Below are 57,671 nucleotides of genomic sequence, written 5' to 3'. Positions count from 1 at the left end.
TTAAATAAAATCGGCTTTGTCTATATCAACCTTGAAGCTAAAGAACAGGGATCAAAACAAACCTATTCAAAAATTAGGGAATACGGTGAGAAAATGTACGAGATTGTCAATACCTGCGGAGATCCAATGGAGGCAAATGAGCATCAAAAATCAGTACTTTTATCAAAAGTAGCAGGCGGGAGTAAAAAGGACTGGACTACAAAATGGGAAATCTGGCAGGATTTTTTTTGGATAAACAGAGGGTTACAATTAAGCGCGGATGAAGGATTTAACGAGTTTTTATCCTGGATAAAAAAAATAGAAGCAACCCAGGGGTATTCAATAGAAACTGTCGAAGAATATTTTAAAGCTTTTTTCTTACTGATGACCGTTCAGCAAAAAATGCTCACCCATAGAAATGGTAAGATCATAAACTTAAAAGAGGAATTTGAACGAATTCAGAGGCCAAATTTAATGGTTTTATACCCGTGCTTAATCTATTTGAAAAACTCCAGTGAGGTAAAGTTTGACGGAAAAAAATATTTCATAGCGCATGAGAATGTAAATTACGATGAATTGTTTCGATACATGCGCTTTTTCTCAAATATTTCAAGAAATACAGAATCAATTGATACAGCAATTAAACTGGCCAAAGAAAATGGACATAATGATGTAATTAACTTTATAAAAATAGAATCAGATGAATTCAAAACTATTTTAACTAAAGAGGAAATTAAAAAATTAATGATTTATGCAAATTCCAATGATAACACAGAGCGCGAAAATATTGAAAATAAATTTTGGCTGGCCGAAGATCATAGTTATTTCAATGGGATAATAGAACCGCTTTTTAAATGGGTCGAGATTATAAAACCAGATCATTTCAGTGATTTTGCATTGGCGGAATTCGAAAAATCATATCAATTTTTCTTGGAGCTGATCAACAAAAAGAACATGGAGAAACTGCGTATTGCAATACTTCTTTACAGTGAGAGTTTTTCTGATTTCAGAGAAGGATGGTCCTGGGGGCGTGAGCGGATTTATTTAGGTATTGATACTGATTTTACTTTTTGGAGAAAGTGGATTGCTTCGAGGGAATTAGAAAAAATTATTGCGCTATTTGCCAATGATCAGATTTTAGATGAAATTATTGCCCAAGAACTCAATAGGCAAACCGATAAAGATCGAAAAACTATTATTGAATATTTGTTTAATATTGCTCCTGGTTTTTGGCCATGGAACAATTCCAAGCGTTATTTCATCTATGAAAAAGATATATGTTTTCCAAATGGGGTGCAGGCAAAGGAAAATACCGCCAGGAAAACAATTCTTTAGCTAATTAAGATTTGCTCTCATTTTTGTTTGCCTATATTCTATTTTAGCTAAAACAATACATTAAACAAACACCTGCTCTTAGCAGTCATATTAAAATAATTTATGGAAATACTATACGCTTATATAGATCAATACAAAGGTTTGAATCAGATGAATCTTAATTTTGGCGGTCAATACAGGTTCACCTTTGATAAAGAAAAGGAAACATTGAATTTCAAAGAAAATAAAATGTTTATTGATAACTTCTATAATATCAGTCAACAAGGTGCAGATATAGTAAACGTAAGTTCTATAATAGGGGAAAATGGAACCGGGAAATCCTCCATTCTGCATTTTATAAAAGATAATTTATCCAGTGGTAAGAATCTTGAATATCCAATTGTTTTAGTGGTAAAAACAGAAGGTAAAATTAAAATTTTTTCCACTTACCAAAAGATAAAAATTGATAATGCTGCTTTTGAAATAGAGATCATTATTAACCCTACACAAGATCAAATCATAAGTTTTGGATATGATTTTAGAGGTTTGGAAGCAACCGATATTATTTACTTTTCAAACATCTTTGATGGTACTCCAGGAGGCAGTATTAGTGGTCTTCATGATATTTCCACCAATGGTCTTATTTATGAGGATTATAAAAACAATGTTGATCAAAGAGTTATCAGTCCCCAAGAAGATCACATCGCTATTTTTCTCGGGGAGGATATTGACAGACAGATAGTTCTAATTACAAGTGATATTCCACGTGATCTTTTCCCATTTAGATTACCCGAGACACTAATGATAAGTATTTATGAAATTCTAAATAGTTTCAAAAAAGACAGTAATGAATATATAGAATTTGAGAAACTTAAACAAGTCATTACAGGGCATTATGTGGCTGAGTATTTCAAAGTTGATGAAATGGCTGTCATAGAAAATACATCCGGGTTACATATAAATTACTTGATTGCAGCAGTGCTGGAAAATCTCGTACGTGAATTGCTTCAGGTGCAGGCGCAAGGAGAAAACCTGGGTTTTGAGTTTAAATTTTCAGGTGATTTTATTGTAAATGAGGACAAACTGGTTCAATATATAAAATATGAGGAGCGAATTGCTTACTTTTTTGAACAAGTACAACTGCAGCTGCAAAATAGCAATCCCAGGATTTCATATCTGGACACGCTTATTTCAAATAGCTTAGAGTTTGTGAACTTTATACAGGAAAACCGTGCCAAGTTATTTAATTACTCTGTTGACCGCAGAAATCCGGCAGTTTATATGAATGTTTATGATGGTGAGGTTTCCAATGAAGAATTTTTAAAGAATTTTATACAGTTCTACAGAAAGACCTTTAAAATTAATCGATATTTAAAGTTTTCTTGGAGAAATCTAAGTACTGGGGAAAATGCACTGCTTAATATTTATTCAAGGTTTTATTGCTTATCAAACAAAGCTGAGAATGCGGTGAATTTAGAGAAGCATCTCATTATTTTAATTGACGAAGGAGATACATATCTGCATCCGGCATGGCAGAAAAAAATACTGTTTAATCTCCTTGAGTTCTTGCCAGTTGCTTATTCTAATCCTTCAAGAGAAAGAACCATACAGATCATTTTAACCACGAATTCGGCAATTCCCGCATCAGATTTTTTGAATTATAACACCATTTTTCTTCAGAAACAAGGCGATGAGGTGCTTGATTACAACACTATTGTAAAAGATTCGCTAAATGAACAGAAAGCAACATTTGCCGCCAATATCCATACTCTTCTCTCGGATTCATTCTTTATTTCAAATGGTCTAAGAGGGGATTTTGCTAATTATAAAATTAATGAGGTGCTGAATTTTCTACAAGGCACTTCAAAAAAGAAATTGAATGAGGATGAGATTTTTCGCCTCATAGAGCAAATCGGGGAGCCCTTGATCAAGAATAGCTTAAGAGAATTATATTTTCAGAAATTTCCCGTGGCAATAAGTAATGAAATTAAAAGATTAACTGAACTTCAAAAAAAATATGATCTCAATAGATAAATCTGTCCTGGATGAGTGCATACGTGTTTTTGGTGCAGATTTGGAAAAGCAGCGAAAGGAAATTAGACACAACCTTTTGCAGGTTAAATCAAATTACTTTGATCAGCTGGACTCAAAACAAAAACGCTTTTTGAAAAAGATAATTCAAAAGATTTCGGTATGTAATCTTATGTCGGCCGATCAGGATCGAATTTTAGATCTGATAACCGAACTGGGAGAGACTCCCAAATCAAAGAATACCATAAAACTCGCTGATGCAGATAAAAAGAATTCTTCAGGAAAGCCCATTAATAATATTAGCTTTCATGATCTTTTAGTTTTAAAATTTAACTACTCAGCTTACAGAGGAAATTTTTATCCAAGATTATTCAGCAGACTGGGCATTAAATCTTGTGTTTACTGCAATTCCCAACTGGCATTGAATGTGGAGAAAAATACTTATACACAAGCGGGAAAATTAAATGGTCGATTAAAAGTTGCCAAATATCAATTAGATCATGCTTATTCGAAGGCTGATTACCCGTATTTAAGCGCTACTATCTACAATCTTTATCCTTGCTGTGCGGTATGTAATAATGTAAAACGAAAGAAAAAAGTGAATTTTAAGCTGTACGGCGACGCTCAATTGCAGAGTAATTATACCTTTTCTTTAAAAGACAGTCTCACGGAGTATATGCTTTGCTATGATCCCGAAAAGCTGATGGTATATTTTGATGATCCTGATAAGCCACTTCAAAATAGAGAAGGAAAAGGATCATTGGAGGATACTTTTCATATAAGCAGTATTTACAATGCACAGAAGGATCTTGCAGAAGAAATTATAATCAGGACCCAGATTTATAATCAGACCTACAGGAAAGATCTGGAGGAATCATTTAGAACTTTATTTCCAGGAAGCGGATTTTCAATAGAACGTTTCTTTTTAGGGACTTATCCGGATTCCAAAGATATTCACCGCAGACCTCTATCTAAATTTACGCAAGATATTTCTAAGGAAGTTTCCAGGTTAAGCTCTGAGAGTTAAAAGAACGTGCAGCGGGAAGTCAAATTAGTTATTTTCAATAGAAAAAATGTGCTTAATGCCTGAGGAACTCTTCCCGCTTTTGCGTTCTGATCTTTTGTGTCGAACCCCGGAGCAAAAGGATTTCCAGGGAAATAAACCAATTTTTAGCGTCGTTAGAACAACAAATCTTTCAATGCTTGTAAGAAAAGTAATTTATCTATTCTGGGTGTATTTAAAATGGTTTTTAATTTTGGATAGGGACGCTCCGCCATTTGAAACTTGGCAGAGAAGTGTTTGAATTTAATGGATTAAGTGCAAGATGAAGATTTGAACGTAAGGATTGTGTTATAAAATTTGAAATATCAAATTAATGATAAATTCACCTTAGCTTTTTTTTTGTGGCACTTTTGGAGGCAACTCCACCTTTCTAATTCTCCAATTGTAATTAACATATCCATTTCTCTATTTAAATTTATAAATGAATATAAGCTTAGGAAAAATTTGATACTTAGATTCGCGTTTAGGAGAAGTTATCCGCCTAAGCATAAAAAATTAATTGGCTAATACAATGTCAATAGTGGTTTCATTCTTAACGTCCTGTGGATGAAATATTCCGGTTGCTAAGACTGCTTCCGTGGCTGCCTGAATATCAGCAGCAAAAAGAATTACTGCTAAATCTTTAAGTGACCTCGAACAGCAAACATATAGTAATCTCCTTGTTCGGTCTAAAGTAGTTTCCTGGCCTGCATCTAAATTTGAATTATCTCTATCTGATAGATCTTTAATTCCTAAAAGTTTTTCGTAAGAATAGGATGATGACCGTCGCCCTTCCTCGTCATCTAGTATCACTACAACCCTCATAAATTCATCCCCTTTAATACCGTGCTGCGTTGAAAAGGGCGATTCTTCATTGATATATATGCTATAACCCCAAACTTCTTTTACTGGACAATTTAAATAAGCAGCAATAACTCTATCGGTTATAGTAACATCCTCGTCATCTGCTTCAATTTCAGGGGCATCACCAATTCGGGTGCTAATACGCTCATCTAATGAAATCAAACCATACTCATTCAAATAATTTAAAACATCGACGACCGTTGCATTGCTTGTATCACTAAGAAGATTATTTAGTTCGCCTAAATGAGTTTTAATTTCGCGCAAAATGACCAAAGGCTCATTTTCAGGAGCTGAAAGATATGATTTCTGCATAATCGGACAATATTTCTTTAATAATTCAACAACTAAGAAATCTTTTCTATCCCGAAATGCAGACACAAGTGGTAAAATGTATCTTTGAAAAGGAAGTAAAGCCCAATTGCTACCTTCGCTAAAACTCATTGAAAGACTATCGGTAGTACCGTCTTTAAAAATGGAATATAACGCAGGAAATCCTAGCCTGGTTGCAGCAATTCTATGCTCAATTACAAGAACTTTTACATCAGCAATCTTTTCATCAGAAACCCATAAAGGATCGGCTAACTGTATCGAAAGGTATTCTCTAACCTTCGCTAACTTTGCTGCTCTTCTGTCATCAGCTTGCATGATGAATATTTGCGCACTTCCTTCAACTGGCAAAGGGTTTCCCTCTATCAATTCGACCCTTCCACCATTTTGCTGTAAATTATCACCAGCTGCTCTGATGTTATTAATAGTCCGTAAAACAGATGTCGAACATCTAAAATTTTCAGGCTTTTGGATTTCTTGCCAGCCTTTTTCGAGTGTTATTGCTCCAGAGCCAGTGTGATAGATTTTTTGCATTGGGTCTCCGAAGAATCCTAAGCAAAAATCTTCTACATTATGTTCTACCTGTTTCATTGCATCTACAAACTCGCCGATTGTATCTTGGCTCTCATCAATGAAGAAGTAAGGAAATCTACTAGCAAGGATTATTTGCAATAGCGGACTAGCAGTAATTAAGGACGGCCCCATACTGATAATATCACTATGACCTAATATTCCTTCCAAATAATTACTACCTGTCTCATAAGTAAATGAAGGTACATTGTCTATATTGGCATCAATGTACATGTATCTTGCAGTATCTCTAGCATTATTCTCTCGAGTAGTCTGGCGAGTTCTATTTGAAAAATTTTGTCGATCTATCTCAAATTCTTCTAGTTTGGATTTTATTTTAGCTTTAACCCAAATTTTAATATCCTTTTGAAAAGGCCTTAAAAGCTCCCAAAGAAATGAGTGAATAGTTGAAACTCGGAAAAAAGGATCATGTCCGACATCATCTAAAATTTCCTTTTCCGCTACAGTCGTATAAGTAATACATGCAATTTTTTTGCCCTGCTGGCGTAAAGTTTTGCCCTCTGTGTCGTCTATGTACTTTAGAGCTTTAATTAATGATGTGGTTTTCCCTGAACCTGCGCCAGCAACTATAACAAAACTGTTTTTAGCTGCAAGGCATTTTCTTAATTCGATGTCAGCCGGAGTATCCGGTTTATTTATTCTTCCACTCATAATTATTCGGCTGGTACTGGTTTAGGTTCAACAACTAATTCTGCTGGTGGCGGACTTAGAGGAGCAGGTGGTGGTAATTTTACAATGCTCCTTTGAAGCCACTTCAAGCCTGTATCAATATATTCTGGAACGTTCCAATCAGCTAAATTTTCCATCATAAGAGCAAGAGCAAAATCTGTTTTATTAAAATCGCTAATATTTATTCTTTCAAATAAACGTTCTCTTACTTCAGTTAAGGTTCTATTATTCGCATTCGTGATGACGCGAAGGCGAAGTTTTTTTCTCAAAATATTTTGAGTCCAGGCAAGATTTTCTAATGCGAAACTTTCTTCAATTGTTCTTCCCGCACATTCTGCTGTTTCACCTTCCCAAGTTACAGATTGTTGCGATTGATAGCAAACATGGACTAAAGCGTTTCCTTTTTCGTCTGCTAATTGGGTTCTTTTTTGTTCATTTGCAGCAAACAATTCTGAAACTAATTGTAATTTAGGTAACCATTTTATTAATGTTTGATTAGAAGTTATACATGCTTCTATCTGTGAAGGACATTTTCCACGTAAAGGCTTTTCTGCAACTTCTTCACCTACCGGTTCATCTTCATCTTCGTTTTCCTCTTCGTAATCAAAGTCATCATCATCATCATCATCATTTGGGGCAGCAATAACTTCTTTAACAACTACTGGTTCATCTCCTGCAACTTCAGGATCGATAACAGCTTTTTCAGCGGCTTTCTGTTCAGCCCCAGCGGGATGAATTTCAGCTAAAGGTGATGATACTGGATAAATACTGTCTATATCAGTTATGATTAATGTTGTTAATCCAAGAAAGTTTATTAGAGATTTAAATATATGTGCAAATGCTCCACCCACTTCGATGACACTTATATAGCAAGTATTCAAATCTGGTGCTGATTTTTGAATCATTAATGGAAGTAATAAACGTTCTACATTTCCTTCAACCAAAATTGCGGCATCAGCGAAAAATAAATCGCAATGAGTTAATTTCATGTATTGTTGTAAAAAATCTCGTGTTTTAGGTTTAGAATTATCGTAGAAAGTAGACAAATTCAAAATTTTAGTAGTTTGATGAGTATTTGCTGTTTCCCTTCTAAAATATCTTATGGGCTCAAATCCACTTTCATAAATAATATGTGGCGAATGTGTTGTAATAATTAATTGGCTAACAAAAGCGTTAGTTTCTTCAGATGACATTATAACTTTCTGTATTTGCTTTATGAAGACCTGTTGAAGTTGAGCGTGTAAATGCACTTCCGGTTCTTCAATAATTATCAAATGTAAAGGAGCGCGATTTTCTTTATCATCCATCCACCTTGCATGAAAATCTAAAATCTCAATAACCATGAAAATTAAATTTTTAAATCCTAACCCATTGTATTGGTCAGGCAATGCTAATGAATCTGGTTCATCAGAAAGTGAATAATGTAGCTTTGTTTGAGCAGCAATATTTTCTGAATTAAGAGCCGCTTTAATGAGTAGTTTTGGGTCTTGAAATCCCGGATATCCAGCTAAATTATTTAAACTTTGTAACGTAGGTTCAAATACTTCAGAAAGATGTGCTGTAAGTTCCTTCTCAGAATTATCTAATGCGCGTAGAGCTTCAAAATTATCTTCTTTTTGTCTTAGATTACGCTCATAGAATTTATTGATTCTTTTCGAGAGATCTTCAGATCTTCCAAGTGTGTAATCGGATAAATGCCTCTGTGCATTTAGCACATCAACTTTGATAATAGACTTTAAAATTTTACCACCGTTTCTATCAGTCTCATTTCCTAATTCAAGAGGTGTATATCCTGCGACCTGATTTAGTTGAGCGTCAAATTGAGTATGGTCTAGAACGAAGTACTTAATTCCGAATTCTTCATTTATATTTCGCAATAAATAATCGGTTAGAGATTTTGGCCAAGGATGGTAGTTTTCGTCACTTTTTGCCACAGCAGTAGCTTTAGCTGCACGATAATTAGATATCAAAATTACTACGTCTTTAACGCAAAATTCTATACGTGCGCCTATGGGAGTTTCTTCCCAGTCTAAACTCGGTAGCAAATCTAATACCCGATGCAAATCGGTAGCACTAACGTCAAACCACAAATCCAGCGTGATTTTAGGAATATCATCTATGGCAGGTTCGTCAGCTGAATTTCCAATCGCATCAAATATTGCCCAGCAGTCACTGCTAAAATCATGAATAGTAAATTTACTTTTTGTATCTCCTAAAAAGCGATATAGAAGGTGGGTAGCAGAAGTTTTTCCACTATTATTTGCCCCAACAAAAATTGACTTTTCTAGGTTTAAATCAATATTGCAATTTTTTAAACGTCTAAAATTTTGAACAGTAATAGATTTTAAGTGCATATTTTTTTTCTTTACATTGTGAAAACCGTTTATTTAAATAAACGATTTGTGTTTTAATATTCAACTTTTTAACGTTTTTTTTTGGTTAAACCTTTTTGATTATAACTCAATCTTTAATTATTTTTAAAAACTCACCATCTTTTTTTACAATTTCAGATTTGACTGTTTTTTTGATGGATTGTAAAATATGGTTTCTCATGTCTTCTGTAACTCTTGCAAAACCAAAAAGTTTTGCAATTAAGATAACAGCATTGTCTGGCTGAATAGCGATGGAACTTTCAACAACTTTAATGATTGCTAAGTTCATCTCTTCATCAGAAATAAGATTTAATTTTTTTGAATTTGGAGTAAGTAAACTTCTATCTCTTATTACTGGTAAATGATCTTCAAAATGCCAAAGAAAGTCATCCTTCTCTTTGATTAATCCAGCTCTTACAGCATAATTTACTGCATCTGTAATAGATGCTCTGACACGACTTCCAATTTTTGAAATGCCATTTGCATCTGCAATTCGACGCGCCATTTCTTCAAAATGAACAGGACTTTCTACTTTGACGACATCATGTATCCATGCTCCAAGTTTTCCAAGGGAATAAGTATGAATTTCTTGATGGCAAACCTCAATAGGAAGAGAAGCTTTTATATAGTGGGGGATTGAATTATCAATTTCTTCAGGTTCTTCTCGAACAAGATTTTTTAAATCTTCCATTAATTCTTCTTCAAGTGCATCATTATGTTCAACTTGATTTTTAGCATTTTCAATAGTTTCTATTAAAAGTCTTAGTTCTCTTTGGGGATTGCGGAACCAATCAGTGCTCCATACATTAAATAATTTCCAGCCCATGCCTTCAAGGACTATAGTTCTTAATCTATCTCGATCCCGAGCTGATTTTGCAGTTTCATAAGACTTTCCGTCGCAGCATATTCCAAGAATATATCTTCCAGGATTATCGTTATCCACTATAGCCAAGTCAATATAAAATCCTGCAGAGCCGACTTTTTCTCTCACGATATAACCATTATCGCGAAGACTTTGAGTAATAATTTCCTCAAATGGCTGGGGTTTAGTTATTATTTCTTCCTTGTCGCTTTCAAACTTCCCATGCTGTGCATAATAAAGAAAACTTTTTAATGCTCGAATACCAAATTTTGCATTTGGTCCAGGATTCATATCACTGGCTGTAATATTTGTGAATACTTCACATCTGCTTTTTGCCCTTGTAATTAAAACATTTAGTCTTCGTTCACCACCTTCATTATTTAGAGGTCCAAAACTCATAGGTACTTTACCGTCTTCAGTTCTTCCATAACCAATACTAATAAAAATGACATCTCGTTCATCTCCTTGAACATTTTCAAGATTTTTGATAAAAAGAGGTTCAGTAGGGTGGCTCCTAAAGAAACTTTCAACTTCAGGATTTTTTCTTCTTTTTACTTCAAGTGTATTTTGAATAGCCTGCATTTGCGCAGTGCTAAAAGCAACAACGCCGAGACTCAGCTTCGGATTATTTATAGCATGGTTAATAATAGCATCAGCAACTTTTTCAGCTTCTTTAGGGTTGGTACGTGTTTTACCTTTGTCATAATAAGTATCTGGCAGGTGATTAAATGCTAAACCCATTTTGCTTTTAGATCCGGGACTTGGAAAAATTATTAATTTATTTTCGTAAAACTCCTGGTTTGACAAGTTAATTAAGGATTCATGTCTACTGCGATAATGCCAGCGCAGCATGCGTTGAGGAGCACCTTGAGCATCACACATTCCAAGGATGCTCTGCATATCAGCAGTTACGTTTTCTTCATCTTCAGTATCGGTATTTAGTTTGTCAAAAAAACTTGTTGGAGGCATTTGCTTTGTATCACCCACAACAACTATTTGCCTTCCACGTAAAATAGCCCCCAAAGCATCAACAGGACGTACTTGGCTGGCTTCATCAAAAATAACCAGATCGAAATCAATACTATTTGGAGGGAGAAAATTTGCAATTGACATTGGACTCATCATTATAACAGGTTTAATTGCTTGAATTGCCAGTCCTGCTTCCTGCATAAGTTTCCTAATCGGCATATGTCTGGCTTTGCGGTTGAATTCGCTTTTAAGTACATTAATTTGTCCGCCGCCTTCCTGTTTTGGTAAACTTTCCCAATGTTTAAGAGCAACTTTGGCGCGATTATAGAACTGATTAAGTACATCAAGTCGTTTAAATTTTTCGATGACTTCTTCATGACTTGATCTTTCAAATTTTCGAAGTTCTACACTATTAGTCATTGCCTGCTCAATCAAATGTTCGTACCAAGTTTTTTGTACAGCTGTTTTTAAATGCAAAACAGCGTCGGGCCAGTTATAAACTGCTCTAATCAAATAATCGGCTCCATTTCTTTCAATCTCTTCTTTCATTACGTTCCAAGATACTGCCTGATGTATCTCAGGTAGATTTTCGAACCAATTTTTTATTAAGCTTTGCTGTTTTGCTAAACTTGTATTTAGTATTTGATTATCTTTTAAATCCAGTTTTCCTAAAAGTGACTTTAATGAAATATTTTGTTTTTTTAAAGCATTCTCCAAATTAATTAAAAAGTCACCCGCAACAGAAGACTCCTGATTTTTGCTAAGAAAGGATAGAAACGTGTTTGATATTATGTCATCCTGAATAAGAAGGTGTACCTCTTGTAAATATTGAACTGCTTTTTTAACAGTTTTCCAATCTGTTCGTTTCTTTTGATATCTGATATCAAATAATTTTTGCGCTAAAGGTTCTAAAGATAGAAGAGAGGCTGTAAGACGCTTTCCTTCCATTAAAGCATTAACATACTCTAATTTTGTGTTTAAATCTGAAGGTACCGGAATTGTGAGAAGTGTCGACAATTTTTTTACACTATTTTTATAATCTCCTATTAAAAATTTATACCACTTACTGCCATGTACAATTAAATTTTGCCTGATTTCAAGTAGATCATAATCCCAAGCTTCTGGAATAACTAAATTGTCATATTGTGTATGCAGTTCTTCTAGTCGAATTCCAGTTTCTAATAATTCGGCAATATCAGCTTCATTATTGAGCCAAGCAGAATCGGTTATATTCATGGATGTGAGACCTGGATTCTCAGATGCAGTTTTTATAGTTTTTAATAATAGCTTAACATCATCTATTTCTGTGGACGGATTAATTTCAACATAATTTGAAATGGAAGTAATAAGAGTTATTACCTCATTTGTATCTTTAATTACAATTTCTAATAATTCTTTTGAGGTTTCCTCATCTATTGGGAGAAAAATTTTTATATCAGTTCCATAAAATAGCAAGTTCTCAGGTTGTCCAATTTTTTCTAGTCTTACCTGTATTTTTTCAGCCAGCTGTTCAACCTCTTTAATCTTTATAGAATCCCATACGCTAATATTTTCAACCTGTATTTTAGGAAATTTATAATCTTTATTATGAGTTGTTATTTTTAGTAAATTTCCCATCACTTCTTGTGCTGAGTAACCACTTTTTGAAATTTCAGAATTTACCGAAGTACAATATTGATTAAGTTCGTTTATCATGGGATGAAGAAATCTAATTTCTTCTTCCAAACGAGTCATTGTTGGCCTGCCTAAATCAAGTATTCGTTTTAATTCATTGTGTAATTCTCTTTTGTTTGCTTTGTGGCTATGTAATTCTAAGCACGCTTCTCCTAAGTTGACACTGTCTAATCGTCGTTTTACAACTTCTAATGCGGCCATTTTTTCAGCAACAAAAAGTACTTTTTTTCCATTTCCGACAGCATTTGCTATAAGATTTGTAATTGTTTGTGATTTCCCTGTTCCTGGAGGGCCTTGTATTACCATGTTACGCCCTTCATGTACAGCAAGCATTGCAATAACTTGTGAACTGTCGGCATCTACGACTTGCATAAGCTCGTCAGCATTCGTATCATTGTCAAGATGATGTTCTTCACCAATTGATGGTTGAGGTTCATTAAATCCAGTATCGAATAAAGATTGTAAAATATTATGGTTGAATGGTTTTTTATCTTCTGGCCATTTTTCACTGTCTAAATCATGATAAATCATAAATTTACCAAAAGAAAAGAATCCTAATTCTATGGCATCCTCTTCAACTTTCCAATTTTCAATATGGCTGATCCGTTCTTTTATAATGCTGTAATATGTTTTAAGATCTAGTTCTTCTTCTTCCGGGAGATCAGGAATAGTGATGTTGTAATCTACCATCATTTTTGCCTGCAATGATAGATTTGGTCCAATTTCAGTACCACTGTATCTTAAACGAAAGCGTTCATTTGCACTGGAACGCTCCAGCACTACAGGAAGTAAAATTAATGGTGCTTTTCTTGTTTCTTGACTATTTCCTTTTTCATACCAATTTAGTATGCCTAATGCAAGATATAACATATTGACACCCTGCTCTTCAATGCTTGTTCTAGCAAAATAATAAGTATTTAGTATTTTAGTCTGAAGTTTGGATTCTGTTTCATTGGTCTGTAATCTGGTATCATTATAAGCATCTTGTATTTCCGGTTCGGTAAGTTCCGGAAGTTCAAACACCTCATCATCTTCATCTTTGCCTGGGCGTCCTAAAAAAGTCATAGCTTTATTCTGCCTGACTAAGATATCATATATCGATGAAGATTGTTCTTGTACAATTTGTAAGCCTTTAACTTTGGATATCTTATAGTTAAGTAATGTATTGCGCATTCCTAGATCTAAAAGCTCTTTACGAGATGCTTCCAATTTAGGTAGAATTGATTCAGACATATATTAAGATAATTAAGTTTCCTAAGTTATTAAATAAAACACTACAAAAAGAGAAAGACAATGTTTTAAACTTTTAAAACATTTAGGAAAGGGGAGTACTATTTATTTTTTGACTAATTTGATGTATAGCAACTTTAAGGACCTGCCAAGAAATTTTAGAAGTATGATGATCAGGGTTAAAACGATTTTTTACCTGTTCACTTGGGTGTATATAATTTCGAAAATCCCTAAGAGAATGACTGAATTTTTTCACGTCCTCATTGAGGTATCCAACTTCGCAGGAAACTTCTATTAAATTAGCTAGTGTCCACTCACTAAGATGTTTTACTCTGCCTTCTTTTGTAGGAGCTTTAGAAGCTGTATTGTAATCTCTAGGATGTTTGTTTGCAATGCCGTTTAATAAACCCTCTAAAGTACTACCGCATAAAAATATAACGGAAAGAGGAGCTTCGACACTCAAACATTTTTGGATTTCTGAAAGCCTATGGTTAAGCGTTTCTGTAAGTGAAGTTTCTAAATTCAATGTATCTAATCCTAATTCATCGAATTCTTTTTTTAGAAAATCATCTTCTATTGAATTTGCTTTAGAATTTGTTTCTTCAAAAATTATTTTGTCGGCTTTACCAAAACTTACAGTAGCTCCATCGCGTATTATTTTCCAACTATCAAAAACAAGGAATTTATTAAAATCATCAATCATTTTATCTAGACGGGTAAGGTTTCCAATGAAATTTACTGGGGCAAAAAGTTGAATAATGCATTTATCCAATTCTGGTGTTCCATTAATTTTACTTAGTTTTTCATCAGTGAATTTCCATCTGGATGGAAAACCTTCACCATAAGAATCGTTAAAACCTAAATTATTGAAAAACGTAACCAGTTTTGGACCAGTTCTATATTCGGTTTCCTCATTGATAAGATGTCTTAACTTCTCGAGTGTTTTCTGATGTAAAATCATATTGCTTTATTTAGCTATTTAATTAAATGATTAATTAAGATAATTGCAAAAATTAGAAATTTAAATTTAAAGTTTTTACGGAAAAACGTAATTGTAAAATTTATTTTAAAAATAAAAATTGAATAAAAGTGTTTTTGCAAAATGGATTTTGAATATTTATTAAAACATTAAGCTCAATATTTTCAAAATTAAAGATTAAAGAATATAAAACACTAAGTATAAATACCTTTTTTAGTTAGGGCTCAATCTATAGTAGTGCCCGTATAATGATTCAGTGTAATTACTTTTAGGTAAAACAAAATATGAAGGATATTATTAATTCGGAAATGGAGAGATTGCTAAATGATCCTTCTTTACATTATTTAATTAACTAAGAAGTAAGATTCTTGCTAGTATATTTGATTGGTAAGTACTCTCTACGCTGCTTTATGGTGACATTATTATGTTTATCTTAATATAGGTAGTAAAAAATATTTGCAGGTTTTCTACTTATTCGTATATTTTACTTCTCAATTGGTAATAGTGCAAATTTGAAGTAATACGAAGTTGATATGTCGGATAAAAAAGAGACTAGAATTAGAGAAGTTGCAACTCCTAAGCAGACGGGAGGCGGGGGATTTGTTTTTGAAGATAAGGTTACCGCTTGGTTCTGTACTCATTTTTTGGGAGATATATTACCGATCAATAATGAACTGGGCAAAATTATCAGGATCGATTTTCAGGTAAGGCCTGAAGGGTGGCTTTTTGATGATCTTCTGCTGACACAGAAAAATACTGATGGAGAAATATGCAGAACGGCAGTATCAGTAAAAAGTAATATCCAGTTTAATAATGCAGGACCAAAAGAAGATTTGATATATGATTTGTGGAACCAGTTTGTTGGCGAGCCAAAGAAGGTATTTGATCCATTGAAAGACTATCTCTGCATTGTAAATTCAGTAATACCTTCATCAATTTCCGGGGATTTAATCGATTTGCTTTCTTGTGCAAAGAAAATGGATGCTGAAGTATTTTTTGAGCGCATCACAAATGACAAAGGCGGTTTTTCCATAACAAAGCGGAAACTATTCAAAAGCTTTTGCTGTCCCGCAGAAATAGCTTCAAAATTTAAAATAGAAGATAAAGATACAGTTATCATGTTAAGCAGATTGTTTTTCATGGAGTTTGATTTTGAAAAACCAAATTCTAACAGTGAAAATGCTATTATATCAATGGTACGGAATCTTGTAGCCGAGCCGGATGGAAAAATTGAAATCAAGCTGTACGAATCTCTATGCGGTATAGGAAGTGAATTGGCTCCTGTTTCCGGTTATCTCGATTATAGAAAATTAATAAACCGATTTGCACCTTCATTCTATTTAAAAGGTTTTCCAAATCACAGCGCTGACTGGCAGAAAATTCATTCACTCAGCAGCAGATCCGTGGCATCTATTCCAGATTTGGTAGGAGGGAAAATTAGCCTGCAGAGAACCGATGAATTAAATGCTCTTAAAGAAGCGGTTGACAGTAATCAGGTGCTTTTTGTTGTTGGCAGATCTGGCTATGGCAAATCAGTTCTTATTAAGAAATTAATTGAAAGGGAAACAGATATGCATAATAATTTTATCTGGATTGATGCCCAATGCCTGAATAGTGGCAGCCTGTCTCAATATTTTGGGCTGCAGCACAATTTTACTGAACTTTTAAGCCAGATGCATAAATCGTGTTCGTATCTCGTTATAGATGGAATCGACCGTTTTTTTAAGGAAGAAGATCTAAAAAAGATTTACGAGATTCTTACTCAGGCGATTATTTCTGATTCTGGATGGAAAATAATCTTCACATGCCAGAATGATGATTACAGTGATGTTATCGAGCGGCTTTACAGAATCAATATTCCGGTAAAATCTGAAACTTATCCCGTTGAGCTGAAAATTATGGATTACAGTCTCTCGATCTGCAGAGAAATTTCCGAACTGTCTAATTTGTTTAAGCATGAACATCTGCATGGAATCTTGAATAACCTGAAATATCTTGATCAGCTGGCGTTTAAATTATCTGCTGGCACAGCAATTCCAGATAAAGATTTGCTGGGAGAAACAACGATAATAGACTGGATATGGAAGGACGAATTTGATGGTACCGGGTCTAGATTTATGCAGTATTACGCTGAAAAACAAGCGCAGTTGTTTTCCGCTGCTGTTCCTGTATCAGATTTCAGTATTTCCGAATTGGAACCTCTGGATAGATTAAAAATAAGAAAAAATATTTACGAGCACGACGATAAGTTATATCTGTTTCATGATCTGTTGGGGGATTGGGCAAGATATAAGCTCCTGCGTTCGAAGGATAAAAATATAAAAACGTATCTCAGCTCACTTGAGCTGGGATCGCCTTTATGGCGTAAGGCGGTAAGGCTTTACGGCATATACCTTCTTGAGAAAAATGATGGCGGGAATTCATGGAAAGCCTTAATAAGATCCCTTTCAGAACTTGAACCGCGAGAGAAGATTGTCCAGGATCTGCTGCTTGAATCAATATTTTTTTCATCAGATACTTACAAGTATCTCACCGTGGTTTACGATTGTTTAAAAGAAGAGGATGGCAAGCTTTTTAACCGATTTATTGGACAGTTTTTGATAAAGGCTACAAAGCCAAACCCAAATGTAATGCAGATTGCCAAAGAACAGGGAAAACTTACAGTTGCAGAGGCAGCCTCTTACCATAGAATGCCGGATTTTCTCTACTGGCCGGGGTTAATAGAGTTTTTATTTGAACATAAAAAAGAAGTCATACTTTATTGCAGAAGGAAATTAGCAGTGCTATGCTCAATGTGGCTTGATTACACCGGTTCCGGTTTTCCATACCGTGAAGAAATTTCTGCTGTCGCCTTGGAAAATGCTCTTTGGATGTTTGAGTTCAGTTTAGGAGGAGGGTTTGTTAAAGGTGATGCCGATCAGCTGATTTATAAGGCTTTTATGGCAGGCGTAGCCGAGCATCCGGAACCTGTCATTGAGCTGGCTTTAAAATTATGCAAGAGAATAAAAGTAGAAAGACCGCAAAAAAAACAGCAGGCGCAAAATGAAGAATCTCCGGTAAGATCTCTGCTGGCGGCTGCAAAAATAAGGGATAAGATACAGTGGCCCGACGGACCGTATGAAAATGTTGACAGCGCCTTTGAAAAAGTCTGCCTGAATGAAAATGCATTAGCTCCAATGATTTTGCATTTTCCGGAAAAAGCAATGGAAATTACGCTTGCTTTACTGATTGAAAGACCGACAGAAGTTTCTTTTGATTTTAATTCTTCACATTATAGTTTAGACATAAATGAACCCCATGAATGGTTTCCTCCATTTTACACCAGAGGCCCCTTTATGTCATTTTTAAGGTATCAGCCCTCTACAGGTGTTGCTCTGGTAGTAAAGCTGGTCAATTTTGCTTCTCAGCAGTGGACAAACTCCTATAATCATAAGAAAAGAAGTATCCCGTCTATTAAAGTGAATTATGACGGCCAAGCGAGAAATTATATTGGTGATTATCGCGTTTACTATTGGTTCCGTGATATGACAGGGGCACCTCATCCAATTGTAAGTGCACTGCAGGCTCTTGAAAAATTTCTGATTGATGAGATAGACAAATCTAACGATATTGCCAGTTACGTTGATTTTATTTTAAACCAAGGTTCATCAGCTGCTTTTCTAGGGGTCTTAAATTCATTAGGAAAATATAAACCTGAATTGTATTTAGGTCCTCTTAACCCTCTGCTTGCTGTGGTGGATTTTTACTTTTTGGAAAAAGATCTTGATTTTCTTGGAAATGAAATAGAAAGCCACCAGATGATAGGTTCAGAAAATTTTGATTCAAGGACCATAAAATTAGTTAAGGAATGGCATAGTATGCCCCAAAGAAAAAGATCAATGGGTGGAGTGTGCATAAGTCTTTATCTTGAAAATGAACAGCTAAGGAAGCAGTATGAGACAATTACTAGGGAATGGACTGTTTTACTTGGCACTATAGAAGATGACAGACGCACTTCCGATTATCTTAAACGCCTGATTTCATTTTTTAATTTTAATAATTATGTTAAGCCTGCGGAGGAAGAAAACGATCTTCTTCTTTATAAAGAACCCGAAGCACTCAGTAAAGAACTGCATGTAGCGAGATCGGATGCGGAGCTGGGATTTGATCTGTTTGCTTTTCCATTTAAATGCCTGCAAGCCATCAAAAATGAAACCAGACTGGATACAGGGCAAAGCAAAAGTTTATGGGATACTATTCTCGAAATTTCTGCAATTCCCGACGATTTCCCATATCATTCCTTTGGAGGAAGCCAGCAATGCGTTCTTGCTGGATGCGCATTTCTTTTTTATAATAAAGATGCATGGATAAAACAATACCAGGAAATAGCAGATTGGACAGTTTCTTTTATAGAGAATGCTTTGAAGAATTACGAGCCAGGTCCAAATTCTTTTTATCAGACCGATATGGAGGATTCGTGGTGTGCTTTTGCATCAAGGATTCTGCCTGCTGTCTGGATTGAAGATTTAAATAGCATGCGCCTGCGTGCTCTAATTGCAGAACTGGTCATAAAATGCCCCTATGACACGCTCAGCATATTGTTTTTGGAAACAGCAAAACACCTCTCATGGTCTGAAGGTAATTTTGTCCAGCTGCAGAATCTGGTGATACTGCTGGCGGAGGCAGCGGATAAGAATTACAGAGCTAATTTACCTGATTATGGAATTGGGAAATCTTCGGATAAAAAAAAGAATTTTGATTATAAGAGCTATGTGGAAAAAGTTAGGGATGAATTCATAACTGGAACTGCTGAAAAGAATCTCATTGACTGGTCAAAAATACGGGAGGTAAAATCGAAAAATAGCGGCAGCTGGGATTATAACGGAGAAGATTTTGAAAAAAGACCCGGAATAAATAAGGTAATGCTTCATCATGCATTTGCTTTGGTGCCTAATTTGGACGATCTTCCAGAAGAGGACCGCAAGCATCTATGCCAGCTTTGGAAACAGCTCTTAGAGCAGGTATTATTTGAACGCGGGCCTGTAAAGGAAGTTTTTTCGGATAGAAGCGAATATCCTGATGAATTCGATAGATGGGTTCTTATGAAAATTTCCCGATTGGTTCTGGATGTGGAATTTAGTGACAATCTCAGTGGGGATGAGTTATGGAAGCCACTTTTTGTCTATGGACCGCAGATGGCGGATTGGATAGTTGTATTTATGGAAAACTATTTTATTAGCAATATAGAACGCGAGGATAAAAGAGAAGATTTTTATAAATGCTGGCTGTCAATGGTGGAATTTGCCGGCACATGCAAAACATGGAAGACAGATCGATATTACCACGGGAAGGACTTTCAGCAGGCATTGCTGAGTATTAACAGTACTATGATAAATTGGTGGAGGAACAATAATTATGCTTTTTTTTATGACAGGGCAGTTTTGGAAGTTATTGAATGGGGGCAGAAACACAGATACAATCAGGATGCGGTATATAAAATATCAGTTCTTATGAAGACAAAACCGGGATCAAGGTTTATAAAAGAGGGGCTGGGTATAATAAACGGTTATCTCAATCTCAGAAAGATTGGTGATAAAATAGGTACCAGAAAAGGTTATGTCAGAAGAGAATTTGAACATGAAAACTATATGGCAGGAACTGCCAGTTTTTTATGGGAAAACAGTTCAGGCCAGATTATAGCGGATGACGAAGTACTGAAAGCATTTAAAGAAATTGTAATTTACTTGGTTTCAAAGCAGAATCCTATTGGACTGGAACTGCAGGATCGGATAATGATGTAACATTCATTATGCAGATCAAGCTACTGTCAGATTTCATGTTGATAATTAATTTTTATAATAGTGATTCTGATTCTAAACAGCTTTTGTTGTTTTTTTAAACAATATAGTTTTCAAGTACGGTTTCATTTTTACGATAGAATTCGAGCTTTTCGACTGTATTTCTTTTGATAATTCTAGAATTCAGTTCAATAAACAGGCTTCCGCTGTCATTAAAATCTTCAGAAACCAGCTGCCACTTAATTTCAATTAGCTGAGGTTCTTCGATATTTGGTCTAATGCATATTTGGTCAGTTTTAATCGAATCTGTCTGAACCAGAATGCTTTGTTTGGGTTGAAATATTCCTTCATTAGAGTGATTGTAAAATTTTGTATTGTAGGTATAAGGATTTATGTCATAAACAGATTGTTTCTTATCTACTGTATCGGAAGAAATATCGTCACTTAAAAGCTGGAAATAAAGTTTATAGTTTTTAATCGAGGTGTGTCCATTATTCAATAGTTTGATATCAAAAACACAGGAGCTTTTATTGTAACCTACTGAATTGATGTAATATCTTACAGGCTGCGGTTCAGTATCAATTTCGCGCCTGGTCTGAAAATTTTCTTCTGGTGAATAAGAGATGTCAAAGCTGTATCGGTCAGGGCTTGTTAATTCGTAGCTGATATTGTTTTTAATGAGTTTAGGCTCAAAAGCCAGTTTATCGGAGTCGCAGCCAAAGGAAACTTTGACTGAATAAAGGTTTTTGTAATTAACGCTTTTTACATACCAGTCAAATGTTCTTTTGTTCTCTTCTATTAAATCTGCAATGTCTTCCCAGCAGAAAAGATGAATCTCGAATAAATTAAGTCCTCTGCTTTCTAAATCTTTGATTCTTATATATTCTTCTATTTTTGAGTCTTTATTTGCTGTTGTGGCAAAATAGAATTTCTTCAATGACGGTTTAAAGTTTTTCGCTTTCTCAATTTCTGCATCAATCTCCTTTATGGATAGATTGGCATTGCTGTAATCATCTTTGCCTTTGCATTGAATGCCATAGTAATGTTGCTGATTATTTGGGATGCCGAAAATATCAACACCGTTCTGGTTCTGTCCGTTGCGGCCATTCTTCTTTATTTCATCACATTCCCATATTTCCCCCCAAAGTTTTTTACACAAACTTTCAAAGTCCTGCCAGTTCTCCGGCTTTCTTAGTGTTTTCTTCATTATATGCTTGAATGTTTACCGGGGTATGTTTATAATATTTATGCTTTTTCTATCTTTCGTTTCAATCAGCTCTTTGATTTCAACATTATCTTCTTTAAAATGGTCATCCTTATCAACCTCTATATATTTAATTTTTTCCTCATATTCAGGCTGCAGTTCCACTTCCAGTTTTTCCGATTTGTCAAAATCTCTTGCCAGAAGTTCCCACGAGATTCCCATATGTTTCTGTTCAAAATTGGGAATAAACATTATTTCAAAGGTTCTGCTGGACTTCTGGATTAAGGGCTCTTTGTCCAGAGGGTCATACAAAAATTCATTACTATCCTTATATGCCCATAATGTCCGGTTATCATAATGCATTTTTCGTGTAGTTTCACTCATTAAAAAATCTACATAAAAACCATCGCTTATTTTCTTTGCTTCATCTATCTTTAATTTTAAATACCAGTTTTCCAGTGTGACATTTCCAGTATTTTTTACCGTGATTTCTAAAGTGCACCAGCTTTTGTTTATCTCGTTAGATCCATATATCGTGGGTATTGGACCCATCATTTGAAACTGCCTGCTTATAGTGGATATACTTCGGGAAAGTTCAAGATTTGGATTAACATATCTGTATTTTGTAATTAACTTTAAAAATTTTGGTTTTATGATGGTTTGACTTGTGCCATTTTCAAAAGCGACACTGACGTCATATTTTTCTCGAAAGCTGCCATTTCCCAGATACCAATTTAGGGTTTGCCGGTTTTCTTCAATGAGATCAACCATGTCTTCCCAGCAGTACAATAAAATCTCAAAAGAACCATCCGCTTGATTTTTAATATCCTGCAGCCGCACAAACTCTTCTATTTTTGCATCTTTATTTGAACTGGAAGCAATAATATACACACCAAGTTTAGGCTGGAATTTTTTCGCTTTTTCAATTTCCTGCAGTATTTCTTTTTCAGATAGTTTTGCATTAGAATAATCATCTTTGCCTTTAGCCTGAATTCCCCAATATTTTGTTTCCCCTTTAGGAATCCCATATACGTCAACTCCGGCCTGCTCCTGGCCTAAACGTCCATTTTTTTTAATTTTATTGGGAATCTTCCAGATTTCCCCCCAGAGTTTTTTACAAAGAGATTCAAAATCCTGCCAGTTTTCTGGTTTTCGTAGTGTTTTTTGCAAAGCTTATTTTTATTTTTCTGTTAAGGCATTAAAGAGGTGTGCTTGAATAATCTGTTAAACAGATCTATAGTGAGTATTGATAGAGCTAAGTTAAAAATAAATTTTCATTCGTTAAGAAGTATGAAATTGAATATTTTAAACATGCAAAATGCTGGAATTGCCCAAAGCAGATCCATTAAAAAGGCTTATCGATGCTTTGTGCAATTTGGGTTTTATTATATGCTATATTTGTCTGCTTTTTCTATATTTGATTTCTGCAGTATATTATTTGAAATTGCTGTTTGCTTTACTATGAAATTGTCTTTGAAGCAGCACTATTTTTAGAACTGAATAAACTAATTGTTTTTTTATGGCTTTTGAATTTGATAAACCTTTGGAGAATATTGTTGGCGTGATAACCATTTTATCAGCATTGATCGGATCGCATATCTGGGCATATAAGTATGGTTTGAAACAATCTGCCAGAGATTTTAAATTGAAATCTATAGAGAATAAATATGTTCTGATTTATGCACCATTAAGGAAATTACTTCTGAATAAACATCTGGCAACAGGAATTGCAATTTTATATCCCAGATTCTCGCAGAGGTTTAAAAGGGCAAAGCCTCATTTTATGTGCTTTAATTTTAAGGAGGGACGTAAAAAGCTTTTTGATAAATTTGGAAATAAACCTGTTACAGAAATTGAGTATGGAGGTGCTTTTCCATTGGTAGAAATGCAGGAAATCATTCAAGATAATATTATGTGGGCGGATAAAAAATTAGTACTGCTGCTGCAGGATGCAGATCGATCCGGATATGAGCTGTATTACTCTCAGGGTCATAAGGATGAAACGCTGCTTACTGATGAGGAAAAACAGCTTTGTGATTATATTTTTGACCAGTACGATAATTTGAATAAAAAATTTATCAGCCGTTAGTAATCAGTAACGAATCTGTTTTTAATTTAAAAAAAACACACTAAAAGTCTGTCTTATGGATATAATTGGTATTAGCAGAAATATAATAGACAATATTGAAAAGCTGGACGATATAATCGATTCATATTTTGAGCCAGTTAAAGATTTAACTGATACGGCTTCAGATGTTTTCGCGCCTGTAAAGGCAGTCAATGCATTGTATACCTTCAATAAAAAGAGAAAATTTAAAAAGTTCCTGAAGTCCTATGCTTTGAGTTTAAATGAGTATGGATCAAATGCGCTCAATGATGCCGAAAAATTGAAAACATATTTGAAAGATGAAAAAAACTTTAATTTTTTGACCGATACGATAGAAAATGCAATAAATTCTAAATCAGTATTTGGCTCAATGATATTAGGATATTATGCTGGCCAGATTTTGTCTGAAGCAAAAGCAGTTAACTATAAAGATTTAATTATTATTGAAGGCATAAAAGAGCTAAACGATATTGAATTATCCTGTTTTGTAAGGATTTATAATAGAGCGGACCTGTCTAAAATGGTTTCTTTCGAGGAACTAAAACTTGGCGGATATGAATTCTTTTCTAAATTGGCCATAGAAAAATTAATTCAGTTGAGATTCATAATTAAAGACCATAATGTTTATCATGGAAGCAGCCTGAGTTATAATTTTACATCTACCGATATAGCCGAGGATGTATTTTTTCTTATAAGGGATATTGGAATAAATGATGAACTGCTGAATTATCAATATTAGTTTTTTTAATTTATTTAAATTCGATTTTAGTTAGAATTCTCAGTTGTTAGCGTGAATGTTTTATTTGTAATAAATCAGAAATAAACTAATTTTTCGCTTCATTAAAACAACCAATTTGTAGTACATAATGAATAATTTACACGTTTTCTAATTATAAGTATGATACTCTGCAATTCGAACCTTGGTAGAGAAAAGTTTGATTTTAATCAATTTAAGAAGCATTTGAAAGTTATGTGCTACGAGAACGCAACAAGACTTGGAGCAGTAGATTGTTTGTAAATTAGTACTAGCTTTTTGCAACAGAAAAGGTATCAATTCTGTTAAATAAAGAAATAAAAACATTGTTAATTATATCAAAGTGGATTAAAAAGCAAACTAATTGCTTTTTACGGAAGATATTGTTTTTGGAATTCTTCCATTGTTAAATATTCAAGAGCTGAATGTCTTCTGCAGGTGTTGTAGAAATTTTTGATATAATTGGTGACTGATGTTTTTGCTTTTTTTATGGATGCATATTGGTTCTGATAAATTAGCTCTGATTTAATTGTCTTGAAAAAGCTTTCAGCAACTGCATTATCGTAGCAGTTTCCTTTTCTGCTCATGCTTTGCGTAATCTGATCATTTTGCGATAAAATGTACACAAAGGCTTTGCAGGCGTATTGGATTCCGCGGTCTGAATGAAATATTAATTTTTGGTTTCGAATTAATGGACGGTTGCGCAAGGCTTGCTTAAAAGCGGCTATCGTTGTATCTATTGCTTTCATGGAGTTGCTTATGGACCAGCCTATAACTTTACGATCGAAGAGGTCTATTACTGCGGTAAGGTATACCCAGCCTTTCTTAGTCTGGATGTAAGTAATGTCAGATACCCAGACTTGGTTTTGGTTTCTAACTTTAAATTCTTGATTTAATAAATTGTCAGCGGCAGGATATTTGGGAGAAGAGATTGTAGTTCTTTTGAACTTTAGTTTTGTGACCCGTTGAAGATGATTCTCTATCATTATCTTTCCAACATACGTGCGGGATACATTTATGCCTATCGCTGAAAGTTCTTTGGTTATTCTTATGCTTCCGTACCTTCCTAGGCTCCAATGATAAATTCTTAGAATTTCAGATGTTATAAATATTTTTCTTTCAGCTCTGCTCGTAGATAGGTCTTTCCTCCATCTGTAGAAACAGCTTGGATCTACCTTGAAAATTTTACACATCTTAATAATTGGAAATTTTTCACAGTTTTCCATGATGAATTTATAGCGAAGCCGTCTTTTCTGTAAAATAATTCCTGCGCTGCTTTCTAAGATATCCTTTTCTATCTGAATATTTATGATTTCTTTTTTTAATCTTATTAATTCTTTTTGGTTAGCATCTAAATCTGATTTTTTCTCGAGGGTCAATTTTCCTTCCTTGTAAAGTTTTTTCCAATGTTGGAGGCTATTTTCACTGATGCCTAGGTCCTGGGATACAGTTAATACACTTTTATATTGATTACTGATTGTGACGGCACAAATTTTAAATTCCAACGGCCACTTTTTTCGAGTATTTTCCATGGTTTCAAATTTATAGAGTGATGAATTGTTTTGTAACTATTTATTCTTACAATTTATCAAAATAAATTTAATCAATATTTCTAAAACCGCCTTAGCTTTTTGTGGCAAAAAAGGTATCACCTCCAGCCGGAAAGTGCACCGATTCTGCACCTTTAATTTTGTGAGGATTTGTAAATATTGAAAACAGGCCTAAAATAAAAAAAACCTGCAAATCCTTGAATTTGCAGGTCTTCAGACATTTTTTATGGCTTTTTGAAAAGATTGAAAACTTTAAGTTTTCCGCCTTTTTGGCCTTTCCGTGGGGAGAGCAGTACTCGAACCCATGAGGTATCATTTTAACATTTTAAAGATGCTAATATTTGGATGTTTTTTAAATTAATAGTTCTTACAATTCGTGTATTGGTTAGACTCCATTTTAGTGATAAAGTGATGCATTTTTATATTTACTTTTAATTAATTGAATTTCTTTTTCAAGTTTCTCAAGAGTGGTTAAATCTTCTTGAGAAATCTCATTTGTATGCTGAGTGAGTTTTTGATTTAGTATGGACATTTCTCTTCCTATAGTTGTCTGCTCTGTTATGGCATAAGCTTCTGTCTGTTTGACAGAGGAGTGCCCGAGCAGCTCTTTGACCACGTTAATTGGGACATTATTGTTCAAGGTTACCGTGCTTCCAAATGTACGGCGCGCCATATGGGTATTAAGTGGGAAAGGAAAACCGCACAATACGGCAATTTCTTTAAGGTAGCCATTCATTTTCTGATTGGAATAAACAGGCAGCAGAGTCCCTCGTTTGATGCAGAGAGGATGATCTTTATATTTTTCAAGAATTCTGGCAGCATGAGGGAGGAGCGGAATCTTTGCAGTTGAATTAGTTTTCTGCCGTTCAGAGATAATCCAGGGTTTTCCATCTACTCCGTCTTTTATATCCGCACTTGTGAGCTGGTAGGCATCAATGTATGCAAGCCCTGTGTAGCATTGGAATACAAAAATGTCGCGTACTATACTGAGTCTTTCTATTGAAAACTGATGGGCTTCCAATTCGGCCAATTCTTTTGCAGAGATAGGCTTTTTTACAATTTTAGTTTTTTTGCCTTTAAAGCTTTTAAAAGGGTCTTTTTCAATAATTTCTTTATCAAGTGCACGAATGACAATTTTTTTGAAGTTGGCAATGTATTTAAGGGTTGTATTATTGCTGCATTTGCGCACAGACCGCAGGTAAAACTCTAAATCTTTTACAAATTCAAGATCTAGATCTGCAAATTCAAAATCATCAGCATTATACTTGAACTTTATAAAATTGGACACGTGGTTTTTGGTTATGTTAAACCTTTCCAGCGTTGCACCGGTGTAACCATTGCCTATAAGGGCTTTCAGTTCATCATTATGTTTCTGAAATTCTTCCAGCACTTTTACTCTCGGCGTTATTCTTCCCATCACGTGATCCATGATTTTTTGTGCGGTTATCGGTTTTCCGCTGTAGAGTATCTCAGTTTTGATATCGTGGATTTTCGAGGTGAGCGAGTCCAGAAAAAAATTAAGTGATTTTGCGTCTTCTTTTGTTCCGACTGCTCTTTCAGTTTTCTGGTTCCATCGCTCCAGATCCCATTGGCGTCTTGTGGATGCTTCTTTAGGAATGCCGTCAACGGTGATTCTGAAATAAACGGTTCTAATTTTACTCTCATGTCGGGGAACTTTCAAGAAGAAAATTAACCCAAAGCTGTTCTCTAGCATAATTCAATTTATTAGATTAGTAAATGTAGAATTATAACCTTATTTAAACAAGATGTAAACGTGCTTAACCCCTTTGATATCGGGACTTAAGATAAAATCTTGTGGCACACTTTTAAAATCTTAGCCTGCGCCACGAATGCGCCACGAAGATTTTGTCTGTTTTTGAAAATATTGAAAAACGGTATAAAATAAGAAACCCTGCAAATCGTTTGATTTGCAGGGTTTTCCGTGAATTTTAGCCTTTTTTGTAAACTTTGAAAAGTCTCTTTTTAAGCTCTCAGCGGAGAAAGAGGGATTCGAACCCCCGGACCTGTTACAGTCAACAGTTTTCAAGACTGCCGCATTCGACCGCTCTGCCATTTCTCCAGTATGTTGCTATCATTTGCTGATTGCGAGTGCAAATATAAGACGGTTTTCCGATTATAAAAACTTTTTTAGAGGTTTTTTTTAAGTAATTTTCAAGTGTCTAGTTATCAGTGTTTACAAAATGAGTTTTTTGAAAATTTTATTCTAAATCGTCTAAAATTGGCACTGGTTTTTTGTTTTCATCGACAGCGACAAAGGAAAAAGTTCCTGAAACTACAGTTTCACGAAGTTCAGAATACATTTGCTCCATGAAAATATCGACATGAATTTTACAACTTGTTCTTCCAACACTAATTACTTTTGCAACTAATTCAATTAAAGTTCCGGCCGGAATTGCTTTTTTGAAATCAATTTGACCAGTTGAAATGGTTACAACTTTTTTACGGCTGAAACGTGTCGCACAAATAAAGGCAACTTCATCCATGAGATGAAGCGCTGTTCCTCCAAATAAAGTGTCATAATGATTGGTTGTACTCGGGAAAACGGCTTTAAAGATTCGTGTTTCCGATTTTATAATTCTTTCTTCTATTGTTCCCATGAATTAGTAATTTACGTACTCAGTTATCTCCAAACCATATCCAATCATTCCAACACGTTTTGTTTGCTGTGTATTTGAAACTAATCTGATTTTTGAAATATCAATATCATGAAGAATTTGGGCTCCAATTCCGTAATCTTTACTATCGATAATTATTTTTGGTGCTTTTAATGTTCCTTCTGACTGCAAAGCTTTAAGTTCAGAAATTCTATTTAATAGATTAACTGCAGTCATGTCCTGATTAATAAAAATAATAGCTCCTTTGCCATTTTCATTAATAACTTTAAACATATCGTCTAATTGCTGTTCGGCATTGTTTGTTAAAGTACCTAACAAATCATTGTTAACTTGTGACGAGTGGATCCGGGTTAAAATAGGTTCGCCTAAGTTCCATGTTCCTTTTGTTAATGCAATATGGATTTGTTTATTTGTAGTTTGTTCGTAAGCTCTCAGTCTAAAAGTTCCAAAACGGGTTTCAATATCAAAATCTTCTTTTTTAACAATCAGACTGTCATGCTGCATTCGGTAAGCGACCAAATCTTCAATTGAAACTAATTTTAAATTGAATTTTTTTGCTACTTCAATAAGTTGAGGCAAGCGTGACATTGTTCCGTCTTCATTCAAAATTTCGCAGATAACGCCAGCAGGTTTAAATCCCGCTAGTCTTGCAAAATCAATTGCAGCTTCGGTATGTCCAGTTCTTCTTAAAACACCACCTTGTTTTGCAATTAATGGGAAGATATGTCCAGGACGAGCTAAATCATGAGGTTTTGTATTGGCGTCAACTAACGCTTGAACCGTCTTTGATCTGTCTGCTGCAGAAATACCTGTTGTAACTCCGTGGCCTTTTAAATCTACAGAAACTGTAAAAGCAGTTTCCATATGATCTGTATTATTGGTTACCATGGCACGTAAATCAAGTTCTTTACAACGACTTTCTGTCAGTGGTGTACAAATTAATCCACGTCCGTGCGTAGCCATAAAGTTGATCATTTCAGGAGTCACTTTTTCAGCTGCAGCCAAAAAATCACCTTCATTTTCACGATCTTCATCATCGACTACAATGATAACTTTACCTTGACGAATATCTTCTATAGCTTCTTCAATGGTATTGAGTTGTATTTTTGTTGACATAATTATTATTTGTTTTTAGCAGTAAAAAACCGCTCGGAAATTTTTTGAAATAGTTGTGATATTGGCGTTGTTATTGCGTCAAAATTTATTAAACCATTATCGTTTGTTGCACGATAGGTTAATAAAATGGCCAATGGGGATAGTATAAAAGATGACATCCATGATCCTAAAAAAGGAGTCATACCGCCTTCTTGCGAAAGTCTTTTTCCAAAAGTATTGATGAAGTGGAAAGTAATAAAAATTAATACCGCAAATACAATAGGTAATCCTAATCCACCTTTACGGATAATCGCGCCTAATGGTGCTCCAATAAAAAACATTAAAAAACACGCGAAAGCAATCACAAATTTCTCATATAATGCGCTGAGATGTTTGTTGATTTCACGTTGCTTATCTTTTAAATCTTTTTGTGTTGCTTCAATAGAATAAACATTGCTGGTTACATTGCTGCTCGCCATTTTTAGAATATCTAATTTTTGCTTATTGTTATATAATGATAAAAGATTGTTAGGTAATTGCTTTTTCTTTATATTGGTTTTGACTGGAATTGGGATTTTTTTGATTCCCACGCGTTGATTGATGTTTTCTGAAAAAGAAATAATTTCATTATCCAGATTTTTATTTAAAGAGTCAAGAGTGTAGCGTAATTCATTAACATTCAGCATTCCATTGGTGCTGTTTACACTTTCTTTATCTTCATCAACTTTATTCAGTTCCGATAAATCAATATTGATGATTTGCTTTTTAAAGGCCGCTTTTACAAATGGAAGTTTAGCTCGGTCTTCGTATTTTTTTGGTGTAACATCTTGATAATAATAACCATCATTCAAAACCAGTTTCAAGATACTGGATTTTTCATTACTGATTAATTTACCATTTTTAGCTTTAATAACGGTTTTGTTTTCACCGACATTATTATTTTTCTCATGGATCGTTACGCCGGTCAGAATATTTCCGTTTTCGCCTGATTTTTTATTTACCTTAATATTATAAGTGCCAACATCATTAAACTGGCCTTCAGCAATTGCCATGGCAGGTTTAGCCTGTGCAATATTTTTTCGGAAATTAACAAATTTATACTCTGCGTACGGAATTACATTATTGGCAAACCAAAATGCAACAATACTTAAAACACAAATAAATACAATTAGAATACGCATTGCTCTCTGAAGTGAAATTCCAGAGGATTTCATAGCAGCAAATTCATAATTTTCGGCTAAGTTTCCGAAACTCATAATTGAGGCTAATAATACAGATAGCGGTAAAACTAACGGGATAATTCTCGGCATTGAGAATAATAAAAATTTCACAACCAGAATAAGATCAAGATCTTTACCAGCAAGTTCTGCGATAAAAAGCCATACTGTTTGAAGTATGAATATAAAAAAAAGGATTACGAATACCGTAGTAAACGTAATCAGAAATGTTTTTAGTAAGTATTTGTCTAAAATTTTCAACCCGTAATTAATCTAATTTGTTGATGTAGTATTTTGGATATTTGCTCGCTACAAAGGTAAATTGATTTTTTGATAAAGGCTGATTGGTTTTAAAAGAATTAACGGTTAAAGTTGTTTTTGTTCCGTTTTTTCCAGTTTCGATCAAATTGTAAATGTGTTTTGTCTGAACGTCAATGCCTAAAAGAATTTCTTTTCTTTGATCTTTTCCGCTTGTCGGAACTAATTTTATGTACTGAATTTTTCTCCCCTTAACATTCTGAACAATATCCATGTTGTATTTGTATCCAGAATTAAAGAAAGTAAGCATTTTTGAAGGCGTAATAGCATTGTCATCTTTCTCATTGACTTTAGAAATAGTAACTTCTTCGTCTTCAGGATTTATTGTATAGGTTTTTTGCCCGTCGAATATTTTAGTAACACCCATGAAATTCAAAACATATTGATTTCCTTTCATTGTTACATTTCCTTTACTGTCTTGATTAATGTTTTCTTTAGCATTATTCAAAGAGTATTTAAAATCGATAACAATATTGTCGTAACTTTTTATTTTAGTCGTTACTTCGTTCAATAAATCTTTGGCTTTTTTATCCTGAGCCTGAGTTGAAGTGAAGCTCAAAAGCAATATTGCGGCTATTTGAAAACACTTTTTAGTCATGTTAGTGATAGAATTGTTTCTGATTTCCTGAATTTTCGTTTTCATGATGGGGTTAATTTTGTTCATTATTAAAAAATTGATCAAGAGCACTTAAGTCTAAAATGTTCACGCTTCTTGCTTTACTGCCTTCAAAAGGGCCAACAATTCCGGCTGCTTCCAATTGATCAATCAATCGTCCGGCTCTGTTGTAGCCTAATTTTAATTTTCTCTGCAGTAATGAAGCAGAACCTTGCTGTGCATTGACAATAATCTCTGCAGCTTCTCTAAATAAGGTGTCTCTTTCGGAAATATCTATATCAAGATTGATGCCACTTTCTTCTCCAATGAACTCCGGAAGCAAATATGCTGTGGCGTACGCTTTTTGTCCGCCAATAAAATCTGTAATTTTTTCAACTTCAGGAGTGTCAATAAATGCGCACTGTACACGCACAACATCGTTTCCATTTGTGTATAATAAATCTCCTCGTCCAATCAATTGATCAGCACCTTGTGTATCCAAAATTGTTCTAGAGTCAATTTTTGAAGTTACTCTAAAGGCAATTCTGGCAGGGAAATTGGCTTTAATCAAACCTGTAATTACGTTTACAGAAGGTCTTTGTGTAGCAATAATCAAATGAATACCAATAGCACGCGCAAGCTGAGCCAAACGCGCAATCGGAATTTCGACTTCTTTTCCTGCAGTCATAATTAAATCGGCGAACTCATCGACAACCAAAACGATGTAAGGTAAAAATCGGTGGCCAGCTTCTGGATTTAATTTTCTTGCTTTGAATTTATCGTTGTATTCTTTAATATTACGAACCATCGCATCTTTTAATAAAGAATAACGATTGTCCATTTCAGTACAAAGCGAATTCAAAGTATTGACAACTTTAGCGTTATCAGTAATAATAGCATCTTCAGTGTCAGGAAGTTTAGCTAAATAGTGTCTTTCAATTTTATTGAAAAGTGTAAGCTCTACTTTTTTCGGGTCAACCAAAACAAATTTTACTTCTGCTGGATGTTTTTTGTATAAAAGAGAAGTCAAAACCGCATTCAATCCAACCGATTTTCCTTGTCCAGTAGCACCCGCCATCAATAAGTGAGGCATTTTAGCTAAATCAACAACAAAAGTTTCGTTTGAAATTGTTTTTCCCAATGCAATAGGCAGTTCCATTTCAGCTTCTTGGAACTTAGCGGCTCCAATAACGCTTTTCATAGAAACCATAGTTGGGTTTTTGTTCGGAACCTCGATACCAATTGTTCCTTTTCCTGGAATTGGCGCAATAATACGAATTCCTAAAGCGGATAACGAAAGCGCAATATCATCTTCTAAACTTTTAATTTTAGAAATTCTGATTCCGGCTTCCGGTACAATTTCGTATAAAGTTACTGATGGTCCAACGGTTGCTTTGATTTGAGCAATTTCAATTTTGTAGTTACGTAAAGTGTCTACAATCTTGTTTTTATTTTCTTCTAATTCTTCTTGATTGATGGTAATTCCGCCCGTCGAATATTCTTTTAATAAATCGATGGTTGGGAATTTATAATTCGACAGATCTAAAGTTGGGTCAAACAATCCAAAATCAGCAACTAGGCGAGAAGCTAGGTTTTCTTCGATAATATCTTCTTCTTCTGCTTTTTCAATTACAAACTCTTCAGTATGAACTGGAGCTGTAACGGTGGCAGGGTTGATATTCATTTGAACAGGTTTTAAAACCGGATTTAGATCAATTTCTGACGAATTTGAAATAGTTGGTTTCAAAGCTTCTTTGTTGATTTCGAATTGAGAGTCAACTGTTTTTAAGTGAATGTTATCCAATTCAGGATCTTCTTCTTCCTCAATTGCAAATTCTTCTAAATTATAAGCACTTTCAGGTTGTAGTGGTTGTTGTTGAATTGGTTTTATAGACTCTAATTCTGAATTGAATTCCTTTTTAGTTGAATCAAAATAAGACTGAATTTTTTCAGGAGATACTTTTATTTTGAAAATCAAATAAACGATCAGTCCAAAAAGCAAGCTAAGTAAAGTTCCTGTTTTTCCGATGTAATCCTGAAGAAAAAGATTTAACTCATAACCAATTGTTCCTCCTAATTCTGGCGCTGATGTAGCGAAAAAACCAAAAAGAACAGAAACAACAATCATAGCAAATAAATCCCAAAACCAAGTGTTTTTTAATTTTTTGGTCGAAAGTTCCAATGCCAAAAACAATCCAGTCAAGAAAAAGAGACGGACAAAAATGAAAGAAGCAATCCCGAAGCCTCTGTAAACAATAAGATCAGCAAGAAAAGCCCCGAATTTTCCGAGCCAGTTCTGTACTACTTCGTCTCGGTCACCAAGACTGTTGACAGCACTTTGGTCTGTCTGCCATTGTCCGTTAACGTAAAACGAAATAAACGCAACCAATAATGCGATTGAAAAGAGTACCAAAAGGCATCCCAAAACAAACTTTTGTTGTTTGGTTAATTTCCAAGACCTAATGTTCTCGACTTTTGATTCGGTTTTTTTCTCTGCAGTTTCTTTTTTTGTTTTTGCCATTCTTGCGTTCCTTGCCTATATAAATTTTGGGATATAAATAATTAAGCCAATCGCTATTGCTGTCATTGCTGCAAAAAATACCGCTCCGGCAGCAATATCTTTAATAAAACCGATTCGTCTGCTATAATCTGGATGAATAAAATCGGCAATTTTTTCAACTGCTGTATTCAATCCTTCAACACTTAAAACTAAGCCAATAGCCAATGTCTGGCAAAGCCATTCGGTTTGTGAAATATGAAAATAAAAACCAGCTATGGTCATGATAATTCCCAATGAGAATTGAACCATAACACTGTGTTCTGTTTTAATCAATTTTACAGCTCCTTTAAAAGCATAAGTAACACTTTTTAAGCGACCTGTAACAAATGTATTATCTTTTTGAAACTCCATTTATTGGAAAATATTATAGTGCTGCTAAAGCTGCTTCGTAATTTGGTTCGTTTGCAATTTCTGCTACTTGTTCTGTATGAAGAACTTTTCCGTCAGCATCAACAACAATGATTGCTCTTGAGTGTAAACCTGCTAATGGTCCGTCAACGATTTCTAATCCGTTTGCTTTACCGAATGCACCAGTTTGGAAATCTGATAAGTTTACTACATTTTCTAAACCTTCAGCACCGCAAAAACGTTTTTGAGCAAAAGGTAAATCTCTTGAAATACATAAAACAGTAGTGTTTTCTAATCCGCTTGCGCTTGCATTGAATTTTCTAACAGATGTTGCACAAGTTCCTGTATCAACACTTGGGAAGATATTTAAAACTAATTTTTTACCAGCGAAATTGCTTAATGAAGCAACTGATAAATCGTTTTGTACTAATTTGAAATCAGCTAATTGTGATCCAACTGCTGGTAATTCGCCTGATGTATGAACTGGATTTCCTCCTAAAGTTATTGAAGCCATGATTTTTGTTTAAATTAATGAGGTTCAAAAGTAAGGATTAATATTTGAATCTAAAAGTATTTGTTAAGGGTTTAAGGAGAGATTAAGGAGGCGAATTTTTATCTTAGTTTTTGTATAGATTGTACGCGGATGACACGGATTTGCTTACGCAAAAACGCGGATCTAAACGGATTTTTTTTTGTTTCATACGTAATGATAAAGAGAAAAAAATCCGTTAAAATCCGTGACTTCACGAAGTGAATCCGTGTCATCCGCGTGCCATTTACCACAATACAAAAAAAAGCGTCCCTAAAATTAGAAACGCTTTCTCAGTCATGTTTTTTTGTTTTTTATTTGAAAAAGAGGCCGATTTATTTATCGATTGAACCTAAAACACGTTTCATAAACGTATTTAAAGCTTCTTTTTTATCTGTTCCTTGTGCAACCAATTTTTGCACTTCAAGAGCACCGTACATGTTTGAAATCAATTCGCCAATTACATCTAATTCTTCATCTTTTAGAGAAGGAATTTCGGTCATAGCTTCTAGAACTTCGATCGTTTCAATGATATAATCCTGATCGTTTTCTTCGATGAATTGCGTTAAATGCTTTATTACTGGTAATTTCATAGTTTAGACTTCTTAGATTTTTAGACATTCTTAGACTTCTTAGACTTTACTTTAAAATTTTTAAAACATCTAAGAAGTCTAAAAATCTAAGCCAGTCTAACGATCTAAATTTAAGCAATTGCGTTTACAAGATCGATTAAAACTTCTTGTTTGTTAGTCTGCGTTTCGCCAACTAATTGCCCATTTACGAAAGTTGCAAATGTTGGCAAGTTGCTCACATTAGCTAATTTTCTTGATTCAGGAGAATTTTCTGCATCAACCAAAACAAAAGGGATAGCTTCATTTTCTGTTGCTAATTTTTTGAATTTTGGTTTCATAATACGGCAATTCCCACACCATGAAGCTGAATATTGGACTACTACTTTTTCATTTTTAGCAACTAAATCTGCTAACGTATCTTCGTTTAAGTCGATTAACATAGTTTTATTTTTTAAGACACTAAGTTGCTAAGGTTCTAAGATGCTAAGTTTTGCTTCTTGAACCGTATAACTTTATGTGGATTTTTGATGGATTTTTTAAGTCGTTGAGATTCTAAGATCTAAGTTTAATCTTAGAATCTCTCGACTTTTATTGTAGAATTTTATGTAAGATTCAAAAGTTAAGTTAAAGAACTTAGCATCTTAGAACCTTAGTATCTTAGCAGCTTAATTAGCGCTTAAGTATTCAGCAGTACTTAGTCTGTCTGCAGACATTGCTTCTTTACCAGCTTCCCAGTTTGCAGGACAAACTTCACCTTTTGTTTGGATGTGTGTGTAAGCGTCAACCATTCTTAAGTATTCGTTTACGTTACGTCCTAATGGCATATCGTTTACACTTTCGTGGAAAATTTTTCCAGTTTCGTCAATTAGGTAAGTAGCTCTGAAAGTTACGTTTGAACCTTCGATGATAACTGAATCCGTTTCTTCGCTGTACTCTGTAGAATCAATATCTAAAATTCCTAAAATGTTAGATAAGTTACGGTTTGTATCCGCTAAGATTGGGTAAGTTACACCTTCAATTCCACCATTGTTTTTTGGTGTGTTTAACCAAGCAAAGTGAACTTCGTTAGTATCGCAAGAAGCACCAATTACGATAGTATTTCTTTTTTCGAATTCTGGTAATGCAGCTTGAAAGGCGTGTAATTCAGTTGGGCAAACAAAAGTGAAATCTTTTGGGTACCAAAACAATAATACTTTTTTGTTGTTGTTTACTGCTTCTTCAAAAATGTTAATTTTTAAATTGTCACCCATTTCTGAGATAGCATCTACTGCAATACTTGGGAATTTTTTTCCTACTAAAGACATATTTTTCGTTTTACGTTAAAAATTTATTTCTGGTGCAAAAGTAGGGTATAAGCACAGGTACTTACAATAAGATGTGATTATAAAAATTTATAAGTTGATAAATTTTGACTATTTAATGTTTTAACTTATTGGATATCAATATTTACTGGCAGAATTCCGTTTGAAGAAATTTTTTCTAAAAATTGAATTCCTGCAGTTTTCTGAAATTCTTCAAAATCCTGATACGCCTGAATCAATCCTGAAGCCTTTTTAAGATTAAGAATTATTGGTAAAACGTATGGATTTCCGAAAACATAAACAATACATTTTTTGGATTGAAGTAAATCAGAAAGTAAGTCTAAAACTTCATTGTCAATTTCGAAATTGTTCATTGGCTTTGCCTTTGGAACAAATAATGAAATGATAATAGTTTCAAAATTTTCTAATTCTTTTTTGATTGATGAAATATCCGAAACTTCTAAGTTTTCAAAAGCAAATTCCGGAGAAGTCAATTTTGAATTTAAAGTTTTAAAGAAAGTGTTTTCGGTATTTTTATATAAACTCAGTTTGGCAAGTTTGTTGTTTTTCTGCGCTTCAAAAGCTAATTCTGCACTCGAATTATCAATGATTTTAGTAATTGAATTTTGAGCAACTTCCAGATTTAATCCTGATGTTTTGCTAAAATCTAATTCGCCCGAAGCAGCAGTATTTCCAGAAAGAATTCCGGCTTTTTCTTTCGCTTTCATGATTCGGTTAAAGCTTTCTTCGATGCGTTCTGGCGAAGCATTTTTCAGAATTTCTTCAATTCCTTCCGGAACATTTTCAGCGAAGCATAAAACATCGTTTCCAGCGTTGAAAGCTTCCCATTCTAAATGCCCTTTGGTTTCGTAAAGTTTAGAAACGCTGTGCATATTCAAGGCATCAGAAATTACCAAACCGTCATAACCTAATTTATCACGCAATAAATCTTGAATAACAGCTTTTGATAAAGTTGCCGACGTATCTTTTCCGTCATTTAAACTCGGAACTGCCAAATGTCCAATCATAATCGAATCGACATTGTTTTCAATTCCTTTTATAAATGGATATAATTCCTTTTCTAATAATTCTTCTAAAGTTTCCTTTAAAACAGGCAATCCTAAATGCGAATCAACATTGGTATTTCCGTGTCCGGGAAAATGTTTCAGACAGCCTAAAACACCAACTTCTGACATTCCTTTTAAATATTCAACAGAAAAATCGGCTACTTTTTCTTTGTTTTCACCAAAAGAACGATAACCAATAACCGGATTATTCGGGTTATTGTTGATGTCTGCCAAAGGCGATAAATTATACTGAATTCCGGCTGCTTTTAAATCCAATCCGATTTGTTTTCCAACTTCAAAAACCAAATCAGATTTGTTTTCCGGCAAAGCACCAAGCGTAATTGCATAAGGATATTGAGGTGTTTTTTCGATACGCATTGCCAAACCCCATTCCGCATCAATACTAATTAAAAGTGGAGTAGAAGCTGCCTTTTGATAACGAACAATTAAGGCTTTGATTTTCTCGTAACTGTCATCATTAAAAACAACTTTTTTCTTGCTTTCATAATTCGTCGCAGCGCTCGCACGACTGTGAAAAAAAGTCAATCCACCAATGTTATGTTCTTTGATTAAACGTTCGGTTTCCTGAATATTTTCTTCGGTATCGTTTATAAAAACAGCAGGAAAAAAGAATTGTCCCACTTTTTGGCGTAATGCTTCGGCAGTAATTTTCATTATTATAAAGTCTTTTTCATACAAACACTATTATCCATTTTTTCGTAAGGCGGATAATTTGGAATTATGGTATAATTTAATTTTTGATATAAGTTGATGGCTTCGGGCTGATTTTTTCCGGTTTCTAAAATAGTATAAGTATAACCTACTTCTTTGGCCCAGATTTCTAATTCGGCTAAAATTTTTGATGCAATTCCTTTTTTTCGAAAATCAGGATGAACATACATTCTTTTGATTTCGGTTTTATCGCTTTCTTTTTCACGAAAAGCGCCACAACCAACAGGAATGTCGTTTTCGTAATAAACAATCGTATGTTTTATTTTATCGGTTTTGTTAAACTGATTGTAAAACGCATGATCATCTCCGTCTCTAATTGCCAGATCTTTATCTAATAAAGCAACGAGATTTATAAAATCGATATCATCTGAATTGGTTCGTTTTAAATTACTCATCTTGTAGCAGTTTAAAAGTATTTTATTTCAGTTTAGCCTTTTTCTGCTTAGCCAATTGTTTTTTGGTTTCAATTGCCTTTTCTAATCGGTTTTTAAAGCGGAAAAGTTTTGGCAATCCTTCCAATCGATCTACGAGTGTAATTTCCTCGTAAACAATAATTGCTTTTTCTAAAATCCTGATTTCATTTTCAAGATCAAGCTGATTTTTGTAGATCGTTGCTAATCGATCGTAAGGATGATTTCCTTTAAAGCTTTCTGCTACATTTTCCTCATACAATTCAATTGCTTTTTCAAGATTTCCGTTTTTTTCGAACTCAGCTCCTTTTAAGTTGCGTTCGGCCTGCAAATTTTCATTGATTTCCATAGGTAAAAGTTTGATTTGGGGTTAAACTTCTTCTGATTTTTTCCCAAAATCTTTTGGGAAAGTTAAAAAACGTGATAAAATAAGACCTGGTATTGTAGCTATAAGAACCCAAACAAAAAAGTTGTCATAGCCTAAATATTTCTGAATATAACCGCTCAGCATTCCCGGAAGCATCATTCCTAATGCCATAAATCCAGTTGCAAGTGCATAATGCGCTGTTTTTGATTCTCCTTCGGCAACGTGAATCAGGTACATCATGAAAGCTGTAAAACCAAAACCGTAACCAAATTGTTCTAAAATAACAACGATATAAATGTAATAAATTGATGTTGGGTGAAAAAATGCCAATAAAATAAATCCGATAATAGGTAAATGCATCGTTAAAAACATCGGAAACATCCATTTAGTAAGACTTTGTTTCGAAATAGCGATTCCGCCTAAAATTCCGCCTAGAGTCAAAGCTCCAACGCCAAAAGTTCCATAAATAATTCCAACAGCTTCGGTGTCTAATCCCATTCCGCCTAATTCTTTTCCATCCAATAAAAATGGAGTAAGCATTTTAAGTAATTGCGATTCTCCTAATCGGAAAACCAGAATAAAAGCCAAAATTAATCCGATTTGTTTTTTCTTAAAGAAACTGATGAAAACCGTGATGAAGTTTTGATTTTGATGTTTTTCTTTAGTGTCAGCAACAGCGTTTATTTCATTTTTTGGAGTAAAAATAAAATTGTAAGCTGTAATGAAAGTCATTAATAAACCAACACAAATCATAGTATATGACCAAGCTTTTGTGTTGTCACCATATTTATGTTCTAAATATCCAGCAAAAAGTACTACTAATCCATTTCCGGCAAGCATTGAAAGTCTATAGAAAGTGCTTCTAATTCCGATAAAGAAAGATTGTTTGTCTTCTGGCAAAACCAATAAATAGAAGCCGTCAGTTGCAATATCATTTGAAGCTGAAGCAAAAGCGGCAACCCAGAATATGGCTAATGAAAGTATGAAAAATCCATTGAACGGAATCGCGAATCCGACCAATAAAAAGGCAATTGAAATTAATAACTGCATCGATAAAAACCATTTTCTTTTGGTTCCAACCAATTCGATAAGCGGACTCCAAAGCGGTTTTACCACCCAAGGAAGATATAATAAACTGGTATAAACTCCAATGTCTTCATTTGAAATCCCCAGATTTTTGTACATAATTACCGAAACGGAAATAATTATAGCATAAGGCAGTCCAGAAGCAAAATTAAGAAGCGGAATCCAGAACCAAGGTTTATTATCTGTTTTCATTAGGTTGATTTGGTGTATAGTTTTTAAATGGCTTTTTTAAATCTAACGCAGTTGGCGTGCTTTCGTTGGCAAAATAATCAATAAAAGTGAAAGCACAGGCTTTAAAAAGATTTAGTTTTCCTCCAGCAATCGAAAAAGTGATTTTTCCGTCAACTTCTTTTACAGTAACTTTTTCAACGATTTTTGTAGCATCGTTAATATCAATTTTTGAAACGTGGTCGCCACCATAAAGCACCATATAACGCACTTTTGTATTTAGCGGACTTTTAATTGTAAAGGTATATTTTATGCTGTCTTTTGTATATTCAAGAACTTGAGGCGTGTCAATAATAACACGTTTTAAATTTGGAACAGCCGCAGGAAGTGCCGGATATTTATATTGATTTTCCTCAAGATGGCGAACGACATCAAAATTTTTATTCATGAACCATTTTGAGCTGAAATAAGCACTTCCGGAAACATTTTTAAAGGTTCTCAAAAAGTCAATTTGAGTTGGGATTTCCTGCATAAAATTCCAGTTTTTGTCACCATCTCCTCTAATTTTATAAGAGGCATGACCAATGTAAATTGCAGTATTATTGGAGTTTTCAGACCACCATTTTACTAATTTCGAATAAGATGCTCTAGGATTATTCATGCTCCAATACAATTGTGGCAGAATGTAATCAATCCATTTTTGATCCATCCATAATATTGGATCTGCATATAAATCATCATAATTTGAAGTCGATTGTGTTTCTGAACCTCTAGGGTCCTGAGATTTATTTCGCCAAACCCCAAACGGACTAATTCCGAATTGAACCCACGGTTTGCTTGCTTTTATGGTTGTAGAAATGGTATGTACAAAGTTGCTCACATTTGCACGACGCCAGTCAGAAAGACTTAAGCCTGCGCCGTATTTTTTGTATGAAGCTGTATCGTTAAAAACTTTTCCAGGAACGGCGTATGGATAAAAATAATCATCAAAGTGAATCGCGTCGATATCATATTTATCAACGACTTCTTTTACGACTTTCGTCAAATGTTCCTGAACTTGAGGTAGAGCAGGATCATAGTAGTATTTTCCGCCGTACTCGATCATCCATTCAGGATGTTTAAAAAGATCGTGTCCCGGACTTAAAAGATTTTTATTCAAATCGAAAGTCGCTCGATACGGATTTAACCAAGCGTGAAATTCAAAACCTCTGTTGTGTGCCTGTTCAATCATCCATGCCAAAGCATCATAATAAGGATTTGGAGCCAAACCTTCTTTTCCAGTCAAAAATCGCGACCAAGGCGCAAATTCAGAAGGATAAATCGCGTCGCCCACGCTTCGAACCTGAACAATAACGGCGTTATAATTTAGTTTTTTATACGTTTCTAGAATTTCAAGATAATCAGCTTTTTCTTTTTCAACATTGTCAGTGGCAGTTTTTGGCCAGTCAATATTAACAACCGTAGCAATCCATACACCTCTGAATTCGTTTTTAGGATGTGTTACATTTTCCTGTGCAGCGGACTTCCATCCAAAGAAAAACAAAAATATTATAGAGTATAGTAAGTGCTGATTTTTATGCATTTCAATCTTTAATTTAACAAAAACCAAAAATAGGTTTAATTTTTTTTCCGCCACGAATTCACGAATTTTATTTTTAAAATCATAATGCAATTAACATAATTCGTTTAATTAATCACGTTTTTTTCGCATAGATTATAAACAAATTCGTGAATTACTTCGTCTGTCCCTTCGGTCGAGTCGTGGCTATCTTTTAATCAGGGAACGAAATTTTCCCCATTGTTACCGATGGAATTCCTTTTTTTGAACCAAAATTATAATTTCCGCCTGCAACAGTTTCATTGGCCAAAACAGCAAATAAAACCGCTTCTTTTGCATCGCCTGAAATTCCGAGAACGTCGCTTTTTTCAAATTTACAAGTCAATAATTCTTGTAACCAACTCACCAATAACGGATTCCTCGCGCCTCCGCCTGACATATAAACTGTAAACTCTTCAATTGAAATTCCAGTATTTTTGACGACAAATAAAACCGCTTCGGCAATCGTTTCGGCACTAAGGCGCGTTAAAGTAGCCAGCAAATCTGGTGCCGAAATGTTCTCTAAACCTAATTTTACTAAAGCCGAGTTTACAAAATCATGGTTGAATAATTCCTGACCAATTGTTTTTGGGAAACTTTGTTGGAAGAAAGCATCACTTTTTAATTCGCTTAAAAGTTTCTGATTTACATTTCCGTTTTTAGCGATTTCAGCATCTTTATCGAAGCTTTTTTCAGGGAAAAACTGTTTGGTGAAAATATCAATTAATGTATTTGCGGTTCCAGTATCGGTTACAAAAACTTCCTCGGCGTTTTGTGAGGCTGGTAAATAAGTGAAATTTGCGATTCCGCCCATGTTTAGCATGATTCGGTTTTCGTCTTTTTTGCTGAATAACAAATAATCGCCATAAACAGCCAAAGGCGCGCCTTCACCACCTGCCGCAACGTGTTTTTGTCTGAAATCAGATAACGTGATAATTCCGGTTTTTACCGCAATATGATCGCCGTCGCCAATTTGCAAAGTCGCATTTGGGAATTTTTCCTGCTGATGCAAAAATTTTGGAGCGTGCAAAACCGTTTGTCCGTGTGATGCGATTAAATCGACTTCATTTGCGGGAATGTTCCATTTTGAAAGACAATCATTGATCATTCCTGCGTGCAAATCGGCAATCCATTCGTTTAGCAAAACTAAATGCTGAAAATCGATTGTTTTTTTAGCAAACACTTTTCTGATTTCGGTTTTAATATCTTCATTATAATCGATGGTTTCAAACTGTTCGATTTTTACAACCGTGTTTTCACCTTCGCCAGAAACTTCACAAAGCGCCAAGTCAAGTCCGTCCAGAGAAGTTCCGGACATTAAACCGATTATTTTTCGGGTTTCTTTTTGAGCGATTTCGTAAAGAGCTTTTATATTTTTATTCATTTCGAGTAATCTTAAAAATGCATTTAATTTGGAAACGCTAAAATGGGATTTTTTACATATAAATATAAGTAAACTTAGAGATTTATTTTAAAACGTTATTTGTAATTGTTTTTAAACACATAGCTATGCGTGAAATCTTGATTTTATTTAATTCTTTTATTGAGTTCCGAAATTATGTTTCTATCTGTTTAAATAAAAACGCAGTGGGTCAAATAAAACTTACATCGCTTTTTATATATTTGTTTTCAAACTAATTAAATCTTAAACCATGATTATTGTTATTATTCTTGTTGTTTTTATACTAATCGGAGTATTTATTTACAATTCCCTTATCGAAAAAAGAAATAATGTTACGAATGCTTTTTCGGCAATCGATGTAATGCTGAAAAAACGTTTTGATTTGATTCCGAATCTAGTTGAAGTAGTAAAACAATACACCAATTACGAACAAAGTACCTTAACTAAAATTGTAGAACTTCGTGCAAAAGCAGGCTCTGGAACTTTAACTGAAGCAGAAAAAGCAAGTTTGGATACGGAATTAAGTACGGCCGTAAAAGGTTTAATGGTTACAGTTGAAAATTATCCAGACTTAAAGGCTAATACAAATTTCCTAAATTTACAAAGCACCTGGACAGAAAGCGAAGAACAAATTGCGGCTGCCAGAAGAACTTACAATGCTTCGGTAACGAGCTATAATAATGCAATTATGATGTTCCCTGGAAATCTATTTTCTGGAATGCTGAATTATACCAAAATTGATGTTTTGGAAACTGCAGAAGAAGAGCGTAAAAATATTAGTGCAAAAGAACTTTTCAATAATTAATGGATTCAGAAATTAACACTAATACAGCCTTGCAAGAGGTTTTGAATACATTAGAAATTGACCGAAAAAAGATTGCCGAAACCTATAAAACCTGTTATGTTTTATTTGGACTTGCCTTTGTGCTTCTGATAATTGGTTTTTTTATTCGAATTCCAATTATTGGTTTTCTAGGATTTGCGGCTTCTGGTATTACGGGTATTGTAATGTATTTTCAAATAGAAGATACTGCTGTAAAATACAAAGTTGCTTACAAAACTAATGTAGTGGCACAGGCATTAAAAAATATCAATGAAAGTTTGACGTTAACGCCGCAAAGCGGACTTCCGGAATATGAATTTATAAGCTCTGAGCTTTTTACGACAGAGCCGGATCGTTATAAAACACAGGATTTAATAAGCGGAACAAACGATAAAACTTCTTTTTGGTTTGCCGAAGTCCATGCCGAATATAAAACAGAAACCCGCGACAAAAACGGAACCAAAACACATTGGCACACGATTTTTAAAGGAATTGTTTTTGTAGCTGATTTCAATAAAAACTTTGAAGTTTCGACGGTTGTGCGTCCAAAAGGTTATGGAGAAGCTTTTGGTTCTTGGTTTTCAAAAAACATTTTTAGTTTTGGAAATAGCGAAGTAGTGGAATTAGAAAATACGGAATTTGATAATAAATTTGCAACCTATTCCAGAAACCAAATTGAGGCGCGATATATTTTAACGCCTGCAATGATGGAAAGAATTCTGGATTTAAATAGTAAATGCGATGAAACAATTTCGGTCTCTTTTATAAGTTCGAAAATGTATATTGCTTTTCCGTTATCTCACAATTATTTTGAAGCGCCTATTCATTCGACGCTTTTAGATCCCGATTTACTTACCAATGATATTTCGATTGTAAAATTCATGCATGATATTGTTCATGAATTGGATTTGAATACTAGGATTTGGGGGAAGGGGTAGATTATTTAATCAAAGCACTTATGAAATCAACACTGTCTTATATTTTTCAATTTTTTTATTGGCTTTGGTTCGTATTTTTTTTCTTTTACACTATAGGAGAAATTTTCAAGCTTAGTCAGACTTCTATAGGAGAAGGATTAATTTTTATGGTGGCTTCAACTTTTGCATTATTTATCGTTGGACTTTTCCTGTATTTGTTTGCACTTACTTTTGAGATTCCAAACGAGATGAATAAGTTTTTAAGATCAGGGTCTCTTGTTTTTTGTGTCCTTTTATGTATAGTTTTTTTTATTTCTCTGAGAAATAACAACAGTTTAAGCGCACATTATTAATTGCAATTTTACTGTAAATTAACCATGTGCGCATGAGCGAGAAGCTTGCGCTAGCAGGGGACAGCAGGAAATAGCTCCTAATAAACACCTTATTTGATTGGCCAGCCAAATTTTAAAATATGTTGTACAAAGTCTTCCGCTTCTTTGTTGGTTTCGATTACATAATCATATAAAGAAAAATCAACACTGGGTTCTTTTGTAACAGTTGCAAATTTGATATTTTCATTTGAAAATTCGATTGCTAATTTATGTTCGAAATTTTCCGGAAAGCAATCAATTTCATAGATCTGAAATTTGTTGAAGGATTCGTAAAAGGTTATTTTTGAGCCAAATATGGTTTCTAAATAATCTTGGAAATTTTCTACGTTAATTTCTCCTGTACTAGAATCATTTTTTGATACATTTTTTTGTTTTTTGTCAAATACAAAATCAGAGAAAAGGGATACCGATAAGATAATATTTAGAAACCAGACTGAACTGATAAACGAAAATCCATAATAAAAAAGGTCAAAGTCTTTTTTTATATAGGTTATGCTAAAACCTGCGATGAAAATCAGAATAGTTAAAAAACTTAAACTTGCAGTAGGTTTTAGATTAAAACATAGTCTTAAAGTGATGATCTGAATGGCTAGATAGATAATTAAAACTGCAAGAAAAGCAAGGATCTTTGCTGTGCGAAGTCTCCCGACTTCGTACCCGTTCCAATATTCCATTTTACTTTACTAACTGTATTTGCTAATCGTTGTCGCTTCGAAGTCGGGAGACTTCGCAGAGCGCGGTAAACATCTTATTTGATTGGCCAGCCAAATTTTAAAATATGTTGTACAAAGTCTTCGGCTTCTTTGTTGGTTTCGATTACATAATCATATAAAGAAAAATCAACACTGGGTTCTTTTGTAACGGTTGCAAATTTGATATTTTCATTTGAAAATTCGATAGCTAATTTATGTTCGAAATTTTCCGGAAAGCAATCAATTTCATAAATCTGAAATTTGTTGAAGGATTCGTAAAAGGTTATTTGTGAGCCAAATATGGTTTCTAAATAATCTTGGAAATTTTCTACGTTTATTTCTCCTGTACTAGAGTCATCTTTTGATACATTTTTTTGTTTTTTGTCAAATGCAAAATCAGAGAAAAGGGATGCCCGCTCTCCAAAGTCTTCTAGAAACCCAAAGTGTATTTAGAAGTTTTGCTGTGCGAAGTCTCCTGACTTCGTACCCGTTCCAATATTTTAATAACTGCATTTGCTAAACGTTGTCGCTTCGAAGCCAGGAGACTTCGCAGAGCGCGGTATTTCAAAATTTTGTTATACTCGCTAATTTTTTTTAAATTTGAGTAAATGAATTACTCAAAATAGAAAGTCACACACTCATGTTGTCCGTTAGACTTATTCGGGAAATTATCCCTACAGGATTTTCAAACAGATGACAAAATGTTACAATACATAAATCATTAAGACATGAGTTACGAAAAAATCAAAGAAGAATTTATTAAAAGTGCGGAAGCGTATATAAACGCAAAGCGCCAACCGTTTGAAAAATTATCAGGTATGGAACTAATAGATGCAAAATCTCATTATCTGGATAATTTTCAAGATTACATTATGCATCTAAACTTTACATTAAATGCATTGGTTGAAGAGCATTCAATATCTTTTCAAACCCTTGAAGAGGCAAATGCTTTTCAGACTTATATCAAACCAACTTTTGGTATTCTTGCTGTAAAGTTTACAGAAGGACTTCTTGATTAAATTCCAAAAAGCAAACCTCAAATTCCAATTTGAAAAACGATATTAAAGAAAACCTTTGAACCTTTGTTGCTATGTCCCTTTGAACCTAAAAAAATAACTATTTTTGTGAAATCATATTCAGAAAAAATGTCAATACTTAAGGATTTAGAGCAATTAGCAAGCGAACTCGAAGGTACACTTTTATACGATGATCTTCACAAAACACTTTATTCGACAGATGCATCGGTGTACCGGATTCGGCCAAATGCAGTGGCTTTGCCCAAAACTATAGCAGATATTAGCAAATTAATTCGCTTTGCGGGCGAACACAATATTTCGGTTACACCAAGAACTGCCGGAACTTCACTTGCCGGACAAGCCGTTGGCGACGGACTTGTGATTGATGTTTCGAAACATTTTACCAAAATATTAGGTTATGATGCCGAGAAAAAAACGGTTACGGTTCAGCCCGGCGTTATTCGCGATGAACTGAATTTATATTTAAAACCACATGGCGTTTTCTTTGCGCCCATTACATCAACATCAAACCGTGCGATGATTGGGGGAATGGTGGGAAATAATTCATCCGGAACAACTTCGATTCGTTATGGCGTTACGCGTGATAAAATTGCGGAAGTAAAAGCGATTTTGAGCGATGGAACAGAAGTTGCTTTTGGCGAATTGACTTCGGCGGAATTTATCGAGAAAACCAAAGGAGATTCTTTAGAAAATAAAATCTACAAAAGCGTTTACGACGAACTTTCGGTAAAAGAAAATCAGGAAGAAATTATAAAAGAGTTTCCGAAACCGGAAATTCACAGACGAAATACTGGTTACGCCGTTGATATTCTGTTAAGATCAGAATTATTTGGCGGAACAGAACCGACAATCAATCTGGGAAAACTACTTTGCGGAAGCGAAGGAACTTTGGCCTTTACAACCGAAATCACTTTAAAAGTTGACGATTTGCCGCCGGCGCACAGTATTATGGTTGTTGGACATTATCATACGATTCAGGAATCTTTAGAATCTGTTGTGGTGGCGATGAAACATCATTTGTACACTTGCGAAATGATCGACGACACGATTTTAGATTGTACCAAAACCAATCGTGAACACATTAAAAACCGTTTCTTTTTGGTTGGAGAACCGAAAGCGATTATGCTTTTTGAAGTAGCATCGCACACGCTTGAAGATGCTGAAAATCAAGCCAACGCTTTAATTGCTGATTTAGAAAAAAACAATTTTGGTTATGCACTCGTAAAAATTTACGGTCCTGATATTGATAAAGCCAATGAATTGAGAAAAGCCGGACTAGGACTTTTGGGAAGTATTGTAGGCGATAACAAAGCCGCTGATTCTATTGAAGATACAGCCGTAGAATTAAGCGATTTACCAGCTTACATTGCAGAGTTTTCGGCGATGATGTTAAGTCACGGACAGGAAGCTATTTATTACGCACATGCCGGCGCGGGAGAATTGCATTTGCGTCCGGTGTTGAATTTGAAGAAAACGGAAGATCTAAAATTATTCAGAACCATTGCGACCGATGTGGCGCATTTGGTAAAAAAATACAGAGGTTCATTAAGTGGTGAGCATGGCGACGGAATCGTGCGCGGTGAGTTTATTCCGTTTATGATTGGCGATAAGAATTACGAATTGCTGAAAAGAATCAAATTAGCATTTGATCCGAATTCGGTTTTAAATATCGGGAAGATTGTTAATGCCTTGAAAATGGACGAAAATCATCGTGTAGTTTCAGGAAGAGTAGAACCGGATATTAAAACGTTTCAGGACTTCTCCGACAGTTTAGGAATTTTGCGTGCTGCCGAAAAATGTAATGGTTCTGGAGATTGTAGAAAAATGCCATCGGCAGGCGGAGCGATGTGTCCGAGTTATCGTGCGACGCGAAATGAGAAAGAAACGACTCGCGCAAGAGCAAATGCTTTACGCGAATATTTGACCTATTCTGAAAAAGAAAACAAATTTGACCAGAAAGAATTATACGAAGTTTTTGAGTTGTGTGTAAGCTGTAAAGCCTGTGCCAGCGAATGTCCGAGTAATGTTGATGTTGCAACTCTTAAAGCGGAATTTTTATATCAATACCAAAAAGCAAACGGATTCTCGACTAGAAATAAAATTTTTGCCAATAACGCAAAATTGAATAAAATGGGAAGTAAATTTCCGTCGATTACGAATTTTATTTCGAATCAGTCATTGGTGAAAAAAACTATGGGAATTGCGCCGGAAAGACAAGTGCCACTTTTGGCGAAAAAGACGTTTAGAAAATGGTATGAAAGTAATAAACCTAAAAACGCCGATTTTCCAAACGGACAATTGTATTTATTTGTTGATGAATTTACCAATTATTACGATGTAAATATCGGAATCGATGCTTTTGAATTATTGACGAAATTAGGTTACGAAGTTTTAATCGTCAATCATGAAGAAAGTGGAAGAACGTATCTTTCAAAAGGATTTTTGGAAGAAGCCAAAAAGATAACAGATATCAATATAGATATATTCAAAGATTTGATTTCCGCGAAAGCGCCCTTAATCGGAATTGAACCTTCGGCAATTTTGACTTTTAGAGATGAATATTTACGATTGGCATCAGATAAAGAAAGCGCGGAAAGAATTTCGCAAAATGCTTTTACAATCGAAGAATTCTTCAAAAAAGAAATCATAGATGGAAAAATAACGCCAGATTCTTTTTCAGAAGAAATAAAAGAAATTAAAATTCACGGACATTGTCATCAGAAATCATTGAGTTCTGTAGAAGCGACTTTTGCCATGCTGAATTTACCTAAAAACAATACAGTTACGATTTACAATTCAGGTTGCTGCGGAATGGCGGGATCTTTTGGTTATGAAAAAGAACATTATAAAGTGAGCATGCAAATGGGAGAGGACACGCTTTTCCCAAAAGTACGTAACACTGCCGAAAATGTAAAAATCGCTGCTGCAGGAACAAGTTGCCGTCATCAAATTTATGATGGAACTAAGCGTGAAGCACAGCATCCGGTTAGTATTTTACGCAGCTGTTTGAAATAACAAGTATTGCCCGCGGATTTTACAGATAGAACAGATCTGCACCGGTTTTTTTATAATTGCAGCAAAGAATAAATCAGCGTTCATCAGTTCAATCCGTAAAATCCGTGAGCAAAAAATAAAACATTTTTATTTTAAGAAAACTTTCGTACCGGTTTCGGCGGCTTTATAGATTGCGTTGATCACTTTAATATCTTTAAGTCCTTCTTCGCCAGTAATATGATTTGGCAGTTTTTTGTTCTCTAATAATAATTTCGCAATTTCATCCATTTGAGTCTGTTGCTGGTTTATCACCGGAAATTTCAGCGGGCCTTTAGATGTTTTTCCTTCAAAAGGACCGTAGCTCAAAGCTGGACTCAATTCGAAAGAACCTTCATCTGCGGAAGCGTAAAATCGATCAATATCAAAATTAACAGAGGTGGTGCAATTTGAAACGGCTCCGCTCGGGAATTCCATTTGCCAAGAAATGCTTTCTTCTGTTTCAGAAAAAATTTGTTTGTTATATATTTTTCCGAATTGTGCGGTAACCGCAATCGGTTCTTCTCCTAAAACATAACGACTTGCTTGAATGCAATAAACTCCTAAATCCATTAGCGGACCACCTCCAGATAATTTTTTGTTAAGTCGCCATTCGTTTCGGTCATTGAAATTGACAGTACTTTTGGTATCAAGCGGATCATGAATTTTATAACCAAGAGAAGCTTCAATATAGCGGACTTGTCCAAAAACTTTATTTTGTCCTAAACGTTTTATTTCAAGGTGAGTTGGTTCATAATGCAAACGATACCCAATTGCCAATTGTACATTATTGTCATTGCAGGCTTTTATCATTTCTTCGCAATCTTTAACTGAAATTGCCATCGGTTTTTCTGTAATTACATGTTTTCCGGCTTTTGCCGCTCGGATCGTAAATTCTTTATGCAGACCGTTTGGTGTTATAACATATACTAAATCAATGTCTTTATTTTTTACAATTTCATCGAAGTTTTGATAATTGTAGATATTTTTTTCTGGAATATTATATTGACTTTTCCATTTTGCAGCTTTTTCGGGTGTACCGGTTATTATTCCGGCCAGAGTGCAGTATTCAGAAGCCAGAATTCCTTGCGCCACCCTTGAGGCATAATTTCCTAAACCGCATAACGCGACGTTTAATTTTTTGCCGGTATAAGAATGTTGATTGGTTTCTGGAGCGGTTAAAAAAGATGGAAGTGAAGTCATGACAACCGAAGCGCCAACTCCCATTCCAAATTTATTTACAAAAGAACGTCTTGAAATTTTTTCCATAAATTTACCTTTAAATTAAATTGTTTAAAATGATAAGTGTGCTATCTTCTTAAAATGTTACATTTTATTATGTTGAAAATGTCTTTTTGTTGTTTGATTTTTGAAATAAATGTTAAAAACATGATGAGTTGTTCCCGATGATTATCGGAAAATTATAAGATTGAAAATCCGAAAAAGAAATCAGAATAAATTTCTTCAATCTGCGAAATCTATCAGCAAAATATATTGAGAAAAAACAAAATGGTTTTATATATTTGAAATCAGGATAATTTTTGCATTATTTGCAAAATAAAACCACAAAGACCGATATAAATTAATTTAAAAGCAAAACCACATATGGCGTTATCAGGTTTATTCCGAAAAAAAACGGTACAAGATATTCTGAAGCAAGTTGCAAAGAATGAAGCAGATGGACATGAGGCATTGGGGAAACACCTTACAACCAAAGATTTAACTGCTTTTGGAATTGCAGCAATTGTGGGAGCTGGTATTTTCAGTACAATCGGAAAAGCAAGTGCAGATGGTGGACCAGCTGTTATTTTCTTGTTTTTGTTTACAGCTTTGGCTTGTAGTTTTGCCGCTTTTGCTTACGCCGAATTTGCTTCAATGGTTCCGGTTTCAGGAAGTGCTTATACGTATTCATATGTTGCTTTTGGAGAAATAATTGCCTGGATAATTGGTTGGGCTTTAATCATGGAATATGCCGTCGGGAATATAACCGTGGCGATATCGTGGAGTGATTATTTTACCGGACTGCTCCAGAGTGGCGGAATTCATCTTCCACAATGGATTCAGATGGATTATTTAACCGCTTCAAACGGATTTAATGATGCTGAAGCTTTAATGCGAGGCGGAAAATCTTTCGGAAACTTAAGTGCAGCTTTACAACAAGCGCATACAGCATGGACAACGGCTCCGACAATTGGTTCTTTTCATTTTGTAACTGATATTCCTGCTTTATTCATTATTATTTTGATTACCGCTTTGGTTTATAGAGGAATGAAAGAATCTCGTAATGCGAGTAATTTAATGGTTGTTGTAAAACTTTGCGTGGTGCTTTTAGTAATTGCAGTTGGAGTATTTTATGTAGATACAGCAAACTGGGATCCTTTTGCACCAAATGGAGTTGGAGGAGTTTTAAAAGGAGTGTCAGCAGTTTTCTTTGCATATATTGGTTTTGATGCGATTTCGACAACTGCCGAAGAATGTAAAAATCCACAACGCGATTTACCACGCGGAATGATGTGGGCAATTATTATTTGTACTATTCTATATATTGCTATTGCTCTGGTTTTAACCGGCATGGTAAAATATCACGAATTAAATGTTGGAGATCCTTTAGCATTTGTTTTCGATAAATTAAACCTAAAATGGATGTCAGGAATTATTGCAGTTAGTGCAGTAGTGGCAATGGCGAGTGTTTTATTGGTTTTCCAAATGGGACAACCTCGTATTTGGATGAGTATGAGCCGTGATGGTTTATTGCCAAAGAAATTCTCTACAGTTCACCCGAAATTTAAAACACCTTCTTTTGCGACAATTGTAACAGGTTTTGTAGTAGCAGTTCCTGCATTATTTTTGAACCTGACAATGGTAACTGATTTATGCAGTATCGGAACTTTATTTGCCTTTGTATTGGTTTGTGCGGGAGTTTTAGTGCTACAGAACAAACCTGAAATTCCAAGAGGAAAATTCAAAACGCCTTATATCAATTCAAAATATATTCTGCCAGTTTTAATTATTGTAGGATTGTATTATGCTTTTGCAGTCAATAACAAAGCAACAATGGCATTTGTAAATAATGAAGCGCAGATAAACGATGCAACAACAATTGTTACTTCATTAAATAAAGAAGAATCAGCAAAAGTTTTTAATTATTTAGAAAGTATTGAGGTTAATAATAAAACAGCCGAAACTTCAGATTTAGAACATTTATTAAGCCAATATCAAGATGATGAGGTTAAATATGCTGAAGTTGTAAAAGGACTTCCAATCAGCGATTCTTTAAAATACGAATCAGGTTTTCAACTGTTCAAGCACAAAATTCCGATGTGGATTTTCTTATTTGTTTTAGTTGGATTGGCCGTTTGGGCTTTTAGAAAAAATCTGTCTTTAATTCCGCTTTTAGGATTAATTTGCTGTCTTTACATGATGGCCGAATTAAGTGTTTGGAACTGGATTTATTTTACAGTTTGGTTATTAATCGGATTATTGATTTACTTTACTTATAGTAGAAAAAACAGTAAACTAAATACTCAAGTTGTGAGTTAGAAGTAAAAAGTTATATGTGAAAAGCCGTTCTGAGGATAATTTCAGAACGGCTTTTTCATATAAAATTCACTCAAATTTTCTCGCGCAGATCGTGCAGGTCTAGCAGATTTTTTTATAGATTTCTACAATAATCAGCATAATCAGCCAAATCTGCGAGAGAGAAATCTTAGCGAACCTCTGCGAAAACTTCTTTACGAATCTCTGCCGAATTCAAAATCCCAAGCTCAACCATACAAGCTTTCATCATTTCGTAAGTACGATCAATATCATTATCCAAACCAATAGAAAAACGAATCAAACCATCTGTTAATCCCATTTCTTTTTGTTCTTCCAACGGAATTTCACTCGAAGTAGAAGTTCCTGGCGCGCTAAATAACGTTTTGTAAAATCCTAAACTTACCGCCAAATATCCTAGATTTCTGGCTTGCATTAATTCCATTAATTCATTGGCTTTTTCCAAAGTTCCAACGTCGATTGTCAACATTCCTCCAAAACCATATTCCGGATTAATCATCGTTTTGTACAATTCATGACTCGGGTGACTTTTCAAACCTGGATAAACTGTTTTTAATCCGTCTTTTTCAAATTGATCAGCCAGGAAATGTGCATTATGACTGTGTTGTTTAATTCGGATATGAAGCGTACGAAGATTTTTCATAACACTTGCCGAACGCAAACTATCCATTGTTGGTCCCAAAAGCATACTCGCACCAGAATTTACATTTTTCAACGAATTAATAAATTCTTTCGATGCACAAGTCACACCGCCAACTGTATCACTGCTTCCGTTAATGTATTTTGTCAAACTGTGAATTACAATATCAGCGCCTAATTTTGCAGGAGAAACCGATAAAGGAGAAAACGTATTATCGACAACCAATTTTAAATTATGCCTTTTAGCAATTTGAGCTAAACCAGCAATATCAGCAACTTCCAATAATGGATTACTAACTGTTTCACAATACAAAACTTTCGTTTTTGGCGTAATTGCAGCTTCAACAACATCCAATTTAGTAATGTCAACAAAGCTCGTTTCGATTCCGAATCTTGGTGTAAAGTTTTTTAGGAAAGCGTAAGTTCCGCCATAAATAGTTCGGCTCGAAACGATATGATCGCCCGCGCCGCACAATTGCAATAGAGTAGGCGTAATCGCTCCCATTCCCGAAGCCGAAACATTTGCTGTTTCTGTTCCTTCCATCGCTGCCAAAGCCTGATCCAAATATAAATTACTTGGTGAAGAATGGCGCGAATATAAATAACAGCCTTCCATATTTCCCTCAAAAGTATCAAACATAGTTTTTGCCGAAAGAAAAGTATAAGTCGAAGAATCAGAAATCGACGGATTCACACCGCCAAATTCACCAAAGTACTGCAAATCCTGAATTTTATCTGCTGGGTTAAAGTTTTTCATATTAATTAGTTTAAAGTTTTTATTTGTTTCATGTTTCAAGTTATTAGTGCATTGAATCTAAATTTTAGAAGCAATTCCAGCTTTCCGTTTCAAGTCCTCATAAAAAAGTCAAAGTTTCTAATGTTCTAAAAAGAGCTTCCGTTGGTCGCTTTTTTAGAACAAGAAACTTTTGCCTTTTTTACTCCGGGCTTTCCACTTCAATCTGGGCTAGGGCACTCGTTTTCAAGAGAAATCTTGTTCAAAATAAGACCTAATTAGAAAATTAATCAACTATAAAGTGAATAATTAGATTTTAAAACTATACACATGTATTTATTGTGATTTTTAATCTAAATTTGGATTGATAAAACCCAATCAATAGATTTTCTTTCATCTCAAAAAGCAAACAAAATGATTTTAGACGCCACAGATAAAAAACTGTTAGTTCTTTTACAAACCGATAGTAAAAAAACAACCAAAGAATTATCATTAAAACTTGATCTTTCTGTAACAGCAGTTTACGAACGCATTAAAAAATTAGAGCGAGAAGGAATAATTAAAAACTATGTGGCATTAGTCGATAAATCCAAAATCGAAAAAGGATTTGTAGTTTTCTGCCATTTAAAACTCATTCAGCACACTAAAGAATTCCTAACTAAATTTGAAAGTGAAGTAATCAAACTAAATGAGGTTTTAGAATGTCATCATGTTAGTGGTGATTATGATTATATCCTGAAAGTCTTAGTAAAAGATATGGAAGCTTATCGTGAATTTTTAGTCACAAAACTTACGAGTTTGCAACATATTGGAAGCACACAAAGTATGTTTATGATTAGTGAAGTGAAGAACTCAACGGTGATTTCTTTTTAAAAAGGCACAAAGATTCAGAGGAGCAAAGGTTCAAAGGTTCAAAGGTTTCTTTTTTAATCTCGCAAAGACGCAGAGGCGCAAAGTTTTAATTGAATTTCCTCCAGCTTCAGCTGGAGGAATTAGGTTTAATGAGTAATGGGCTTTAGCTAAATTAATAAAGATTTGGCTAAAGCCTTTTCAACTTTGACATAATATTTTCCATCCAGCTAAAGCTGGACGCAATTCATTCAAGATATTCATGAAAAACTTTGCGCCTCTGCGTCTTTGCGAGATTAAAAACAAAAAACTTAGCGACCTTCGCGTAATTCTTAGCGCTCTTTGCGGTAAAACTACAACCCAAAATTTCACGCAAAAAACATTGAAAATTAAACTTCAAACAAAACTTTATTCCTTAATTTTGTAACCGCTAAAATAAAAACAAATTACTATGAGTTCATTTGACGTAGTCATTATAGGTTCAGGTCCTGGAGGATATGTATCAGCAATTCGTTGCGCACAATTAGGTTTCAAAACTGCAATTGTAGAAAAATATAATTCATTAGGCGGAACTTGCCTTAACGTAGGTTGTATTCCTTCAAAAGCATTATTATCTTCTTCTCATCATTATGCTGAAATTGCTCATTTCGCAGATCACGGAATCGAGGTTTCTGGAGATGTAAAAATCAATTTAGAGAAAATGATCGCA

At 34.5% G+C, this 57,671-nt stretch carries 40 protein-coding genes and 1 tRNA gene (2 of these 41 cut by a window edge); 13 read left to right on the top strand and 28 right to left on the bottom strand.

The features are described from left to right. The 3 genes from GQ47_RS13675 to GQ47_RS13665 form a co-directional block, all read left to right on the top strand. On the top strand, positions 1-1,314 hold the 3' portion of the coding sequence (locus GQ47_RS13675) for a DUF262 domain-containing protein (protein ID WP_035649308.1). It extends 576 nt beyond the left edge of the window; only the last 1,314 of its 1,890 coding nucleotides appear in the window; its start codon lies beyond the left edge, outside the window; its stop codon occupies positions 1,312-1,314. A gap of 102 nt (positions 1,315-1,416) precedes the next feature. Next, the gene (locus GQ47_RS22900) at positions 1,417-3,327 is read left to right on the top strand and encodes an AAA family ATPase (RefSeq protein WP_051951532.1); all 1,911 of its coding nucleotides are present in this window, start codon (positions 1,417-1,419) and stop codon (positions 3,325-3,327) included. A 130-nt stretch (positions 3,328-3,457) separates the two neighbouring features. After that, positions 3,458-4,351, top strand: coding sequence for a hypothetical protein (locus GQ47_RS13665; RefSeq protein ID WP_152561032.1), 894 nt, complete (start codon positions 3,458-3,460; stop codon positions 4,349-4,351). 531 nt (positions 4,352-4,882) lie between these two features. Here the strand turns inward: GQ47_RS13665 and GQ47_RS13655 are convergent. The 4 genes from GQ47_RS13655 to GQ47_RS13640 form a co-directional block, all read right to left on the bottom strand. After that, the gene (locus tag GQ47_RS13655; RefSeq protein ID WP_035649302.1) at positions 4,883-6,799 is read right to left on the bottom strand and encodes a UvrD-helicase domain-containing protein; all 1,917 of its coding nucleotides are present in this window, start codon (positions 6,797-6,799) and stop codon (positions 4,883-4,885) included. 2 nt (positions 6,800-6,801) lie between these two features. After that, positions 6,802-9,171, bottom strand: a complete 2,370-nt coding sequence (locus GQ47_RS13650; protein WP_051951530.1) for an ATP-dependent nuclease — start codon at positions 9,169-9,171, stop codon at positions 6,802-6,804. Positions 9,172-9,277: 106 nt separating this feature from the next. Beyond that, positions 9,278-13,927, bottom strand: a complete 4,650-nt coding sequence (locus GQ47_RS13645; RefSeq protein ID WP_035649300.1) for a DUF3320 domain-containing protein — start codon at positions 13,925-13,927, stop codon at positions 9,278-9,280. A gap of 82 nt (positions 13,928-14,009) precedes the next feature. Beyond that, positions 14,010-14,885, bottom strand: coding sequence for a hypothetical protein (locus GQ47_RS13640; protein ID WP_035649298.1), 876 nt, complete (start codon positions 14,883-14,885; stop codon positions 14,010-14,012). 551 nt (positions 14,886-15,436) lie between these two features. Between GQ47_RS13640 and GQ47_RS13635 the strand changes: the two genes are divergently transcribed. After that, positions 15,437-20,683 (top strand): ATP-binding protein, encoded by a 5,247-nt coding sequence (locus tag GQ47_RS13635; RefSeq protein WP_035649296.1) that lies wholly within the window; start codon positions 15,437-15,439, stop codon positions 20,681-20,683. Between the two features lie 94 nt (positions 20,684-20,777). Here the strand turns inward: GQ47_RS13635 and GQ47_RS13630 are convergent, their stop codons facing one another. Both GQ47_RS13630 and GQ47_RS13625 read right to left on the bottom strand, forming a co-directional pair. Beyond that, on the bottom strand, positions 20,778-21,887 hold the full coding sequence (locus GQ47_RS13630; RefSeq protein WP_051951528.1) for a restriction endonuclease: 1,110 nt from the start codon (positions 21,885-21,887) through the stop codon (positions 20,778-20,780). Positions 21,888-21,902: 15 nt separating this feature from the next. Continuing rightward, a complete protein-coding gene (locus tag GQ47_RS13625; RefSeq protein WP_051951526.1) occupies positions 21,903-23,054 on the bottom strand; it encodes a hypothetical protein in 1,152 nt (383 codons plus the stop codon). Between the two features lie 349 nt (positions 23,055-23,403). Between GQ47_RS13625 and GQ47_RS13620 the strand changes: the two genes are divergently transcribed. Both GQ47_RS13620 and GQ47_RS13615 read left to right on the top strand, forming a co-directional pair. Continuing rightward, positions 23,404-23,973, top strand: coding sequence for a hypothetical protein (locus GQ47_RS13620; protein WP_035649293.1), 570 nt, complete (start codon positions 23,404-23,406; stop codon positions 23,971-23,973). 55 nt (positions 23,974-24,028) lie between these two features. After that, positions 24,029-24,730 carry a hypothetical protein gene (locus GQ47_RS13615; protein ID WP_035649290.1) on the top strand — a complete coding sequence of 234 codons (702 nt, stop codon included), beginning with the start codon at positions 24,029-24,031 and terminating at the stop codon, positions 24,728-24,730. Positions 24,731-25,116: 386 nt separating this feature from the next. On the opposite strand, the gene GQ47_RS13610 is transcribed toward GQ47_RS13615, so the two are convergent. From GQ47_RS13610 to GQ47_RS13515, 19 genes are all read right to left on the bottom strand, one after another. Next, positions 25,117-26,277, bottom strand: a complete 1,161-nt coding sequence (locus GQ47_RS13610; RefSeq protein ID WP_081909353.1) for an IS3 family transposase — start codon at positions 26,275-26,277, stop codon at positions 25,117-25,119. 415 nt (positions 26,278-26,692) lie between these two features. Beyond that, positions 26,693-28,009: a site-specific integrase gene (locus tag GQ47_RS13600; protein ID WP_035649284.1), complete on the bottom strand. Its 1,317-nt coding sequence runs from the start codon at positions 28,007-28,009 to the stop codon at positions 26,693-26,695. A 281-nt stretch (positions 28,010-28,290) separates the two neighbouring features. After that, positions 28,291-28,375 (bottom strand) — tRNA-Ser (locus GQ47_RS13595). A gap of 139 nt (positions 28,376-28,514) precedes the next feature. Then, complete coding sequence (locus tag GQ47_RS13590) at positions 28,515-28,913, bottom strand: acyl-CoA thioesterase (protein ID WP_035649282.1); 399 nt, start codon at positions 28,911-28,913, stop codon at positions 28,515-28,517. 3 nt (positions 28,914-28,916) lie between these two features. Next, complete coding sequence (ribB, locus tag GQ47_RS13585; protein WP_035649279.1) at positions 28,917-30,047, bottom strand: 3,4-dihydroxy-2-butanone-4-phosphate synthase; 1,131 nt, start codon at positions 30,045-30,047, stop codon at positions 28,917-28,919. 5 nt (positions 30,048-30,052) lie between these two features. After that, on the bottom strand, positions 30,053-31,504 hold the full coding sequence (locus GQ47_RS13580; protein ID WP_035649276.1) for an LptF/LptG family permease: 1,452 nt from the start codon (positions 31,502-31,504) through the stop codon (positions 30,053-30,055). 7 nt (positions 31,505-31,511) lie between these two features. Next, the gene (locus GQ47_RS13575) at positions 31,512-32,204 is read right to left on the bottom strand and encodes an outer membrane lipoprotein periplasmic chaperone LolA1 (RefSeq protein WP_238567983.1); all 693 of its coding nucleotides are present in this window, start codon (positions 32,202-32,204) and stop codon (positions 31,512-31,514) included. 7 nt (positions 32,205-32,211) lie between these two features. Further along, positions 32,212-34,677, bottom strand: coding sequence for a DNA translocase FtsK (locus tag GQ47_RS13570; RefSeq protein WP_035649273.1), 2,466 nt, complete (start codon positions 34,675-34,677; stop codon positions 32,212-32,214). 15 nt (positions 34,678-34,692) lie between these two features. After that, positions 34,693-35,067: a diacylglycerol kinase gene (locus tag GQ47_RS13565; RefSeq protein WP_012024181.1), complete on the bottom strand. Its 375-nt coding sequence runs from the start codon at positions 35,065-35,067 to the stop codon at positions 34,693-34,695. Between the two features lie 13 nt (positions 35,068-35,080). Next, positions 35,081-35,578, bottom strand: a complete 498-nt coding sequence (gene tpx, locus GQ47_RS13560; RefSeq protein WP_035649269.1) for a thiol peroxidase — start codon at positions 35,576-35,578, stop codon at positions 35,081-35,083. A gap of 350 nt (positions 35,579-35,928) precedes the next feature. After that, entirely contained in the window at positions 35,929-36,186 is a 258-nt protein-coding gene (locus tag GQ47_RS13555) for a DUF6952 family protein (protein WP_008462029.1), read from the bottom strand. 110 nt (positions 36,187-36,296) lie between these two features. Then, positions 36,297-36,605: a thioredoxin family protein gene (locus GQ47_RS13550; RefSeq protein WP_035649266.1), complete on the bottom strand. Its 309-nt coding sequence runs from the start codon at positions 36,603-36,605 to the stop codon at positions 36,297-36,299. Between the two features lie 225 nt (positions 36,606-36,830). Next, the gene (locus GQ47_RS13545) at positions 36,831-37,469 is read right to left on the bottom strand and encodes a peroxiredoxin (RefSeq protein WP_035649265.1); all 639 of its coding nucleotides are present in this window, start codon (positions 37,467-37,469) and stop codon (positions 36,831-36,833) included. Between the two features lie 125 nt (positions 37,470-37,594). Next, positions 37,595-39,208, bottom strand: coding sequence for a glycoside hydrolase family 3 protein (locus tag GQ47_RS13540; RefSeq protein ID WP_035649263.1), 1,614 nt, complete (start codon positions 39,206-39,208; stop codon positions 37,595-37,597). Positions 39,209-39,210: 2 nt separating this feature from the next. Continuing rightward, positions 39,211-39,660, bottom strand: a complete 450-nt coding sequence (locus GQ47_RS13535) for a GNAT family N-acetyltransferase (protein ID WP_035649261.1) — start codon at positions 39,658-39,660, stop codon at positions 39,211-39,213. 22 nt (positions 39,661-39,682) lie between these two features. Next, positions 39,683-40,024 carry a hypothetical protein gene (locus GQ47_RS13530; RefSeq protein ID WP_035649259.1) on the bottom strand — a complete coding sequence of 114 codons (342 nt, stop codon included), beginning with the start codon at positions 40,022-40,024 and terminating at the stop codon, positions 39,683-39,685. A 21-nt stretch (positions 40,025-40,045) separates the two neighbouring features. Continuing rightward, positions 40,046-41,320 (bottom strand): MFS transporter, encoded by a 1,275-nt coding sequence (locus GQ47_RS13525; RefSeq protein WP_035649257.1) that lies wholly within the window; start codon positions 41,318-41,320, stop codon positions 40,046-40,048. Next, positions 41,307-42,878 carry a glycoside hydrolase family 10-like protein gene (locus GQ47_RS13520; RefSeq protein WP_035649483.1) on the bottom strand — a complete coding sequence of 524 codons (1,572 nt, stop codon included), beginning with the start codon at positions 42,876-42,878 and terminating at the stop codon, positions 41,307-41,309. The genes GQ47_RS13525 and GQ47_RS13520 overlap by 14 nt, the downstream gene beginning before the upstream one ends. Before the next feature lie 190 nt (positions 42,879-43,068). Then, positions 43,069-44,277, bottom strand: coding sequence for an anhydro-N-acetylmuramic acid kinase (locus GQ47_RS13515; RefSeq protein ID WP_035649255.1), 1,209 nt, complete (start codon positions 44,275-44,277; stop codon positions 43,069-43,071). Between the two features lie 268 nt (positions 44,278-44,545). On the opposite strand from GQ47_RS13515, the gene GQ47_RS13510 reads away from it, so the two are divergent. Together GQ47_RS13510 and GQ47_RS13505 are read left to right on the top strand one after the other, a co-directional pair. Next, complete coding sequence (locus GQ47_RS13510; RefSeq protein WP_035649253.1) at positions 44,546-45,100, top strand: LemA family protein; 555 nt, start codon at positions 44,546-44,548, stop codon at positions 45,098-45,100. Continuing rightward, entirely contained in the window at positions 45,100-46,056 is a 957-nt protein-coding gene (locus tag GQ47_RS13505) for a DUF3137 domain-containing protein (RefSeq protein WP_035649251.1), read from the top strand. Before GQ47_RS13510 ends, GQ47_RS13505 begins: the two co-directional genes overlap by 1 nt. A gap of 421 nt (positions 46,057-46,477) precedes the next feature. On the opposite strand, the gene GQ47_RS13495 is transcribed toward GQ47_RS13505, so the two are convergent. Next, positions 46,478-47,101, bottom strand: coding sequence for a hypothetical protein (locus tag GQ47_RS13495; RefSeq protein ID WP_035649247.1), 624 nt, complete (start codon positions 47,099-47,101; stop codon positions 46,478-46,480). 746 nt (positions 47,102-47,847) lie between these two features. Here GQ47_RS13495 and GQ47_RS13490 point away from each other — a divergent pair. Both GQ47_RS13490 and GQ47_RS13485 read left to right on the top strand, forming a co-directional pair. After that, the gene (locus GQ47_RS13490) at positions 47,848-48,138 is read left to right on the top strand and encodes a hypothetical protein (RefSeq protein ID WP_035649245.1); all 291 of its coding nucleotides are present in this window, start codon (positions 47,848-47,850) and stop codon (positions 48,136-48,138) included. Between the two features lie 126 nt (positions 48,139-48,264). Then, positions 48,265-51,171 carry an FAD-binding and (Fe-S)-binding domain-containing protein gene (locus tag GQ47_RS13485; protein ID WP_035649244.1) on the top strand — a complete coding sequence of 969 codons (2,907 nt, stop codon included), beginning with the start codon at positions 48,265-48,267 and terminating at the stop codon, positions 51,169-51,171. Between the two features lie 126 nt (positions 51,172-51,297). On the opposite strand, the gene GQ47_RS13480 is transcribed toward GQ47_RS13485, so the two are convergent. Further along, on the bottom strand, positions 51,298-52,455 hold the full coding sequence (locus GQ47_RS13480; protein ID WP_035649242.1) for a Gfo/Idh/MocA family protein: 1,158 nt from the start codon (positions 52,453-52,455) through the stop codon (positions 51,298-51,300). A 336-nt stretch (positions 52,456-52,791) separates the two neighbouring features. Here GQ47_RS13480 and GQ47_RS13475 point away from each other — a divergent pair, with 336 nt between their 5' ends. Continuing rightward, complete coding sequence (locus GQ47_RS13475) at positions 52,792-54,726, top strand: amino acid permease (protein ID WP_035649240.1); 1,935 nt, start codon at positions 52,792-52,794, stop codon at positions 54,724-54,726. Positions 54,727-54,892: 166 nt separating this feature from the next. Here the strand turns inward: GQ47_RS13475 and GQ47_RS13470 are convergent, their stop codons facing one another. Further along, positions 54,893-56,137, bottom strand: coding sequence for an aminotransferase class I/II-fold pyridoxal phosphate-dependent enzyme (locus GQ47_RS13470; RefSeq protein WP_035649238.1), 1,245 nt, complete (start codon positions 56,135-56,137; stop codon positions 54,893-54,895). A gap of 390 nt (positions 56,138-56,527) precedes the next feature. Between GQ47_RS13470 and GQ47_RS13465 the strand changes: the two genes are divergently transcribed. Further along, positions 56,528-56,986: an Lrp/AsnC family transcriptional regulator gene (locus GQ47_RS13465; RefSeq protein ID WP_035649236.1), complete on the top strand. Its 459-nt coding sequence runs from the start codon at positions 56,528-56,530 to the stop codon at positions 56,984-56,986. Between the two features lie 427 nt (positions 56,987-57,413). Then, a protein-coding gene (gene lpdA / locus GQ47_RS13460; RefSeq protein WP_035649234.1) for a dihydrolipoyl dehydrogenase crosses the window boundary here: on the top strand, positions 57,414-57,671 show its start. 1,146 nt of this gene lie beyond the right edge of the window; 258 of the gene's 1,404 nt are visible here — the first part of the coding sequence; its start codon is at positions 57,414-57,416; its stop codon lies beyond the right edge, outside the window.

Source organism: Flavobacterium sp. ASV13 (genome assembly GCF_000745775.1).
In the GTDB taxonomy this organism is placed as follows: Bacteria; Bacteroidota; Bacteroidia; order Flavobacteriales; family Flavobacteriaceae; genus Flavobacterium.
The sequence above is the reverse complement of the archived record's forward strand: the minus strand, read 5'-3'. Positions and strand labels throughout refer to the sequence as shown.

Bases quoted from the DNA above. Each gene is read 5' to 3' on its own strand.
- GQ47_RS22900 (WP_051951532.1), top strand. From the start codon at position 1,417: ATGGAAATACTATACGCTTATATAGATCAATACAAAGGTTTGAATCAG.
- GQ47_RS13655 (WP_035649302.1), bottom strand. From the start codon at position 6,799: ATGAGTGGAAGAATAAATAAACCGGATACTCCGGCTGACATCGAATTA.
- GQ47_RS13650 (WP_051951530.1), bottom strand. From the start codon at position 9,171: ATGCACTTAAAATCTATTACTGTTCAAAATTTTAGACGTTTAAAAAAT.
- GQ47_RS13645 (WP_035649300.1), bottom strand. From the start codon at position 13,927: ATGTCTGAATCAATTCTACCTAAATTGGAAGCATCTCGTAAAGAGCTT.
- GQ47_RS13640 (WP_035649298.1), bottom strand. From the start codon at position 14,885: ATGATTTTACATCAGAAAACACTCGAGAAGTTAAGACATCTTATCAAT.
- GQ47_RS13635 (WP_035649296.1), top strand. From the start codon at position 15,437: ATGTCGGATAAAAAAGAGACTAGAATTAGAGAAGTTGCAACTCCTAAG.
- GQ47_RS13630 (WP_051951528.1), bottom strand. From the start codon at position 21,887: ATGAAGAAAACACTAAGAAAGCCGGAGAACTGGCAGGACTTTGAAAGT.
- GQ47_RS13620 (WP_035649293.1), top strand. From the start codon at position 23,404: ATGGCTTTTGAATTTGATAAACCTTTGGAGAATATTGTTGGCGTGATA.
- GQ47_RS13615 (WP_035649290.1), top strand. From the start codon at position 24,029: ATGGATATAATTGGTATTAGCAGAAATATAATAGACAATATTGAAAAG.
- GQ47_RS13610 (WP_081909353.1), bottom strand. From the start codon at position 26,277: ATGGAAAATACTCGAAAAAAGTGGCCGTTGGAATTTAAAATTTGTGCC.
- GQ47_RS13600 (WP_035649284.1), bottom strand. From the start codon at position 28,009: ATGCTAGAGAACAGCTTTGGGTTAATTTTCTTCTTGAAAGTTCCCCGA.
- GQ47_RS13590 (WP_035649282.1), bottom strand. From the start codon at position 28,913: ATGGGAACAATAGAAGAAAGAATTATAAAATCGGAAACACGAATCTTT.
- ribB (WP_035649279.1), bottom strand. From the start codon at position 30,047: ATGTCAACAAAAATACAACTCAATACCATTGAAGAAGCTATAGAAGAT.
- GQ47_RS13575 (WP_238567983.1), bottom strand. From the start codon at position 32,204: ATGAAAACGAAAATTCAGGAAATCAGAAACAATTCTATCACTAACATG.
- GQ47_RS13570 (WP_035649273.1), bottom strand. From the start codon at position 34,677: ATGGCAAAAACAAAAAAAGAAACTGCAGAGAAAAAAACCGAATCAAAA.
- GQ47_RS13565 (WP_012024181.1), bottom strand. From the start codon at position 35,067: ATGGAGTTTCAAAAAGATAATACATTTGTTACAGGTCGCTTAAAAAGT.
- tpx (WP_035649269.1), bottom strand. From the start codon at position 35,578: ATGGCTTCAATAACTTTAGGAGGAAATCCAGTTCATACATCAGGCGAA.
- GQ47_RS13555 (WP_008462029.1), bottom strand. From the start codon at position 36,186: ATGAAATTACCAGTAATAAAGCATTTAACGCAATTCATCGAAGAAAAC.
- GQ47_RS13550 (WP_035649266.1), bottom strand. From the start codon at position 36,605: ATGTTAATCGACTTAAACGAAGATACGTTAGCAGATTTAGTTGCTAAA.
- GQ47_RS13545 (WP_035649265.1), bottom strand. From the start codon at position 37,469: ATGTCTTTAGTAGGAAAAAAATTCCCAAGTATTGCAGTAGATGCTATC.
- GQ47_RS13540 (WP_035649263.1), bottom strand. From the start codon at position 39,208: ATGAAAATTACTGCCGAAGCATTACGCCAAAAAGTGGGACAATTCTTT.
- GQ47_RS13535 (WP_035649261.1), bottom strand. From the start codon at position 39,660: ATGAGTAATTTAAAACGAACCAATTCAGATGATATCGATTTTATAAAT.
- GQ47_RS13530 (WP_035649259.1), bottom strand. From the start codon at position 40,024: ATGGAAATCAATGAAAATTTGCAGGCCGAACGCAACTTAAAAGGAGCT.
- GQ47_RS13525 (WP_035649257.1), bottom strand. From the start codon at position 41,320: ATGAAAACAGATAATAAACCTTGGTTCTGGATTCCGCTTCTTAATTTT.
- GQ47_RS13520 (WP_035649483.1), bottom strand. From the start codon at position 42,878: ATGCATAAAAATCAGCACTTACTATACTCTATAATATTTTTGTTTTTC.
- GQ47_RS13515 (WP_035649255.1), bottom strand. From the start codon at position 44,277: ATGAATAAAAATATAAAAGCTCTTTACGAAATCGCTCAAAAAGAAACC.
- GQ47_RS13510 (WP_035649253.1), top strand. From the start codon at position 44,546: ATGATTATTGTTATTATTCTTGTTGTTTTTATACTAATCGGAGTATTT.
- GQ47_RS13505 (WP_035649251.1), top strand. From the start codon at position 45,100: ATGGATTCAGAAATTAACACTAATACAGCCTTGCAAGAGGTTTTGAAT.
- GQ47_RS13495 (WP_035649247.1), bottom strand. From the start codon at position 47,101: ATGGAATATTGGAACGGGTACGAAGTCGGGAGACTTCGCACAGCAAAG.
- GQ47_RS13490 (WP_035649245.1), top strand. From the start codon at position 47,848: ATGAGTTACGAAAAAATCAAAGAAGAATTTATTAAAAGTGCGGAAGCG.
- GQ47_RS13485 (WP_035649244.1), top strand. From the start codon at position 48,265: ATGTCAATACTTAAGGATTTAGAGCAATTAGCAAGCGAACTCGAAGGT.
- GQ47_RS13480 (WP_035649242.1), bottom strand. From the start codon at position 52,455: ATGGAAAAAATTTCAAGACGTTCTTTTGTAAATAAATTTGGAATGGGA.
- GQ47_RS13475 (WP_035649240.1), top strand. From the start codon at position 52,792: ATGGCGTTATCAGGTTTATTCCGAAAAAAAACGGTACAAGATATTCTG.
- GQ47_RS13470 (WP_035649238.1), bottom strand. From the start codon at position 56,137: ATGAAAAACTTTAACCCAGCAGATAAAATTCAGGATTTGCAGTACTTT.
- GQ47_RS13465 (WP_035649236.1), top strand. From the start codon at position 56,528: ATGATTTTAGACGCCACAGATAAAAAACTGTTAGTTCTTTTACAAACC.